The sequence below is a fragment of the Collinsella aerofaciens genome (assembly GCF_005844325.1).
In the GTDB taxonomy this organism is placed as follows: domain Bacteria; phylum Actinomycetota; class Coriobacteriia; order Coriobacteriales; family Coriobacteriaceae; genus Collinsella; species Collinsella aerofaciens_G.
This window is the reverse complement of the sequence record NZ_SPFY01000008.1, coordinates 1-57277: the sequence shown is the minus strand read 5'-3', so window position 1 is coordinate 57277 and position 57277 is coordinate 1. Positions and strand designations below refer to the sequence as shown.

The following is a 57277-nucleotide window of genomic DNA, read 5'->3' as shown; positions in this document are numbered from 1 at the left end:
CCAACCCCTCCTACCACGGTGTTTCGTTTGCCGAGGCTGCCGGTCCCGCTGCCTTCGCAACCTATGTCCGCGCTATCCTGCTGCGTGACGAGGGCGCCTGCATCAGCCCGTTCAACGCCTGGGTCCTGCTCCAGGGCACCGAGACTCTGTCGCTGCGCGTTGACCGTCATGTCGAGAACACCAAGAAGGTCGTTGAGTTCCTGACCGGTGACAGCCACGTCGCCAAGGTGAACCACCCGAGCCTGCCTGAGCACCCCGATCACGAGCTCTATCAGAAGTACTTCCCCCGTGGCGGTGCCTCGATCTTTACCTTTGAGATTAAGGGTGGCCAGGAGGCAGCTTGGAAGTTCATCGATCATCTGCAGGTGTTCTCGCTGCTCGCCAACGTGGCCGACGTCAAGTCGCTCGTCGTGCACCCGGCTACCACCACGCACTCCCAGCTCTCTGCCGAGGAGCTCGCCGAGCAGAACATCACGCCCTCCACGATCCGTCTTTCCATCGGTACCGAGAACGCCGAGGATATCATTTGGGATCTGAAGCAGGCCTTCGTCGCGCTGGACGAGTAAGGCGACTTGTGCAAGGACCCCTTGCGACTCGATAGGTATAACTGCATAAAATGCCTGCTCAAGGCGCCTGTGCGAACAATGGTTGCACAGGCGCCTTTTTTGCATAGAGAGGGTGCAAAAACAGGGTTTTTGATACGATTTATGCATTTGAGTTGTGGAAAACTCCTGTTGAGAGGATGTGAGTTTTACGCAATTGACGTGCGCCTTTTGAGTAAAACCGCAGGTCGCGATTTGCTCGGGGTACTATGCAGCGCGATCGAATCACACGCAGCCTAAACGCAGCAAAAACACACTACGGAGGTTTCCAGCTACATGAGGATCGATTCACGAAAACCGAAAGCCGCCGCCCTTTCCGCCGCTCTGACCGTGGCACTTTTGGCGGGCGTCGGCGCAACTGATGCCCACGCGGCAACACTATCCGATACGGTCGGATCTACGCCGTCCGAGGCGACGCTGGTGCAGCCCGTCGACTACCGCGGTGACGGTTACGGCTCTATGCAGGAGTGGAACGCCTCGATGGGGGCGAAGCGCGATTCCCTGGAGATGCGCGCTCAGATCATTATGAATATGTATGGCGACTATGCTACCGATGACGAGCGCGCTGTGTTGCAGGGCTGCATCGACGGCGCGAGTAGCCTGTTGACGATGGGGGAGGTCGACGCCAAGTCGACCGAGCTCGACGAGCTTCGCTCCGCGCTCGAGGATGCCAAGCGCGAGGCGCTCGAGGCTGCCGCAGCCGAAGCCGAGGCCGCTGAGGCCGTTCAGGCTTCGTATTACAACGCCGGCTCCGGCTCGTCTTACGCGTCTGCTGCGTATTACGCGAACGGCTCGGGCCTGACGCGCTCGAGCGGCGTCAATAACTATAACGGCCGCCGCGAGACTTATTACAGCAGCAACGTGTTGTATCACCACCGCACGGGCGAATGGACGCAGGACGCCGAGGGCTTTTGGCGCGATTCCGATGGCTACTACGTCGTTGCCGCGGGCGATAAGGCCCAGGGCTCCACGTTTACCGGGTCCAAGGGCGAGTGCAAGGTCTATGACTCCGGCTGCGCTGCCGGAACAACCGATTACTACACTGGCTGGTAATTTTTCTGCATCACGGATATTTGACGGACGGGCGTCTTTACCGAGCTTTAGGGCAACGTAAGGACGCCCGTTCTATGTATGCGTTTGAGTTAACAGAGCGCTTACCGTGGCAGTACGCCGCGCATATGGGCGCGGGGCACACTAGTTCATGAGAAATAAGGTCTTTCTCGTGGAGGAAGTGGTCTTGTGAACGCTCGAGATATTGCTATTGCCGCCGTCGCATTGGTGCTTGGCTGCCTTGGTCCTACGGCCGCGCTCGTTGTGGGCATGCAGGGGTCTTGTGGGGCTGCCTCTATCGTGGTCAGTGCGTTGATCGCGGCCGCACTGCTGGGAAGTGCGGGTGTAGCCCTTTGTCGCGACGATGAGGACCAGGCGTCGGAGTCGCAGCTCTAACCGTCGGGACATCGACTACTGGTTATAGATGAAGATGAAAGCCGCCGTAAGGGGAGTGCTCCTTGTGGCGGCTTTGCTGTTGAGCCTGTTGACGTGGTGAGCCGGGCGCTACCAGCTTTTCTCGATATCGCGGATGCGCTGATAGAGCCAATCGTTTTGCGGCGCTTGGATATCGTGTTTGACGGCCAGGCGGCAAATGGTGCCCGCGAACTCCTCGACTTCGGTTTTTCGTTGTGCGATGCGGTCCTGCGCCATTGAGGGCATACCGGCGGGGTCGATTCCCTCGATGAGGTGCACCATCTGCGTCAGGTCTGCCTCGGTCAGCTCAATGCCCTCGGCGTTGGCGACCGCAAGCGTTTCGCGCATGGCAGAAACAAAGCAGCGACGCTGCTCGGAGCCCGGCTCCGTGGCGCTTCCGTAGGTCCCGCCGTAGGCCATGCACGTCTGGTTGATGCCGTCGTTGAGCATGAGTTTGGCCCACATGCGGTGCGTAACGTCGCTCTCGACGGTATGGGCGATGCCGCAGCGCGTGTAGAGCTCGTCGATGGCGGTGACGGTTGCGAGCTCAGTGCCGGCCGCCGCGCCAAAGCGGATTTCGCCCGCATTGGTAAAGGTGAGCTCTCCGTTGAGGAACACGGCGTCCATGCCCTGGCAAATACCAAGAACGGTATGCTCCCAGCCAAAGCGCTCGGCAATCTTCTGCTCGCTCGTAATGCCGTTACACAGCGAGGCGATGAGCGTATTGGGTCCCACGACGCGCTCCATAGTCTTGAGTGCTTGGTTGAGTCCAGTCGTCTTGACCGTGAGAATGACCAGATCGGCGGGCGTTGCCTCGCTGGCGCGGACGGACTTGAGCGCACAGGGCTTGCCATTGACGGTGAGCGCATCGCCCGCGTGACGCTCAAAACGGGCGTCATCCATAACGTATTCGACGGCGTCGTTACCGAGTGCCTGGGCGATCATACTGCCGTAGAGTAGCCCGACGCCGCCCTTGCCGATAAAGGTGACCTTGTTGATCTGCATGTGAATTATCTCCCCATATAAAAGGTGCCCGCGTAAGGGGCGCCTGATGGATTGTATGCCGCCAGCGCACCTTGTGCATGCAGGGTGGCGATTTTTAAATGAATGGACGCGTGGAGCTTACGCTGCGGGGCAGACCGCGAAAACGCGTGCGGGATATCCAACGCCATCGCGCACCTTGGGGAAGGTGCAGAAGATGACGGCGCCTGTGGCGGGAAGCTCGTCCAGATGGTCCATGACCTCGATCTGATAGCGGTCGACCGAGAGGATGTACTGCTCGCCGGGGTAGGGGTAGGCGTCCTCACGTGTGGTCACGGTCGCTTCCTTTCATCGGGCTTTTTGCTGATGTTAAAGCGGTGTCGTGACGGCTCGATTTCTGCTACGTTACGATACATTCTCGATTGCGATTCCACGATGTTTCGGCTGCGTGACCATTGTGTTTCGCCTTGCCGGGGCGCTGATGGCGAAGGGAGGGGCCGTGCAATACCGTGTTGACCCCAAAAGTGGTAACCGAATATCCGCTCTGGGTCTGGGCTGCATGAGGTTTCCCGGTGCGCCGGGACATCCCGATGCGAAGACGGCCGATGCCATCATCTCCCGTGCGGTGGAGCAAGGGATAACCTATCTGGACACGGCCTATCTCTACCCCGGTAACGAAGCTTGTGTGGGAGCTTCGCTTGAGCGCCTGGGTCTGCGTGACCAGATTTTGCTCGCGACCAAGTTGCCGCACGCTTCGTGCAAATGTGCGGAGGATTTCGACCGCTTTTTTGACGAGCAGCTGCGCCGTTTGCGGACTGACCATATCGACTACTACCTCATGCACAACATCACCTCGCCTGCGCAGTGGGAGCGCGTGGCAGCTTTGGGTATCGAGGACTGGATTGCGCACCAAAAGGCTGCGGGGCGTATTCGCCAGATAGGTTTTTCGTACCACGGCGGTGCGGCGGATTTCCTCATGATGCTTGACGCGTATGACTGGGATTTTTGCCAGATCCAGTACAACTATGCCGGAGAGCGCTACCAAGCGGGAACGGCGGGACTCATGGCAGCCGCCGAGCGCGGGCTCGCGGTGTTTGTGATGGAACCGCTTTTGGGTGGACGCCTGGCGGGCAAGCTGCCTCCGCGGGCCCGCGCCGTGCTCGATGACGTACGCGATCCGTACCTGAAGACGCCGGCTGCTTGGGGCCTTTCGTGGGTGTGGAACCATCCTCAAGTCACGATGCTGCTTTCGGGCATGACCGATACCGCGCAGGTGGACGAGAACGCGGCATTGGCGGATCGCGCACTGCCGGATTCGATGACGACAGAGCAGCTCGATACCATCGCACGTGTGCTGGGAGAGTTTGAGAAATCGAATCGCGTGCCCTGTACGGGGTGCGGCTACTGCATGCCGTGCCCCAAGGGCATCAATATTCCCGGTTGCTTTGGCGCCTACAACGCGAGCTACGCGCATAGTTGGTTTACGGGGCTGTCTCAATACTTTACGGCGAGCGCGGTGCGCACAAGCGAGCCCAAGCTGGTGAGCAATTGCGTCAAGTGCGGTAAATGCGCACGACACTGCCCGCAGCACATTGATATTCCCGAGCGTCTCGACGGTGTGCGCCGACGTTTCCAACCTGGTCCCGTAACGGCCGCGCTTAAAGCCTTTTGCAAAACGCGCTCCTGATGCCCCTTTTATAACTTGCGGTGGAATAGTTCCTGTTTGCGGCAGAATAGGGGCCAAGCAGGAACTATTCCACCGCAACTGAAGGGGGCTGTCGTGGGCTATCGGGATTCATGTGATGGTTTGCGTGATGTTCGCTGGGGCGTTTTGGGCGCTGGACACATTTCGCATCGATTCGCATCGTCGCTCAAGGAGGTGGACGGGGCACGGCTTGTGGCTGCCGCCGGTCGCACTCCTTCGCATGTTGAGGAGTTTTGCAGGGCGTTTTCGATTGACGCCGCGCGCAGTTATGCCACGGCTGACGATAGCGGCGATGCGGCTTATGATGCGCTGATTGCCGATCCCGATGTCGACGCAATCTACTTGGCTCTTCCGCATGGCATGCATACGCGTTGGGCCTGTCGCGCGCTGCGCGCTGGAAAGGCCGTGCTGTGCGAAAAGCCGGCCGTTTTGAGCGAGGAAGAGGCTTTCTCGATTGCCTCCACCTCTCGCGAGCGCGGCGTGCTGTTTATGGAGGCGATGAAGAATCGGTTTTGCCCGATGCGCACTCGCGTGAAGGACTTGCTTGCGTCGGGTGAGCTTGGCCGTATTGTCTCGATTGAAAGCGTGCAAAAGCTCGATTACGGCGAGTCTCCTTCGGGCTATCTGCTTGATCCGTTGCAGGGCGGCTGTCTATATGACATGGGCTGCTATGCAGTCGGGTGGTTTGAGGATCTGCTTACGGGCGCGTGCGATGTTTCGTCTCGTGAAGTTCGCTGGCGTGACGTATCGGGCGGCCGCGTGGATTGGGCCGATGAGATCCATATGAGTGTCGGCGGCATACCCATTCATATGGTGTGCGACGGCAAAGCAGCATATGAAAGCCGCTTAACGATTGCCTGCGAGCGGGGTTCGTTGGAAATCGAGCGCCTCCATCGCCCCGAGCTCGCCCATGTGAAGTACTCCGACGGACGAATGTTCGAAATAAATGCCCCGTTTGAGGTCGATGATTTCTACGGCGAAATCCGGCATGCGACCCAGCTCATCCGGGCGGGGAAACTCAAGAGTCCCGTCATGCCCCTAGCCGCCACACAGCGCTGTGCGCGCATCATCGATGCAATCCGTCTAGCCCTCTAGGACCTGGCGCTGACGCGTGAGGGATCATGACGCCCGCGCCCGTAGCTGTAGTGCTTGGTGGCCCGCATCTCTGATGCCCCTTTTATAACTTGTGGTGGAATAGTTCCTGTTTGCGGCAGAATAGGGCATCGACAGGAACTATTTCACCGCAACTGATGAGGGGGAGCTGGAGATGCTGACGATCGGGTGTCATCTTTCGACGACGAAGGGCTATCGGGCAATGGGGGAGACGGCGCTGTCCATTGGCGCCAATACCTTTGCATTCTTTACGCGCAACCCGCGCGGCGGCAAGGCGAAAGACCTTGGCATGGATGACGTGGCGGCCCTGCGCGAGCTTATGGAGCAAAACGACTTTGGCCCGCTCGTGGCTCATGCCCCGTATACCTATAACCCCTGCTCGGCCAAAGAGCGGGCGCGCGAGTTTGCCCTGGAGGCCATGGCAGAGGACCTGCGTCGCATGGAAGCGCTGCCCGGCAACTACTACAACTTCCATCCCGGTGCGCATGTGGGGCAGGGCTCCGACGCCGGCATTCAGATGATCGTCGACACCCTGTGTCAGGTGATGTTTGAGGGTCAGCAGACGACGGTGCTGCTCGAGACTATGGCCGGCAAGGGCACCGAGGTGGGCCGCAGCTTCGAGGAGCTGGCGCTCATCATCGAGGGCGTTGCCGACAAACGCCCCGAGCTGTCGGCCAAGTTGGGCGTTTGCCTGGACACCTGCCATGTGAATGATGCCGGCTATGACATCGTCCACGATCTTGACGGTGTGCTCGACGAGTTCGATCGTGTGGTGGGTATCGAGCGCCTGCGCGCCGTGCATATCAATGACTCCAAGAACCCCTGCGGCGCCCATAAGGATCGCCACGAGTGTATCGGCAAGGGCTACCTGGGTAGTGAAGAGTTTGGCGGCGGTATGCAGGTTATGCAGAATATTGTATCGAATGGCCGCTTGCGCGCCTTGCCATTCATTTTGGAGACACCGAACGAACTTGCAGGTTATGCGGCTGAAATCAAACTGTTAAGGTCCTTGCAGCAGTAATGGCTGCCATAAAGTGGAGTGCTCCATTCACGTTATGGGTTTTGTTTCAATCAGTTTTCTAATCGCAGATTCTTCCAAGCGGGTGCATAATAACCCTCAGTTTTTGCAGACCTCTGAATCACATGGGGTCATTGGAAGGAGACTGATTATGAAGCTGAAGAAGCTTGGCGCATTTGCCGCCACGGGTGCTATGGCGCTCGCCCTCGCTCTGACGGGCTGCGGCTCGTCCAACGCCACCTCTGGCTCTGATGCCGGTTCTAGCAGCTCTGACGACGCTAAGGTCGAGAAGGTCGACGGCTCCAAGGAGTACGCGCTCGTCAAGGACGGTACGCTGACCGTCGGCACCTCTGCCGAGTACGCTCCGTTTGAGTACAAGGATGACAACGGCGATTATCAGGGCTTTGACCTTGAGCTCATCAAGGCCATCGGCGACAAGCTGGGCCTGGATGTCGAGTACGTCAATAACGACTTTGACACGCTGGTTCCGGGCGTCGCTTCGGGCGCCAAGTATGACGTCTCCATCGCGGCTATCACCGACACGCCCGAGCGTGAGAAGGAAGTCACTTTCTCCGATTCCTACTACATGGACGATCAGGCTATCGTGACCAAGGTCGATAACACCGACATCACGGCCGATAACTACAGCGAGAAGCTCAATAACGCTGACGCTACCATCATCGTCCAGTCTGGCTCGACCGCCGAGTCCTTTGCCCAGGAGAACTTCCCCAAGGCCAAGATTGTCCCCTACAAGGACGCCACCGAGTGCTTCAGCGCCCTGCAGTCCGATAAGGGCGACGCCGTAGTCACCAACCGCTCCGTTGCTAGCCAGCTGACCGCCGAGCAGTTCAACACCTGTCAGACCATTAAGCAGATCAGCACCGGCGAGGAGTACGCCATCGCCATCAACCAGGGCAACACCAAGCTCAAGGACGACATCAACCAGGCCATCAAGGACCTGACCGACGACGGTACCGTTGACGCCCTCATGGCTAAGTACAACATCAAGTAAAATAACTACTTGATTGCGCGCGGGCCCTTTCCGTTTTGGCGGAGAGGGCCTTTGCGCTTCTCTTGACGGAGAGCATTCCCGTCTCGTTTTGCCGGCAACTTCTACGATAGGAGCCACCTTGTCTCGACTGAACAAAGGGGCCGCGGAGCAGCATTTTCCACTGCCCGCCTTGCTCCAAAAGCTAGTCTGCGTCATGGCCGTGGCGCTCGCGCTGGTTTGCGCGGGGGCATATGCGCCCACGACCGCCCAGGCGCTTGAGACCGCAAAGATTACCGCCCGACCCAACACCGGTTCGGGCAGCGCTGTGGTCGGCGGTACCGAGACGCGCATTACCTGGGAGGTCCAAGCCGATGCCGATGAGGAGCTGAGCGGTCTTTCGCTGACGTTTGTCGACGGCACGACGTTTGGTACCGATGACACGCGATTGACGATGCTCTCGGGCGAGGACCTCATGGATCGTACGCCCATGAAGCCCACGTGCAAGGCTGACGGCCAGACGCTCAAGATCGACTTTGGCGAGACGGCGCCTGCCGGCGGCTTTTTCCGTGTCGAGGTCTACGGCGTGACGTTTCCCGTCGAGGGCGGCGATGAAGCCTTCAGCGGCACCTATACGCTCGCCGACGGTTCGACCAAGAAGATTTCCAAGATTCCTTCCGTCGAGATCAAGGGCGTGACGGCATTCGATAACTTCCTGGCCGATCTTAAGGAGCAGCCGTGGGTCGAGGCGTGGAACTCCAATATGTTCCTGCGCCTGTTCTTGAACCCGGTCATTTTGGTTCAGAGCCTGCCGATCGTTTTCAAGGGCTTCCTTATGTCGCTCTCGATCGTGCTCGTGGCATTTCCGTTGGCCATTCCCTTTGGCTTTGCGCTGTCGCTCATGCGCATTTCCAAGTCGCGCATCCTTCGTTGTCTTGCCGGCATCTATGTGAATATCATCCGCGGTACGCCGGCGTTCCTGCAGATCTATATTGCATTTTTTGGCCTGCCGCTTGCCGGCGTCAAGGTGGACGACTACGTCTTGGGCGTTATCGTCATGGCCATGAACTCGTCCGCCTACCTGTGCGAGATTTTCCGTGCCGGTATTCAGTCGATCCCCAAGGGCCAGAATGAGGCTGCTCGCTCGCTGGGCATGAATGCCTTCCAGACACTGCTCTACGTCATGATTCCGCAGACGTTCCGCAATGTCCTGCCTACGTTGACCAGCGAGTTCATCCTGCTTTACAAGGATACGTCGCTGCTTGCCGCCGTGGGCGTGGTCGAGATCGTCATGAACGCCCGCACCATCGTGGCCACGACGGGGTCCATCACGCCGTATGTGGTTGCCGCCCTGTTCTATCTGGTCATTACCCTGCCGCTTGCGCGCTTGGTGAGCGGTCTTGAGGCGAGGCTGCTGGGTACGGCCGAAACCAAAAAGAAGCGTCCCACCAAGAGCGCCGGACAGGTTGTCGCGACGCCTGCCGATCACATCGCCGGTCTGTAAGGAGGTCCTATCATGAGCGAAACCAATAACTCGAACGAGGTCGTCGTCAGTATCAAGAACCTCCAGAAGGCCTTTGGCGATAACGTGGTCCTGCGCGATATCGATCTGGATGTGCACAAGGGCGAGGTCGTCGTAGTCCTGGGTCCTTCTGGCTCGGGCAAGTCGACGATGCTTCGTTGCATCAATCGTCTGGAGCATCCCACGAGCGGCTCGATTGTCGTTGAGGGCGTGGACGTGTGCGCCAAGGGCGTCGACCTCAACAAGGTACGTACGCATCTGGGCATGGTGTTCCAGCAGTTCAATTTGTTCCCGCACCTGTCAGTCAAAAAGAATGTCATGCTTGCGCAGCAAAAGGTACTCAAGCGCAGCAAAGAAGAGGCCGAGAAGATCGCCATCGAGGAGCTGACCAAGGTCGGCCTGGCCGAGCGCATCGACTTTATGCCGAGTCAGCTTTCGGGCGGCCAGCAGCAGCGCGTGGCCATCGCCCGCGCCCTGTCGATGAATCCGCACGTGATGCTCTTTGACGAGGCCACGTCAGCGCTTGACCCCGAGCTTGTCCGCGACGTTCTTGGCGTCATGCGCGACCTGGCACGTGACGGTATGACCATGATCGTGGTGACGCACGAGATGGGCTTTGCCCGCGATGTCGCCGACCGCGTGGTCTTTATGGACGGCGGCGTTATCGTGGAAGAGGGTACGCCGAGCGAGGTCTTCGACCACCCCAAGAGCGAGCGCACCAAGGCGTTCTTGGGCAATATCTCGTAGCCGCTTTATATGACTGACATAGCAGAAAACGGGAGCCGGATGTGATCCGGCTCCCGTTTTTGTTGGGACGCGAATGTGTTTTGTTGCAATGCGCGTTGCGGGCGGAGCTCATTGCCGCTAGGCGAGCTCGGCTCCAAGGGCGCGGCAGGCCGCTTCGCTCTCATCATCGGGGGCGTCGTAGCAGATGACGGAATCGACGACGTTGACGCCCTCCTCGTCGGCGTCCGCCTTCCAGTTGTCCATCCATTCGCCCTCGGCCCACGAATAAGAGCCAAAGAGGACGACCTTCTTGTCGCCGAGGGTCTCCTTGACCTCATCCCACATGGGCTGGAACTCATCATATTCAAGCTCCTCGGAACCCATGGCGGGGCAGCCGAAGGCGATAGCGTCATAGCCAGCGGCCTTGTCTGCGGAGAAGTCGGCGCAGGAGATGACCTCTGCCTCGGCGCCGGCATCGGTTGCACCTTCGGCAACGAGGTTTGCCATGGCCTCGGTGTTGCCCGTGCCGCTCCAGTAGACGACGGCGATCTTGCTCATGTTGAGTCCTTTCAGTTGTGCGGCAGGTTGCCACGGCTTCTATGTTCTATCGGGTTGCCTGGGCAAGTTGCGCCAAGCTGTAGCCCTGCTGATAGACAAAGGTGAAGTATTGGGTGCAGGCGCGGTAGGCATCAAACGTCGCAAGTGCCTGCTCGACATTTGCGTAGACCTTCCAGGCCCCAAAGACCTTATAGTTCTCGCCGCGCTGGACGATAAACTCGTGCACGTCGTCGTAGGGATATCCTAGGAAGTAGCCTATTTCGTGCGGAAACTCGCAGGTGCAGTCGTTGCTGCAGCTAGCTTGCTGGGGTAGTGCGCATCGAGTCTGGCTACAGGCGCATTCCGCGACGTTATTACTCGCGAGCGTGATGCGTGATGCCAAATGCACAAGGCATGTCGAAAGGTCTCTCGTGTCGTAGCCTTCCGAGGCGAGCGCCGTTTTGGCGCGAGGGTCCGCGAAATAGGTGGTGAGGCTTTTGGCTCGGTACACGTACACGAGCGCTCCGCAGGGCCGCCAGACCAAAACACTCAGGTGGATGCCAAGCGGGTCAAGCTCGCGGTTGCACTGGGCGATAACGTTGAGCAGGCGTGCTCGGCGTTCTGCGATGGTTTCTGTTGCGGTCGAGCCGTCCCCGTGGGCGTAGGTGCCTGGATAGGTAAAGAGCGATGCCGGCTTGATGCCCGCGAGCGTGGGGGAGCAGTTGCGCACGACTGCTGCCTGAAACGTTGGGATGTCTATGGTTCGAGTCACGTCGCTCCTTACGGATCTAAACTGTTAGCCTAGGAAAACTTATACACGAAAGTAAGCCATGGTCAACAAAAAAGTTTGAAGAGGAAAACTAATTGACCGAACGGACATAATTTTGGGTTAAGATGGGGACACCCCATGGGGGTATCTAGATAGTGCTACTGAAAGGGGAACGCATGAGTGACTTGCTCAACCCTGCGAATCTCATCGTGCTGACCGTCATTGCCGTCGGCATGTTTTTTGGACTGCGTCGCATTGCCGCTTCGACACACGGGAAGAGTTGCTGCAGCGATGGTGCGAGCGGCAAGAAGGCCAAAAAGGTTGTGGTGGCAGACACCGACGAGTCCCACTACCCCTATCGTGAGGAACTCCTTATCGGCGGCATGAGTTGCGACGGCTGCGCCCGGAATGTGACGAATGCCCTCAATGCGCTTGATGGCGTGTGGGCTACGGTAACGTACGCGGACCACACGGCACGCGTGCGCTCGAAGCGCCCGGTTGATCGCGACACACTCGAGACGGCAGTGAGGGGTGCGGGCTATTACGTTATGAAAATGTAGGCGTTGCCCTCTCCGGTGGGTACCAGCCTCCTGCCCATTGTGACTATCGGCATCCAAAAATTTGCGCAAAAATAACCTTTAGATGCGGCAAAAGTGGAGTTTGGTGACGGTTTGCGCGGAATTCGCTACCAATCGAGCATCTATGAACCCGTCCAAAAAATTACAGGTGTATATTTATACACTGATTATTGCTGTGCTCAGATTGCAATTAACCGTGGACAGAAATGAAGAATGCTAAAACTGGGCTTTAGGACAGGGGAGGCTATAACCTTATGAGACGAGTGGGAACACTTGGCTTGGTGGCAGCGCTTGCCGCTATCTTGGTATCGCCGCTGCCGGCGCACGCCGAAGACGCATCGGGTGCCGTTACCTACAATGCGGGAAATGGGTATTCCTTTGAGAAGCTCTCGCATCCTACGGTAGGAACGTCGCAGCCGGATGGCATCGTCGACTACCAGGGTAACGGTGCCGTTGCCGTTCCGGGCGCCGATGGTAATACGGCCAACAACGAAGGCGATCGCGGCCAGAGCTACACTTGGGCGGCTGCGAGCTATGGTGACTGGCTTTATGTGGGCACCTGCTATGCGGCGATGGGCAACACGCTGACGCTCATGAACAGCACGCTGGGCGATTCCTTTGATGTCGAAACCATGCGCCTGACGCTGGAGGCCATGTTTAACGGTACCTTCTTCTATGGACAGCAGAAGGAGGACGGCACGGCCGACAAGGACAGCGGCGGCATCTTGGTCAAGATCAATACCAAGACCGGTGAGACCAAGCTGCTACTCTCTGAATCGCTCAACGGCGTCGCTCCTTTGTTCCGCAATGCCGTGAGCTATAAGGGTAAGCTCTATTTCTGCGGCAGCGTCAGGACCAATGACGGCAAAGGCGGCCTGCCTGCTGTATACGAGATCGATCCTAAGACGGATGAGTACAAAGTTGTCTATCAGGGCCTTTCGAGCATGCAGGATTACGGTGCTGCCTACAAGCAGGGCATTTCTACCGGTATCCGCGGCATGTGCGTCCATGATGGCCAGCTCGTCATCAGTAATGTGGGTAAAGACGCGAACGGTAATTTTGTGTCGACAATCCTGACGTCGTCTGACCCCTCGAAGGCCCAGGACAGCTTCACCGAGATTGCCAACTCGGAGACGCTGTTTGGCTATCCGGCGATTCGCTATCAGGACAGCATCTACGGCGGCGCCATTTGGGATATGGTCTCGTACAATGGCCATCTCTATGCGACCATCTGCACCGGTACGCCCGAGAACGCTCCCGATGATAATTCCATGCAGTCGTTTGCCATGGTCCGTGGCGACAAGAATGCCGACGGCAGCTATTCGTGGACTCCCATTGTCGGCGATCAGAAGACGGACGGTGCAAAGTACTGCTTTGGCATCGATCCTGCCCGTACCCGTTCTGGCGCTGCCAACCTCATCGTCTACAACGACTACCTCTATATCGGTGAATACAACGACGAGGAGATTGCCCTCGAGCGCATCCTGTTCAACAAATCCAACACCGAAGAGGGCGGCAAGAGCAGCATGGGTGGCGTTGACTGCTCGTTTGTGAATGCCAATCTTGAGCAGTCGGTTAACATCTATCGCATGGACAAGGACGAGAACATGGAGCTCGTCGTTGGCGATCGCACCGACATGTTCCCCGAGGGCGGTATTTCCGGCCTGACTTCGGGCTTTGGCCGAAACGAGAACCAGTACATTTGGCGCATGCAGAAGTTCGACGGCAAGCTGTATATCGGTACCTTTGATACCGCGAGCCTGCTTGAGCCGATCGGCCAGTTCTCCAATGGCGACATTATCGATATGACGCCCGAGGAGTGGGACTCTCAGGTTCAGCGCCTTAGGGACCTGCTCGATCACCTGCTCGACAAGAAATCGCCTGACGACCCCATCGTTCCCGTGAACACGCTTGCGGACGATGATTCAAACGAGGCCGTCGAGGTCGATGATTCGAACGAAGCTGCTGAGGTTGATGATTCAAACAAGGCCGTCGATGTCGATGACGAGAAGACCGAGGTTGCTAAGGGCTTTGGCGATCTGAGCGATGCGCTGGAGGATGCCGCGGGCGGTCTTTGCGATCAGGCCGCGACGATGTCCCAGGACTTTGAGGACGACGCCGCTTATGTCCAGAAGATCGATGGCGAGATCGCGTACTTCAAGTCCTTTGCCGACCAGTATCAGGACATGCTCGATAGCTATGAGAGCCTTAAGCAGCAGTACGAGGATGCCTATGGCACCGAGCTGCCGAGCGATATTCAGGATGCGCTCGATAAGCTGCTGAGCGAGGAGAACCTCAAGAAGTTGCAGAGTGTCCTTACGTGCATGTGTTACCTGCGCGATGCCGAGCGCGGCTTTGATATGTATGTGACCGAGGACGGCGTGAACTTTACGACGCTGACGACCAATGGCTTTAACGATCCGTATAACCATGGTCTGCGCACCTTTGCGGTGACCAACCAGGGTCTGTGCCTTGGTACCGCCAACCCGTTCTATGGTTGCCAGGTCTGGATCCAGCGCAAGGAGAATTCGGAGAATCCGGTTGATCCCGGTACTCCGGATCCGACGGAACCCACCGATCCTTCGCAGCCGGGTGGCGGCGATCAGCCTGGCGGCAGCCAGACGGGTGGCAACGACCAGTCGAGCAGCACCACGACCACCGTCACGACGACCGCTAAGAAGACTCCGAAGGACGGCTCGCTGCCTCGCGCTGGCGACTCGACCCTCACGCTGGTCTTGGGATTGCTGGTTGCAGCTGCCGCAGTGCTTGGCATTGCTCTCGTCTTGCGCAAGCGTTCTCGTCGCTAGGCTCGTCCGCGTAGCTCAATGTCCTGGATATCGTCGAAGTTGATGGCGATATCCCTGAGTTTGAGCAGCTTGAATGCGGGTAACGCTTCGTCGAGAATGCCCGTGCGGCTACGATAGCCGTACGTATCGTAATAGGTGACGCGCACCAAGTCGCCGCGTTTGAGGCCCTCGAGCTTTTGCGAAAGCTCGAGGGCTTTTTCTTCCGTGAGCTCACGTTTTTGCTCGACGGTGATTTCCTGCTTGCGCACGAGTTCGTAGTATCCCGTGAGGGCGGCAAAGGGCATAAACTGTGCGGCGCGGTTGGCGCGCACGGCACCGTTGGCGGTGAGCTTGGGGTCGGCGGATCGACGTCTTCCCTCGGGGTCCGCTAGACGTTCAAAAGGCGTCGGTGGCCGCATCGGCTGTTGTTGGGACTTAGGCACGATGTCCTCCTACCTGATCGTTGCGTTCGCGTGCGGTGGCGCCGGCGGTGAAGCTTAATCCCTTGACGAGCGCGTTCTTGCCGTACTTGCCCTTCACGGCCAGGACGGCGCGCGCCAGGTCGCGCTCGCGCTCATCGGCCTTAACATCGCTGAACAGGTCGATAGTGGCAAATTCCTCGGGCATGAGGTTGCCAAATCCCAGGTTGATGCGCTTGATCGGTCGTTTGGGATCGACAGTCTGCGCCCAGAGCTCATCGAAATAGCCCATGATCTTCTTAAACGAATTGGTGCGCTCGGGCAGCTTGCGCGAGGCGTTGGAATGCGCAAAGAGCGCGGCATAGCCACCACGCGGCTTGCCGCCGTGTTCGCCCACAAAGATGCCGTCAATCGCCTGTGCCTCTCGCACCAAACGTCGGCGTTCGTCGTCGCGTTGGATGGGCTTGGGCGCGCGGGGCGCGAGCTCGGGGCCGTCGGTTGCGGCGGGTTCGATGCTCGACGTGCTCGAACGCAAATGCCCGCATCCGTCTACATATTGCGCTGTGCCGCTGGCGTCGAGGCGGCGTATGTCGGCGCGCTCGCTCGCGTAGCCTACAAAGAGCGAGATGCTGTTGCAGACCACGTGCTTATCGACCAAGTCCAGCACAGCGTTGTCGACCATCTCGCGCAAGACGGTGTAGGCCTGCTCGTAGGCATAACCCTTCGAGAGCACCTGTCCTGTGGTGGTCGAAGTTGCTTGCGGGCGATAGGCTTGGATATCGGCGATGGTTGTCGGCTCGCGTCCGAAGGCGTGGTCGATGAGATATTCGGCATTGACGCCGAGTTCGTCGTAGAGCAGGTTCTCGTCGAGTGCGGCGACGCCCATCAGGTCGTATACCCCGTACTTTTCGAGTCGTGCTGCCACGCCGGGCCCGATGCCCCAGATGTCGGTGATGGGGCGATGGGGCCAGATCTCCTTGCGAAAGGTCTCGTCGTCGAGTTTGCCGATGCGGCTGGGTACGTGCTTGGCGGTAATGTCGAGTGCCACCTTGGCCTGGAATAGGTTGGGGCCGATGCCAACCGTTGCCGTGATGCCGGTGCGCGCCAGGACCTCGTCGCGCAACATGCAGGCGAAGCCTTCAGCGTCGGTGTGATAGAGGTCCAGATAGGGTGTCACGTCGATAAAGCATTCGTCGATGGAGTAGACGTGCACGTCTTGCGGACTCACGTATTCCAGATAGATACCGTAAATTTGCGCCGACACCTCCATGTAGTGCTGCATGCGCGGTATGGCCTTGATGTAGTCGATGCCGTCGGGAATTTCGAACAGACGGCAGCGATTGTGTATCCCCAGGTCCTTCATGGCCTGTGTGATGGCGAGACAGATGGTCGTGCGCCCGCGCGATTCGTCGGCAACGACCAGGCACGTAGTGAGTGGGTCGAGTCCGCGGTCGACGCACTCGACGCTGGCGTAAAACGTCTTAAGGTCGATGCAGACATAGGTGTGACGCTCGTGTCCCACGCGTCCTCCCATCAAACACATGTTCTTATCGAATACATGTTCGATAATACCCGCTTGCGCGGACATCGTCAAAACCTGTCCCTTTTTGGTCGGTCGCCGTTTGAGGGCGGATTGGCAACGCTCGCTGATTGTAGTCTTGACCTGCGCTAGAATAGTGGCATCTGAATGTCCGGGCGCATGGAGACGTGCGCCCGTATGCTGAGGAGGACTTTATGGCAACTGTTGCCGCACCTATCGATGCTACGTCGACTGCCGCTTGGAAGGCGCTCGAGGCTCATCAGGAGAAGCTCGAGGCCGAAGGTATCGACCTCAAGGCCTGGTTCGCCGCCGATGCCGAGCGCGTGAACAAGCTGAGCTTTGACGCTGGTGACCTGCACTTCGATCTGTCCAAGAACCTTGTGACCGATGAGACCGTCAAGCTGCTGTGCGATCTTGCCCGCGAGGTGAAGCTCGAGGAGCGCCGCGACGCCATGTTCTCCGGCGAGCACATCAACACCACCGAGGACCGCGCCGTCCTGCACACCGCGCTGCGCCGCCCGGCAAGCGAGAAGGGCCAGCTCATCGTTGACGGCCAGGATGTCGTCGCCGACGTGCACGAGGTCCTCGACCGCATGTATGCCTTCGCCGAGCGCGTGCGCTCCGGTGAGTGGAAGGGTGTTACCGGCAAAAAGATCGAGCACCTGGTGTCCATCGGCATCGGCGGCTCCGACCTGGGCCCGGTCATGGCTTACGAGGCCCTGCGTCCCTATGCCGACGCCGGTATTGATTGCCGCTATATCTCCAACATCGATCCCAACGACCAGGCCGAGAAGCTCAAGGGTTTGGATCCCGAGACCACGCTCGTGATTATCGTCTCCAAGACCTTCACCACGCTCGAGACCCTCACCAACGCCCGCGAGGTCAAGACCTGGATGCTCGAGCAGCTCAAGGCTCAGGGCGCCATCGATGGCTCCGATGAGCAGAACGCCGAGGCCGTGGCAAAGCACTTCGTCGCCGTTTCCACCGCACTCGAGAAGGTCGAGGCCTTCGGCATCGACCCCGCCAACGCCTTTGGTTTCTGGAATTGGGTCGGCGGCCGCTACTCCGTCGACTCCGCCGTGGGCCTGTCGCTGATCGTCGTGCTCGGCCCCGAGCGTTTCCAGCAGTTCCTTGAGGGCTTCCACGCCATCGACGAGTACTTCTGCAACACGCCGCTCGAGAACAATGCCGTCGCGCTGATGGGTCTGCTCAACGTCTGGTACGTCAACTTCTTCGGTTCCAAGAGCCATGCCGTGCTGCCGTACTGCCAGTACCTGCACCGCTTCCCGGCCTACCTGCAGCAGCTCACCATGGAGTCCAACGGCAAGCATGTCCGCTGGGACGGCAGCGCCGTGACCTCCGACACCGGTGAGATCTTCTGGGGCGAGCCCGGTACCAACGGCCAGCATGCCTTCTACCAGCTGCTGCACCAGGGCACCGTGGTGGTTCCGGCCGATTTCATCGCCTTCGCCAATACCGCCAACCCTGCGACCGATAGCGGTCAGGACGTGCACGAGCTGTTCCTGGGCAACTTCCTGGCCCAGACCAAGGCACTCGCCTTTGGCAAGACAGCCGACGAGGTTCGTGCCGAGGGCACGCCCGAGCAGATCGTCCCGGCCCGCTGCTTTGAGGGCAACCGTCCGACGACCTCGATCTTCGGCGACACGCTGACCCCGTTCGCACTCGGCGAGCTCATCGCCCTGTACGAGCACATCACGTTTGTCGAGGGCACGGTCTGGGGCATCGACTCCTACGACCAGTGGGGCGTCGAGCTTGGCAAGCAGCTTGCCAAGCAGATCACCCCGGCCTTCCACGACGACGCCGCCAAGGCCGAGCAGGACGCTTCGACCCAGGCGCTCATCGAGTTCTACCGCGCTCACCGCAAGTAGTCTTTGTTGCTGAGATAGGTCATTGCCGAAAGGGGCCCGTATCCGTTGGGATACGGGCCCTTGCTGTTTGCGGTCGAATGTGGCGGACTGCGCGGCGTTGTTAGCGGGTTAATTCGACCTGCGTGGTGTCTCGCTGCGCCTCGGGCAGCTCCCCGTAGAGCGGGTGGTCTTCGAGCCTAAAGCGCTCGACCTGTTCGGGAGTGCGACCGCGTACAAAGAGCCACGAGCGATCGATCGGTGTCGCCATGAGCGTGCTGGGCAGCGCGTCGGCGCGGTCGGAAAACACCCGGGCACTCTCGGGATCCTGGAACGCCAGCACCAGATGCGTGTCGCAGTTGCCCATGATGGAGCGTGCGCGTGCCTCGCCATAGAGCGCATCGAGCTGGTTGGTCGACTGCAGCAGCAGCGTTGCCCAGATGTTGCGGCTTCGGATAATCGAGAGCACGTTGTCGATCTGGGGGATCTGCAGATTTGCGAAGTCATCGAGCATAAAGCGCACGGGCACGGGCAGGCTGCCGTCGGGCTGCCTATCGGCCTCGCGAATGAGGCCCATAAACGCCTGCGTAATAAAGAGGCCGGTCAGCGGATCGAGATTGCGGTCGATATCGCTCACGGTTACAAACAGGGCGCAGGGGGTGTGTCCCATGGAAGCGAAGTCCACCTGATGGCACTCACGATAGAGCTGTGCCGCACCGTCGAATCCCAGACACATGACCTTTTCGGCAAGGATGCCGACGATGCTCGCGTGCATGCGCTCGGCATTTTGCGTAATGGCGTAGCGCCGCCATAGCGAGAGGGCATAGCTTTGGGGGTCGGTCGTGATCAGGTCGTCAAACAATCGACCCGTGGCACCGTCCTGCAGGTGCTCGATCAGCTTGATGACCGAGCTGATCGTCTGCTCGTCGGCGGGCAGCTGTTCGGTGACGTAGGCGATAAGACACGACAGCAGGTTTGCCGCCGCATGATCCCAAAAAGGCTGGTTGTTGTCCTCGATGGGGCAGATGGCCTTTGCCACCGAGAGGATGTCCTGCTGGTTGGGCCTGCCGTCCGCCTTGCGGCGAATGTGCTTCAGGGGGTTGTAGCCGCAGCGCTCGATGCCGGGCGCAAGGGCCGGGACGGTGTTGAGGTCGGCGAAGTTGAGACATTGCACGCGGTAACCGTGGGCTGCCAGCACGGGTCCCACTTCGCGACAGAGCGTGCCTTTGGTGTCGAGCACGATGTAGCTTGCGTTCATTTGCAGCAGGTTGGGCTTGAGGACGTTTCGGGTCTTGCCGGCTCCCGAGGGGCCGATCACAAGTGCATTGTTGTTGAGTCCCGTTTGGCGGGTGTCGCAGGAAAGCGTTCGATCCTTGGCGAGGATGGTGGACGATGCGGACTCAGATGCGGCGAGGCGGCTGGCGAGGTTAGACATGGGCGACCTCCTTGGTGGTCGAGAGGATTTCGTGGGCAAAGCCGAGCTCGACGGCGCGCTCGGCCGAAAGGTAGGTGTCTTTTGCAGTGAGGGACTGGATGCGCTTGGGCGTGAGGCCGCTGCGGTCCGAGAGGATTTGCGTGAGGGTCTTGCGGGTCTGCATGAGACGCCGGCTGGTTTCCTGCAGCGCAAGTGCCGAGCCGCCTGCCCCCTGGGGGATCAGCGGGTCGTGAATCATGAGCTCTGCATGGGGCGCCATACGGCGATCGTCGCCGCCCATAAAGATCACGGCGCCCATGGACGCGGCGAATTCCAGGCAGACGGTGCGGATGGGACACGATGCGAGGCGCATGGCGTCATAGATCGCAAGACCCGATCGCACGCTTCCGCCGGCGCTGGCGACAAATATGGTGATGGGGCGGCTGGGGTCGGTGGCATCGAGCAGGCGAATCTGCTGACATAGGTCGTGGGCCATCGGGGTTTCGATGTTTCCCATGACGGAGAGCTCGCGACGGGCGAGCATCTCATCGTAAATGCTGGTGAGCGTGATACCTCGGGCGGATTCGCGCATGGTGAGGGGGCTGATGATGGGGGAATGATTGGTGTCCATGAGGACTCCTTTCTGTTGGTTGTGTTGTGGAATAGGATTGTTGCCCGCGGAGGGGCTGGCGGGCTACAGGGTTCGTCCGAGCCTGAGATCGAGCTCGGTTGTGGGGCAGGCTGCCTGTTCGTGCGGCTCGCAAGCGCCAAGGGCTCCAAAGCGATGGAGCGTTGCGACGGGCGTGGTGTAGGCGAGCCGCAGCTGATGCTCGACAGGGGCACATTCGTCATTTTTGTAATGAGCCGCGTAGTACTGCGCGATACTGGCGTTCATCTCGCTGCCATTGCGATGGCGCTCAAACTGGCGTCTGCAGGTCTCGATGATCTTTGCTACCGACTTGGGTGCCGTCGCGGGAACAAGGGCGAGATAGCCCTCAAATAGCTCGTTGATGCTCAGGAGGCACAGCAGGTCGATCAGCGTCCTTATGGCTGCTCCCCCGGCGGAAAAGTGCGCGGTCATGCGGTTATATCGGTCGCGGTCGACGATGGCCGCATGGGGTCTTGGAGTTTTCTGCCCCGTGGTCCCGGGCTTTTGCCGCGCCTGTGTATTGAGCTCGACGTTGCAGCGCTTGAGGCCGTCCAACGGAAGGAACAGTGCGGTGCGCAGGGTGTTCCGTTTGCTTTCGAGTTCATGACGCTCGTCGGGTTCCCATTCGAGCTTGAGTTTCGTGTCGAGCGCCGTAAGCATATGGGCTAGGCAGCCTACGGTAAGAACGTACGAATCGTTGTCGCGTTTTGGGGCATAGGGGTCTGTCAGCTTGCGAATGTCGGGGTCGCCCATGATCTTTGTGCAGCGCTTCAGCAGTTGAGGGTAGTCGGCCAAGATCGTCGCGAGCGGTAGCGACGCGTAGTTCTTGATGGTCGCGGCGGCAAAGGCGGCGTCATATTCGTTTGCATATGCTCGCTCAATGCGGGCATCTAGAATGCTTTTCTTATCGCCGTCTTCAGCGTGGTGGTTTGTCATAGCTTCTCCAATCGGTTGATGTTCGTGCTGTTTGTTGATGTGTTGGTTGTCGTGAGTGATGCGCTTGCCGTGGGTGATGTGCTGACGTTGGGGTGCTATGCGGTTTTCAATGAGCCCGTGAGGCAGTTGCTGCAGGGGCTGGATGGAACGGCCCATGCAAGGCGGAAGGCATCGTGCTCAAAATCGAGACAGCAATGCCCTGGGTGCCTCACATGTGGCAGTTACCTCATTAAGTTGTCATTGCGTTTGGGGTTGTACTTTGCCGATCTTCCTTCTCTTACACGCTAAAACTCAAACTTCATATGCTCGATCTACTTAAAACCGCAACGGCGGTCTTTTATCAACTTATATGTCGGAACGCGTCTTTGCAAGTACTTTTTTGCCTTTGTTTCAAATGGGGTGGTTTTGCAACCGTCATGCGCGCGCTGTGCGAACGTGCCCCGGCTCGGATAAGATAGTGCGCGATAAAAACGATGCAAGGAGGCATATATGGCAATCAAAGCCATCGCGATGGATATCGACGGTACGCTCACCAACGACCAGAAAGTGATTAGCCCGCGTACGCGCGAGAAGCTGCTCGCGGCGCAGGAGTTGGGCATTAAGCTCATCTTGGCTTCGGGCCGTCCCGCATGGGGGCTGCACGCCTTGGCGCAGGAGCTCGACCTTCAAAACCATGACGGTCTGCTAGTTGCCTTTAATGGTGCGCATGTGGTCGACGCTCAGACCGACGAGGTGCTGTTCGATCAGGCTATGCCTGCCGACGAATTGCATCGCCTGATTGATCACCTGCGTAATTTTGACGTGATTCCTATGATTTCGCTCGGTCGTGATCTGCATGTCGAGGACTCGTACCATTGCATGATCACGCTGTCTGACGGCTCGCAGAAGAATATCGTCAAGTATGAGCGCGATGCGTGCGATCTTAAGATCCGCGAGGTGGAGAGCCTGCATGAGGTTGCTGATGCTTATCCCGTGGACAAGCTGCTGACGGCGGGCGATCCGGCCTACCTGCAGGCGCATTACGAGGAGATGTATGCGCCCTTTACCCAGACGCTTTCGGGCATGTTTACGGCCGACTGGTACTTTGAGTACACGGCGCCCGGTATCGACAAGGCCCGCGCGCTCGAGGGTGCCCTGCCCAAGCTTGGCATCGATGCCAGCGAGGTCGTATCGTTTGGCGACGGCCAGAATGACAAGTCCATGATTGAGTGGGCCGGCACCGGTGTTGCCATGGGCAACGCCGTCGATGAGGTTAAGGCAGTGGCCCAGATGGTGACCGCCAATAACAACGAAGATGGTATTGCGGTGGCGCTGGATAAGCTACTGGGTTAGAATCGCCGATTAATGCATGGTTCGGGCGCCTGCTTGCGGGCGCCCTTTTGTTAGGGAGGGTGCCGTGTCCGCGTTTCCGTTCGACGCCGTTATCTTTGACATGGACGGCGTCATTGTCGATACCGAGTATTACTACCTGGGCGAGACTGCCGCGTTTGCCAAAGAGCTTGGGCTTAATCTGACTCAAGAGGAGTTGAATGGGCAGGTCGGTACCTCGCATCAGTTCTTCCTGCGTATGCTGGTCGATTGGTTTGAGCGCGCCGGTAAGGGGCATTTCACTGGCGAGGAAGCGTTGGCCCGTTGGGACGAGTGGGCGCATAAGCGTCCGCGCGACTATCAGGCTTTGATTAACCCAGGCGCCGTGGATACGATTCGAGAGCTGCCGCGCCGTGGCGTTCGCGTGGCGCTTGCCAGCTCGTCTCCCATGGTTAGCATCGAGGAAGTGCTCAACGCATGCGGGCTGTCGGATGCCTTTGAGTATGTGGTGAGCGGCGAGCAGTTTAAGGAGAGCAAGCCCGAGCCCGACATTTACCTGCATGCGCTGGATCTGCTGGGGCTGCCCGCGAATCGCTGCTGCTGCGTTGAGGACTCGGTGCCTGGCATCACTGCCGGCAAGCGAGCCGGTCTGACAGTCATTGCCAAGCGCGAGGAACGCTTTGGCTTTAGCCAGGATGCCGCGGACAAGATTATCGACCAGCTGCCGGAGCTGCTCACGCTTTCTTAGGAGCGCGGTAGTTGCGCGTTTTTCGGGTCTGATGAGTAAATACCCGACATTTTGGTGCGGCAGCAAGCATACTTAATGCTAATGCGGGCTTAAGGGCTTGTTGAATGCCCTTAAGCCCGTTTTAGACGTAATTGTGCTGGGAGAGGGTATATGCCACCGACTGAAGGGCTAACTGACGGTAAAGCAGCGATACCGCTGTACCAACAGGTTATCGATATCATTAAAAACGAAATCAGCTCCGGTGCCTACAAGGCGGGCGCGCGGATACCCAACGAATTCGAATTGGCTGAGAGCTATAAAGTTGGCCGCGTTACCGTGCGACGCGCTATTGAGGAGCTCGTCCAGCAGGGCTATCTAACGAAGCGGCAGGGGAAAGGCACGTTCGTCAATGCCCCTAAGCTTAAGCGCAAGATTCGCCAGAAGGATGACGTCCAGAGTTTTTCGGACGCATGCCGCGTTAACGGAATGGAGGCGGGGGCGCGCGTCATTTCGAGAAAGATACTGCCGGCGGATTCCACCGAAGCACAATTCTTTGGTGTTCCCGTTGGAACTGATTTGATTTGCGTTGAGCGTGTGCGTACTGCCGATGGGGTCCCCGTCATGCTCGAGAACAACATATACGTATACGAGGACAACGCCTATCTATCAACGGCACCTCTATCTAACCAATCCATTTTTGAGTTCGTGCGCAACCGGACGGGCCGTACGCCCGCGTTTACCGACCCGTGCACGCTCGAGATCGCGTGTGCGTCGCCCGAGGTCGCTCGGCTGTTGGCGGTTCCCGTTGGCGAACCCCTGTTTTACATGGATGCCTTCTTTTTCGATGAGCAGCGGCGGCCGTTTATCATCGGTCGTCAGCGGATCGTTGGATCTCGTTACATTTTTGACATCTAGGACATTGCGAATGGAAGCGCCCGGTGGATCATCTCACCGGGCGTTTCCATACCGTTCACGGCGCGAACGCAACCGTTCAGCCGCGTCGCGGCAATCAGTTTGAAATTATCTTGATGATGGGAAAAACTGCTGGTAATCTATGGAACGTCATAGAACGTTTGCCTTGCGCAGGCGTTGAAGCGAGATGCGATGCAGTCTCGAGTTCTTTGGAGGTATCTATGTCAGATACGAAGGCGAAGAAGACAAACAGACGTTTTAAGTTCAAATTACCGCATGTCTATACGATCATGTTCTTGCTGATCGTTGTCTTTGCGGTCCTGACTTGGATCGTTCCCTCTGGTCAGTATCAGCGCAAGACGATTTCGACAGCGGCGGGCGAGCGTGAAGTCGCCGTTGCTGGAACCTATGAACAGGTTGATAAGAACTACACCGATTCCGAGACCGGCGAGACCATCAATCTGGGCCAGGATATCTTTGCGGTCCTGCAAGCGCCTACTAAGGGCATCCAGGAGGCTGCCGACGTCGTTGCGTTCGTCTTATTGATTGGCGGATCGTTCGCAGTCATCACCAAGACCAACGCTTTGAATGCCGGCATGAGCCGTGTGATTAAAAAGCTCAAGAACAAGGACATCCTCATCATTCCCATCACGATGACGTTGCTGTCCATTTGCGGCACTACGTTTGGTATGTCTGAGGAAGCCCTGCCGTTCTATGCCATCTTCATTCCCATCATGATGGGTATCGGGTATGACTCGATGACGGCGTTTATCATCTGCTTCCTTGGTCCTAACCTGGGATATTGTGCTTCGACCATCGACCCGTTTAATGTTTTGATCGCCCAAGGCATCATTGGTATCGAGGGCAATCCTCAGCTGTGGCTGCGCGCCGTTTCTTGGGTCATCTTCACTGCCGTTGGTATCGCATGGGCCATGCGCTACGCCATGCGTGTCAAGAAAAATCCCGAGTCGTCCATTGTGTACGAGGACGATAAGCTCAAGCGTGTTGAGTTTTCCGTGACCGATGCCTCCATCGAGGAAGAGTTCACTACCCGTCAGAAGCTCGTGCTTATCGATTTTGCCTGCGGCATGGGCATTATCGTCTGGGGTCTTGTTACCCAGGGCTGGTACATGAATGAGATTTCCGCCGTGTTCCTTGGTATGGGCTTGCTTGCCGGTATCCTGGGCGGCCTTGACCAGCAGACGATCGCCGAGGAGTTCGTTAAAGGCATTGCCGACTTTGCGTATGCCGCTATCGTCATCGGCATCGCTCGCGGTATCTTGGTCATCGCAGAGGGTGGCATGATCATCGACACCATCCTCCAGGCGCTCGCTACTGCACTGGCCGGTGCACCTGCCGCCGTCTACACCACGTTTATGTATATCGTCCTTGGCCTGCTCTCTTTGCTGGTTCCCTCGAGCTCTGGACTTGCGGCGCTCACCATGCCCGTCATGGGTCCGCTGACCGAGCTTATGGGCCTCAATCCCGAAGCCGCCGTTACCGCGCTCCAGTTTGCTAATCAGACCATCAACACCATCAGTCCCGTGGCGGGCATGACGGTTGCCGGTCTTGCCGTGGCAAAGATCTCGTTTGGTCAATGGTGGAAGACCATTTGGAAGTTCTTCATTTTCATGGTCGTCTTTGGCCTGATCGTAACGGCAATCTCTGGCATGCTTCCGGCGTAGGTGGTTGTGATGTCTGATCGTTTGACGGTCCTGACGTCTAAGAGCGTCTTTACCGGTACGGGGGACCTGCCGTTTGAAGGTTTCGTAGCGGTCCGTGGCAATCGAATTGAGGCTGTTGGCACCAAGTGTGAGCTAGCTTCGTATTTGACCCAGGCGGACGAGGTAGTTGACCTGGGCGACCGCACCGTCATGCCTGGCCTGATCGATGTGCATACCTTCTATACAGGCTGGGCGCTGCGGACGTTGGGGCCTGATCTGTCCGGCATCGCTGATGCCAAAGGGGCCGTGTCGCTCTTGCGTGCATGGAAAGAAGATCGTCCGGATTGCGCGGCGGCTTTTGGCCACAACCTACCCGAAACGTTGGCATCGGATGCCGAGAGCGCAAATACAGCAGCTGTGTTTGACGAGTGTTTTGGCGATATCCCCGTCGTCTGCTTTACACCGGGCGCGGATACCTGTGTTCTCAATGCTGCCGCCAGTGCGCGATACGGCTTCACACCCCAGGCGTGCTATGCCGAGAAGATCTGGCGCATGATGAGCGATTTCCTCGCGCTGCCCGAGGTGCGTGCAGGGTATTCGGACTACATGAGCATGCTTAACGAACGCGGCGTTACCGCCATCAAGGAGATGGCGTTTGATGACTACTACGGCTTTGCCGACGAAATGGCTCGCCGTGAGGAATCTGGTGAGCTGACGGTTCGCGTCTCTATGATGTCGCAGCCGGTGGGTGCCGGTGCAAATCTTGCATATGCCCGCGAGGCACGAGAGCGCTTCCGGGGACCGTTCGTTCGTTTTTCTGGCTTCAACCGTATGACCGATCGCGGCGTATGGGCGGGGCTTGCCGAGATGATAGAACCCTATGAGGACTCGGCCGATGCGGGCGCTGCCGGCAAGACGGTCGTCGAGGAGCCAGAGTGGGATCTGATTGAGAACGAGCTGCGTGCAATTGATGCTGACGGATTCCGATATTCCTTGCATTGCCAGGGCGATGGCGCCGTTCGTCGCACCGTGGCGCTCTATGCCTCGCTGCCTCGAGACGAGCATGGACGGATGCTTCGCCGCCATGCGATTACCGATCTCGAGAACTCTGACCCGACCGATCTTGTCGAGTTTGGCAAGTTAGGTGGAATTTGCGAGGTCTATCCGCAGGTTCTGACGCTGGACCGACGCGAGGATTGCCTGTCGATGATGCGTCGACAAATTGGCGAGACGCGACTTTTGCACAGCTGGAATCGCCGCGGCATGGAAGATTCCGGATGCACAGTGTGCTGTGGAACGGATTTGCCGCTGCTGATTCCGAGCCTGGGCGAGTCAATCTACAGCGCGTGCGGCGGATTCTTCGCCGACGGACTGCCTGTGAATGAGGTCAACACGCTGACGCTTGTCGAGCTCTTGCGCGCTTGGACTGCCGGGGGCGCGTACGATCTGATGCGCGAAGACGAGCTGGGTACGCTCGAGGTCGGCAAGCTTGCCGATATCTGCGTGCTCGATCGGGATGTGTTTGACCTCGATTATCGCGACGCACGCGATCTTGCGGTTGATATGACGATGTCGGACGGACAAATCGTGTTCGATCGAAATAAGGAGGCATAAGATGTCTGAATCCAAACCGACGCTGCGCCGCGAGCAGATTGCGGGCATGAATATCCACTACATCATGTGGTCGCTCGATTACTTCCTTGATGTGCAGCAGCGTTTGGGCTTTGAGTCCATTGAGCTGTGGTGCGCAGAGCCGCATGTGACGCTCGACCATACGGGCTACTTTGAGGCTGAGGTCCTGGCGAAAAAGGCTGCAGACCGTGGGCTTAGGTATCGTACTCTGTGCCCCGAGAACGTTGTCTATCCTTGGCAGTACTGCGCACGCAAGCCGCTGCATGAACAGCGCAGTCTGGCGTACTTTAAACACGGCATTGAGCTTGCCGAGGTACTTGGGTGCGACCGTATGTCCATCAACTCGGGCTGGGGCGACTGGGACGAGGACCGCGAGGAAGCCTGGAAGCGCAGCCGCGAGCACTTGTCCATTCTGGCGGAGTATGCCGGCGAGCACGGTCTGGTGCTCACGATGGAAAGCCTGCGTCCCGAGGAGAGCAACCTTGTGACGACGGTTTCCGATGCGAAGCGCATGATTGACGAGGTCGCGAGCCCGTACTTACAGCCCATGGTTGATACAACCGCGATGGGCGTTGCAGGCGAGACGCTCGAGGACTGGTTTGCCGCCTTTGGTGATGGGGCAATTCACGAGATGCACTTTATCGACGGTGACCCGTATGGCCATCTGGTGTGGGGCGATGGCAAGCACGATATGGACGCCTTCGTTGCCACACTCAACGCCCATGGTTTCGACGGCATGCTGGGCCAGGAAATCACGGACGGTCGTTACTACGATGACCCGGCGGCGGCTGATGCCAAGAACATGGCCGCATTCGAGAAATATCTGATTGACTAAAACAACTATCGGCCACGCAACCAACGTCATTGATTGCGGCCCAAACAAGAAAGGAACTGGATATGAACGCACACGATCTGATCAAAGAGGCAATTGCCGAGAAGGGCAAGTTCGACAGCGTCTACTGGATTGCTTGTGGTGGCTCCATGATCGATTTGATCCCGGCTCACGAGCTTCTGCAGCGCGAGGCAACCACCTTCACTTCGTATATCTATACGGCTCGCGAGTTCGATATCATGCGTCCGCGTCGTCTGGGCGAGAAGTCCCTGGTCATTGCTTGCAGCCACAGTGGCAACACCCCCGAGGTCGTTGAGGGCTGCGAGATTGCCCTTGCCGCCGGCGCTACGGTGATCGCCCAGACCGACAACGCTGGATCTAAGATCGACTCCGGCAAGTGGACCACGTGGGTCTACCCATGGGGCGAGGGCGTGCCGCAGGCTGAGGTCCCCGCTGGCATTTCGCTGTCGCTTGCGGCCGAGCTGCTCGATCAGCAGGAGGGCTACGCCGATCTTGCCGATATGTATGCCGGTATCGCCGAGATGGATAAGATTCTTCCCCCGGCACGTGAGAAGGTAAATGCCGAGCTGGGCGATCGTTTTGCCAAGCTTTGCCAGGAGCACGAGTTCTTCTATATTCTGGGCAGCGGTCCCAACTTTAGCCAGACCTACGGTTTCGCTATCTGCTCTCTTATGGAGATGCAGTGGCAGCACTGCAGCTACATCCACTCTGCCGAGTACTTCCATGGCCCCTTCGAGGCTACTCAGGATGGCGTTTTTTACTTCCTGCAGATGGGCTCCAGCGAGTGCCGTGCTATGGACGAGCGCGCCCTGGCGTTCCTTAAGACGCATACCGATACGCTGATGGTGCTCGATGCCAAGGAGTACGGTATGGAAGCCGTGCCGGCGAGCGTCCGTGCCTATCTGGACCCGGTGCTGTTCTACGCCATGAACTGCGAGCTGCGTGCTGCACGCGGCAAGGTGTTTGATCACGATCCCGATTTCCGTCGCTATATGGGTGTTGTCGAGTACTAGAAGGGACAAAGGCCATGGCATTTAACGTTAACGCGCTCGGATTTGGCGACAACGTCGTCGATCGCTACGAGCATATCCACACCATGTATCCTGGCGGCAACGCGGTGAACTTCGCCGTTTATGCCAAGAAATGCGGTGCCGCACGTTCCGCATACATGGGCATTTTTGGCAATGACGCCGCTGCCGAGCATGTCATTGCAAGCCTCGAGGATGAGGGTGTCGAGCTTGACAAGTGCGAGCAGATGATTGGCGAGAACGGAGCGGCTCGCGTGACCGTCGTTGACGGTGACCGTGTCTTCCTCGGCTCCAACGAGGGCGGTATCCGTGGCGATGCGCGCTATGTCCTCGATCGCTTTGACCTTGCGTACATGAAGCAGTTCGATGTGGTTCATTCGGGCAACTATTGCTTTACCGAGCGCGAGCTGCCCAAGCTGAAGGCTGCGGGCGTCACGGTCTCTTTTGACTTTTCGGACGACTCCACCGACGAGTACTACGAGCAGATTGCACCCTACGTCGATTTTGCCTTCTTTAGTGCGGCGGATGCCGCGAGTGAGGACGAGATTCGCGAGCGTCTGGCATGGGTGAAGGGCCTGGGTCCGCGTTTTGTGTCGGCTACGGCGGGCGCCGAGGGCTGCATTGCTTACGACGGCGAGCGTTATTACCGCCAGCTGGCTAAACCGGTAACGGACATGAAGGACACCATGGGAGCGGGCGACTCGTTCCTCACTTCGTTTTTGATGTGCTATCTCGATTCCGCCAAGCGTGGAGAGGATGGCGCCGAGGCTATCGAGCGCGCGCTCGACTTTGCTGCCGGGTTTGCCTCGACCGTGTGCGGCATGGAAGGTTCTTGGGGCCACGGAGCACCAATCGTCGAATAGCCGAGCGGTCCCGGGGAGGTGCAGGATCCTCCCCGGGACCTCGTGTGCAAAAAATGCCAAATATGAGTACTGTGACTAATTTAGTCGCAGCAAAATCAACCCCTTCAGACGTGATTTGAGCGTCTGGAGGGGTTTAAGATTTGCGAAAACGCAGGATGAATGACTGTAAAAGCTTTAATTAGCGGACAATCGAGGATTATTCTGGCGGTTGGAAAGTTAAAAGAAATGTATCCATTCCGGTAGCAGTACTCATATTTGGCATTTTTTGCACACCAGGGGTTAGCGAAGGTCAAAAAAAGAGCGCGCATTTGTTAAAACTATCGACTCGATGCGCTTTGCGTCGCAGTTTTTGAGCGAGGTGATGCGTTCTGAGGTCCTTGTGAGCGACCTGATGAGCGACTGCGCGCTTGTTTCTGTGTTTGGCTCGGCCGGCGCATCGGTCTCGAGCAGTAGGCGGTCGAGTGGAATCTGTCGTGCGTATTCGCGACCGCGCTTGGTCGCGAGCATGCGTTCGTTGACGGAAAAATAGCAGCCCGCATTACGCGCGCGGGTGAGTTCGTCCGAAGTGCCGCTAAACCAGTGGAAGATGATAGCGGGGGAGTCGGGGTTTGGGATGAGTAGTCCATGCGATTCGAGGACGTCCAGTACGGCTCCTGCCGAACGAACGGCGTGAATTGATATCACGCGCCCGGTAAGAGGATGCTGCACGAGCGCATCGCAGAGCCGGTTAAGTGCCTGTATTTGTAGCGGCTCACTTCCAGCAAAGCGCGCGGAAAAGTCGAGTCCGACTTCGCCGATGTAGCGTTCTTGGGCAGCAACTTCGCAAAGCAGATTGACTTCGGCAAAACCGCAGTGGCCATCGGCGAGCCACCAGGGGTGAAGCCCAACGCCGGCGATGATGCCCGGGTGGCGACGAGCGCGCTCGTTTGCGGCCGAAAAGTCGCGTGGATCGACGCCGCAATCAAATAGACCCAAGCCCAGCGCCGTTGCCTCATCGGCAACGGCGTCCGGGTGAGCCATTAAATCAAGATGGCAGTGTGCATCAAATAACCGGGGCTCCATCTCGGCGCGCTCCGCTAGTCCAAGCGCTGGCCATCGGCGCGCACGCGCTCGGTGCCGCGGCCACTGATCTGGCGGATAACCTCGCCGGCAATCATCTGGCCCATGATGGGCGGCATAAAGCTGGCGGTTCCGAGCTCGGTGCGCTCGTGGATATTGGAAGGGTCGCGGGGCTGTGTCTTAACCGATTCCTCGCAGCTAAACAGTACATGCAGACTCTTGATTCCGCGCTTCTTGCATTCTTTGCGCATGATGCGGCTCATGGGGTCACGTACCGTATCGAAAATGTCGGCAAAGCGGAGGCACTCGGGATGGAGCTTGTTGGCCCCGCCCATGGAGCTAACCAAACGAATGTCGTGGTCCTGAGCATATTTGGCAATGGTGAGCTTGGCCGAGATGGTGTCGATGGCGTCGACGACGTAGTCGAGCTTGCCGTCCGTCTGCTCCAAAACGCTCGCGAAGAACTCGTCGATATTGTCGCTCAACAGGTATTCGGTGCGCTTGATGACGGTAGCGGCTGGATTGATGTCGTGGATCATGGCTTCCATAACATCGACCTTGCGCTTGCCGATGGTGCTTTGAAAGGCGATGGCCTGGCGATTGATATTGCTGGGCGCGATGATGTCCTTATCCAGAATGACGAAATGACCAATGCCGCCGCGGGCAAGTGCCTCGCAGCAATTGGAGCCCACACCTCCGCAGCCGAGCACCAGCACCGTGGCGGCGGCGAGTTTGTCGAGTGCCTCGCGGCCCATGATGATCTCGAGCTTGGTGTCGCGTGTCTCGTTGGGGGTTGCGGCTGTGGTTTCGGTCATAGACATCCTCCGATGGGGAAGCGAATCGTGTTTTAGCTATCGTCATTATAGGTATTATCGCGATTCCATTTGAGCCCTAGGGGCTTGTTGAAATGAGGCAGTGATTCGCATAAGATGAAGCAGATGGCACCCGTTGCCGCGGGTTGGCCAACTCCCAAACACGTTTGTAGCGTGAGAAGTGGCCGTCTTCGCATTACGCGAGGGCGGCTATTTCATTCGACCTCCAATGTGGATGCCGAGCTCCACAGCCGCGATTACAAGCAATAACAACGTCAGGACATCGTCAATACTCATAGTCCATCTCCTTCTCGGGTAGAGGGAGCTGGCCCATCTGCTTCAACTTCCATTGTAGCTAAATACGAACGAATGTTCTATAGATGTTCCTGTATTAGATAGTTAGACAAACATCTAAATATTGAGTATAGTGTGCACGTCATGAGAGATGATGAGAGGAGGTCTTATGCCGGGAGAGGGTTTTAAGGCGCTTGCCGATCCAACGCGACGGCGCATTTTGGAGTTGCTGCGCGAGGGCAATTGCACGGCGGGGGAGCTTGCCGAGCATTTCGATATCAGTAAGCCGTCGCTGAGCCATCACTTGGCGACGCTCAAAAACGCCGGGTTGGTGACCGACGAGCGCCATGGCCAAAACATCGTATACAGCTTAAACACCACCGTCATGCAGGATTTAATTGGCTGGTTTATGGGCTTTACAAACACGGAAGGTGATAAGGATGAATAACGAAAACAAGGGCATTCACCCCACGGGGGTATCGTCGCGCGTGTGGGCCATGCTTGTTGTGGTCTGCGCTATTAATGTTGTAGCGCACCTCATGGTGATGCCGAGCTTGCCTACGCAGATTCCCACGCACTGGGGCGCGAACGGCGCCGTCGACGGTTGGGGTCCTAGCTGGATGGCCTCCGCGCTCGGCGTGCTGCCTCTGGCGCTTCTCGCAATGTTCTGCGTGGTGCCGCGCATCGACCCCAAAGGTGAGGCATATCGAACCTCGGGCAAGTTCTACCAGGGCTTCGTAATCGCCTTCACCTTGTTCATGTGCGCCATAAGCTGGCTGGGAGAGCTTACGGTCTGGGGCGTGGTGCCGGCGGTCGGTTCGGTTAACGTGCTGATTTCCGGTGCTGTCGGTCTGCTGTTCATCGGCGTAGGCAACTACTTGCCGCGTGTGAAGCGGAACTATACACTCGGTATCAAGACGCCCTGGGCGCTTGCCGATCCCGAGAACTGGCGCCGTACGAAGCGCTTTGGCGGTGCCTGCTTTATGGTGCTGGGTGTTGGCCTGATTGCGATGGGCGTGGCGGGCAGCGTGCTTTCGAGTGAAGTCGTCGCCGCGGTGATTGCGGTTCTGGCGTTTGGTTCGGTCGGAGCCGTCTACGTCTACTCGTATCTGCTGTGGCGCAAATCGCAGCGAGCCGCTCGTTAAGGTTGCGGAAAACTAGCGTACGCAGTTCATAGTATGTTCCGGGGGACTTTTCCCAGGTAGTATTAGGGGGTATGGGCAACCATGCCCCTTTTTTCGTTAAGTTTCAGAGCTGGTTTCCTCATTTCGTTTCCACTAAAGCGAATCAAGAATAGGGAAACAGCAGGTAGAAAGGATAAAACAGGCAAATGGCAGAGTTCATCTACCAGATGTATCAGGCTCGCAAGGCCCATGGCGACAAGGTAATCCTTGACGACGTGACCCTGAGCTTCTACCCCGGTGCCAAGATCGGCGTCGTGGGCCCCAACGGTATGGGCAAGTCGACCCTGCTCAAGATCATGGCCGGCATCGAGGAGGTCTCCAACGGCGATGCCAGGCTTACCCCCGGCTACACCGTGGGCATCCTGCAGCAGGAGCCGCCGCTCGACGACGACAAGACCGTCATCGAGAACGTGCGCATGGCGTTTGGCGACATGATCGCCAAGGTCGATCGCTTCAACAAGATCGGCGAGGAGATGTGCGACCCGGACTGCGACATGGATGCCCTCATGGCCGAGATGGGCAAGCTCCAGGACGAGATCGACGCCGCCGACGGCTGGGATATCGATTCCAAGCTCGGCCAGGCCATGGACGCCCTGCAGCTGCCCGATTCCGACATGCCGGTCAACGTACTTTCCGGCGGCGAGCGCCGTCGCGTGGCCCTGTGCAAGCTGCTGCTCGAGGCTCCCGACCTGCTGTTGCTCGACGAGCCCACGAACCACCTGGACGCCGAGTCGATCCTGTGGCTCGAGCATTTCCTGCACAACTACCAGGGTGCAGTGCTGGCCGTCACGCACGACCGCTACTTCTTGGATAACGTTGCCGAGTGGATCTGCGAGGTCGACCGCGGCCACCTCTATCCCTACAAGGGCAACTACTCCACGTATCTGGAGACCAAGGCCGCCCGTATTGAGGCTCAGGGTAACCGCGACGCCAAGCTCGCCAAGCGCATGGAGGCCGAGCTCGAGTGGGTGCGCAGCTCGCCCAAGGCCCGTCAGGCCAAGAACAAGGCCCGTCTGGCTCGCTACGAGGAGATGGAGGCCGAGGCCCGCGCAAGCCAGAAGCTCGACTGGACCGACATCCGCATCCCCGTTGGACCGCGTCTGGGCAACAAGGTGCTTGAGGCCCATCACCTGCACAAGGAGTTCGACGGTCGCGTGCTCATCGACGACCTTTCGTTCACCCTGCCGCGCAACGGCATCGTGGGCGTCATCGGCCCCAACGGTGTCGGTAAGACCACGCTGTTCAAGACCATCGTGGGTCTGGAGCCGCTGACTTCGGGCGAGCTCGAGGTGGGCGAGACCGTCAAGATCTCCTACGTCGACCAGAACCGTTCCGGCATCGACCCCGATAAGAACCTATGGGAGGTCGTCTCGGACGGCCTGGACCACATGATGGTCGGCGAGACCGAGGTTCCGAGCCGCGCTTATGTGGCGAGCTTTGGCTTTAAGGGCCAGGACCAGCAGAAGCGCGCTGGCGTACTCTCCGGTGGCGAGCGCAACCGTCTGAACCTGGCGCTCACGCTCAAGCAGGGCGGCAACCTGCTGCTCCTCGACGAGCCCACGAACGATCTCGACGTCGAGACGCTGTCCTCGCTCGAAGCGGCGCTGCTCGAGTTCCCGGGCTGCTCGGTGGTCATTAGCCACGACCGCATGTTCCTGGACCGCGTCGCCACGCACATTCTGGCGTGGGAGGGCACCGACGAGAATCCGGGCAACTGGTATTGGTTCGAGGGCAACTTCGAGGCCTATCAGGCCAACCGCATCGAGCGCCTGGGCGAGGACGCAGCCCAGCCGCATCGTATCCACCGCAAGCTCACGCGTGACTAGGTTTATTGCTGGTTTGGTTACGTAACATCAACAAATAAAAACGGCTCAAATCCTGATTTGGATTTGAGCCGTTTGTCGTTACTGCTCGGGTTCTTCGACCTTGTCGATGGCCCAGGTGGCTCCGAGACCGCCGGCGGTGTTGCGGCGGATGCGCACGGTAACCTCGCGGCGATCGCCGGCCTGCGTGTAGCGCAGGGGGAAGCTTGCGCGGTTTCTCGCGGCCTCGATGGTACCGCGCTCGCGGGCGATCCAGTAGTACTCGCCGACGATGCCGAGCGTGTCGGCGCCGTAGGGGAGATAGGTCGACAGCTGGTGCAGAAGCGGGCCGGGGCAGAAGACCTCGGTTGCGAAATCGACGGGGAAGTCCTCGGGGATGGTCGGTGCTGCGGGTGCGGGGGCTGGGGCCGCTGCGGGTGCCGAAGCCGGTGCCGGTGCGGGAATTTGGCCGCAAGCAGAGGCGGGCACGGATTCGATGAAGGGTGCGGGCTCCGGCGTCGCTTCCGGCTTGATCGTGGAATCTGCGGGCTCCTCGGTGACGGGCGCGTCTACAGCTGCGGTTTCAACCTTAACCTGCGTTGCGTTCTCGTTCTCGACGCTCGACTTTGCCTCGATGGGCGTGGATGCCATGGTGGTGATGCCGGCTTTGGCGTTCTCGGGGTCATAGACGACCGTGAGCGAGATGGCGGGCTGCGGCGTCTCGGGCTCCGGCGTCGACTCAGTAGCGCCTTGATCGGCGGGCTCGTCGGGCTGATCGTCCTCGGCCTCGTCGCCAAAGACATCGCTGTTTTGGAACGCAGACGTCTCGGGTTGGTTGGCGGCTTCTTCGGCTGTCGACTTGGGAGCCTCGTTGAGCTCGGCAGTGGCTTCCTGCTCTGACATGACTTCGGGATCGGTCGTGGCGGCGATTTCGGTTTCGGCTTCTGCCGTTACCTCAATAGCGGCTTCGATCCATGTCTCGGGCTCGGGCTCCGGAGCGACTTCGGCCACGGACTCGGGCTCGGCGCGCTTAACGTGCTTGGGGCGCACGGCCTTGAGGTCCTTCTCACCGCGCTTTTTCTTTTTGTAGGACTGTTTAGCGCCCTTGGCTGCCTTGGGCTTGTCCTCGCCCTTGGCAAGGGCGGCATCCCAGGCATCGTTGGCGATGACGGTGGCATACAGGCGACCGCCCTTAAAGACGGTCAGCTTAATGCAGTCGTCGAGCTCCTCGAGCAGCTCGCGCGTGGACTCGAAGCCCAGGTCATAAGCGGCCATGTCACCAGCGGCGAGTGCCTCCTCGACCTGCGTCATAAACGTTTGCTTGCCGCACCCAATCGCGTCGCGCAGCAGGCGATACAGATAGATGTGGTTGCCCAGCGAAAGCGTGGGCCTAACTATTGTCTTGCTCATGGCAAATCTCCTCTTTACACACCAAAGCATCTTACCATCGCGCGGGGCTTGCTACCTCGGCGCCCAAGGCAAACGGGCGCGACCGTTGCCGGTTCGCGCCCGTTGTACAGGTTGCCTATCTGGGGATGCAGCGCCTAGTTGCCCGATGTCGTGCCTTGGCTTGAACTGTCAGATGTCGTGCCCGATGTGGTGCCACTCGAATTGCTGTTGTTGCTGTCTGCTGTGCCCGTTCCCGACGTGGTGTCGCTCGTCTGGCTGCCCGTGTTCGGCTGCGAACCGTCAGCCGTTTGGCTTGAGTCGGTCGTGCCGGACGGCGTGCCACTGTTGGCCGTAGAGGAATCGGTGCCCTGCGATTGGTTTTGGGTGTTCGAGGACGAATCGGTAGAGGTAGAACTGTCTTGCGTGCCGTCCGCTTGTGCCTGCTGATCTTGCGACTGGGTGTTGTCATTTGCATCGCTCTCGGTCGTGCGCGACGAAAGGATTGGCTCGGGGCGCTCGCCCAGACCCTCGCCGGCGGTGGTGATAAGGATGGCGCCGGCGCAGGCGATGACCGCGACGATGGCGATGGCGATCGAGAAGACGATGACCTTCTTTTGCGTCTGGCTGCGCTCTGCCGCCGCCTTGGCGCGCAGGCTGTCGGGAGCGACGCGCGCCGTGGTCGCGCGCCCCGCAATCTGGCGCATCTCCTGCGTAGTCGCGGCGCCGCCTAGGTGCTCCTCGGCATTAAACTCAGCGGGCTCGTAGGCGCCGGCAGGGTAGTCGACGGCGGCGTGCGTACCTTTGATGGCTTCGGCGCTGGCAGAGATAAAGTGGCGGTAGACCTGCGATGACACAACGGTGATGACCGAGCTCACGGCGGCACCAATTACTGAACCAGCGATACCGATCTTGGAGGCAAGCGCGACGCTTGTGGCGGCAGCCGCGGCGCCGGCGATGATCTGGGGAATGGAAATGTCGTCGAACAGGCCCTTTTTGGGCGCGATGGCCATGGTCTGTCCGATGGAATGGTTCTCGTGCACGCCGTTGTTGAGCGATGCCGGCGTCATGACGCGCGTGCGCGGCGCGTCGGTGTACTTGGTTGTCATACGGGGTCCTCCCGGTGTAAATCTGCTTCGTTTCATGTAGCCATCAGGGTACCCACCAGATGTGAATCGTACGTGACATTTAACAGATACCATCAACTCATCAAGGGGGGCTTGCTGTCTTTGGTGCAATAGCTTGATGCTAAACTGGATTTACGATTGTGAGGTGGTTTACGTGATGTACCCGTATATGACATTCGAAGACGGTACCGAGGTCGTTCATTCTGACCTGATAACAGATGGGGATATCGAAAAGGTTATCGCGCATTTTGAACGACCGACGGCAGAGGGCTTCGACTCCGCTCGTTGTGAGTTGCCTTCCTGTTCGTGGACTGACTGGGAAGGGCATTTTACTCAGAGTGAAAAACGAGCTTTCGAAGAGTGTTTGAGCAAATCATTTAGATTAGTTCGAGTTTAGTTCGAATATAGAAGTCGAATGCGATGACCTAAAGCGTATGCATTTTTAGTATTAGATGCGTATGAAATGGAGGATGTGAATGGATGAGCTAATAGACTTTAAAAAACGATTTCTCAAGAATGGCGAGCTGGTTTCAATTCCAAAAAAGGAAAGCTATAAAAGAATCATGCTGCTATGGACCGTCTCTTTCTTTGAATTAAATACAAGTTATACGGAGCTTCAGGTTAATCGTGTGCTGTCACAGCTCTATCCTGATTATGCCGTGTTGAGGCGGTACTTGGTTGATTATGGATTCCTATTAAGGGATGAGCGAGGCCTGAAATACGAGGTTAATCGTGATGTTCACGGTATTGAGAGCTAGCCGTCCGGTTCGGGTCCTATATATTGCTAGAGGGATAAGCGAAATAGGCAATTGGTGTGCGAATATTGCTTTGCCAATGCTGATTTACGAGGTAACTCACGATGTTTCTGCAACTGCTTTGATGGTCTGCTGTAGATTTGCCCCCTCTCTGTTTTCAGTTGCGCTCGCGCAGCTGCCTCAGAAGATGGGTATCGGGACACTGCAGGCCATGAGATTGGCAGACTTAATTCGCGCGGGATTATTCGTTTGCTATATTTTTGTTGATAGTAAATGGAGTATGTTTGCTATTACGTGCGCGGTATCGCTTTGCCGAACGGTTGAAATGCCCTGCTTTTACTCGTTGTTAAGAGCCAATACGAATAGTATCAATCGCGACGTAATTAATAATTCGTTTGGGTTTCTGCAGAATTTGATGATGGTTCTGGGGCCAGTTGCCGGCGGTTTTGTTGTCGCTCAATTTGGGGCGGAGGCTGTTCTTGCATTAGACGCGCTTTCTTTTGCCGCGTCGTTCTGGTTGCTGCGAGATGTTCCGTCGGTTATCGAGGTTAATGATAAAGAGGGGATAAGCAAAAATGAAAAAAACAGGACTGCATTTAGTGATCTTAGCGCGAAGCACTTGGCAATTGGTTTCCTATTAATCGATATTTCTAGTGGCGTGGCATTCGGCTCTCTGAATTCTCTTTTGCCAGCTATTGCGCAATTGCAATTTGACTCGTCATCGATACAATACGGATTCCTTCAGAGTAGTCTTACAATCGGACTGTTGTTCGGAAATACAATATATGGTCGTTTAATTAGTGGTTCCGATTGCGTTAAATCATATTGTTTTGTGACGTATCTTGCGCTCGGTGCGTATCTGGCGTTTGGCTATCGCTATGCGTCTGGGATATCGTTTATTTTCCTTTTTATCGTCGGTGCCGGAAACGCCATTCAAGATGTGCTTCTCATAACATCGCTGCAGGATTTGGCGAGAGACGAATCTGAATCGATAAGCCTGTTTTCAATTAGGGAGTCTTTGCAATCGGTTGCTGTTGTTATTTCAACACTCCTTGTTTCGCTGTTCACGAGCATCGCGATGTTCTCAATTCTCGTTACAGGACTTGGTGTATTTTCAATTATGATGGTAGTTGTGTCTCAATTGAATTATTTGCGAAAGATGTGACGTTGATATGCCTAAAACGCTTTTAGTATTTCCCCCATGATGGAGTCCAGTGGGGCCGTATCTTGCCTTGCCTGTTTTGAAGTCATATCTTCAAGAGGTTGAACAATATAAAGTTGACATCGTTGACTTAAACGTGGAATTTTACGATGACCTCCTATCTTTTAGACATGTCGAAGAGTGCTGTAAAAGGTATCGGGAATCAAAGGATTCGTTTAGTTCGAATGTTCAATTAACAATCGAGTTGATACAAAAGTCAGCACTTAATGTTGACGAGGCAAAAGATATTTTCAGATCGAAGAGATACTTTAATCTAAAAGAAAGACAATATGCTGAAAACATTTTTAGAAATGCACTCTATATCATAAATCACGTCTCATATGGAGTTAAATACACGTTCAACTCCATAGATCTGCCCTATGATTATTATTCGACACCAGAAATAATGAAATCGCTTGCGGATACCTTGCATAATCCGTTTATTTCCTTCTATGAAACTGCCTTTCTTAAGCGTATTCAGAGGGAAAAAATCGAGTTTATTGGGATTTCGGTGAGCGGCTGTTTCCAATTGATTTCTGCAGTTACGTTAGCGAAACTGATTAAAGAAGAATGTCCATCTGTTAAACACGTCTCATTGGGCGGCAATTACATTACTCGTTTAGCAGATGACTGCATGAAAGAATGGCATCCCTTTTTTGAATACATTGATTCGATAATGATGTATGACGGCGAAGAGCCGCTTGCACGTCTTCTTGAGGCTCTTGACTCTGGTGATGACAATCTCGACTGTGTTCCAAACCTTTGCCATGCTAAAGGTGGAAAGATATATAAAAACCATCGGATTGAGCAAACATTTATCAACGATACAGTTCCCGATTTCGATGGCTTCGCCCTTTCTAAATACTTCATGCCTGAGTTAATATTGCCGGTTTATTCTTCTAGGCAGTGTTTTAATCATTGCGCCTTCTGCACCATTCCCGGTGCTACCGGTGGTTGTTACCGAAAGATGCCTATATCGAGAGTATTTGAAATAATGTGTCGGTTAAATGAAAAATACGGCACGAGAGTTTTCTCTTTTGTGGATGAAACATTCGAAGGCAAAAGAATGGAGCAACTCGCGGATGAAATAAACGCATCGGGAAAAACGTTTTTCTGGCATGGAGAAACGAGGTTCTCTCCAACCCTAAGTACAGACGTTTTCAACAAGATATACCAAAGTGGATGTAGGCAGATTCAGTTTGGCCTCGAGTCATACAACCAAAGAGTTCTTGATCTAATGAAGAAGAACACGAGAGTTGATTGGATTGATCGCAATATCCATGATTGTCTCAATGCGGGTATTCCTGTTCATCTATTCTTTATGATTGGCTTTCCGACCGAAACTAAAGAAGAGGCTCTGAACACCTTAGCTTATACAGAGAATGTTTTGAATTATTCAAAACAGGTATGTGGTGTTCCATATTCCACGAGAGGATTTACGAATTTTGGTCTCGTTATGGGGTCGGATGTTTGGAATCATCCCGATAAGTATGGTGTCTCTGTAATGCCGAAGTCCCAATATGAGGATTTGCGCCTCGAAGTGGATTATGTTTCAGGCACTGGTTTAACTTTAAATGAAGCAAAATCCTTATCTGATGAGCATCATATTGATTTTTATATGCAAGAAGTCATAAACGGTAGCGACACAATTGACTTGCCCCAGCGGCTTCATATTTCAGAGGTGACCTGGATCCTAGATTCTATTCACGCTGTCAGGTATAAGGGACATTTGACCAAAGTAAAGCGACGGCTGACTAGTCTAAATCCAGCTGATCGAATCTGGCTGGATTCCAAGACCTCTGTCGTGCTCGTTGAGCCATTTGCCTACTTCTATAATTCTGAATACCATCATGTCTATGCTGTTTCCCAGTTGGTATACCTTAAGTTGGCCCGTTTATTGGAGGCCGATTGTAGCATTTCTCTTATCCTTGATCAGGGCGATCTCGAGCTGACAAGGGCGATAGAAGAACTGTTGCATTATGGATTGCTGAATACAAATATCGATGCCGATTATGTAATGCACGATAATGGTTTTCAATTGGTTAAAAGTTCGTTTGTGAAAGAAGTCGGACGCTCAAAAGAGGGGTTAAGAGTACTGCTGAGTTGTGCCACCCATAGAATGTGTGCGGTTAATGATTTTTCGTTCGCTTTGCTTTCGTTGTTTGAAAAGCCGATTACTAAGAACGAGGTGCGCGACATTTTGAAAAAAGAGGGACTATCGGCAAGCGAGGAGCAATTAAACAAGTTGGTTGATAATTGCATGAAAGCAGATATACTACAATTGATTAGATAGAGGAGGTTTCTGCATGGACGTTATTAACAAAGATCTCTTGGAGCAACTGAAAGAGTTTCAGGAAGAGGGCGTCGTGGTAGAAGTGTTCGACTTTGAGGACTACATGGATAAATTCTGCCATTAGTTTCGGAATTTACTCGCCTCACTTAAAGGAGAAGTCGATTATCGATTTCTCCTTTTTTAATTAAAGATATTTTTGAAATACATGCTCTTAGCACAGGTTGGCCTCTCAGTAAACTGGGAGGTTGCTTTGGCTAGTTAGAGATATGTGAACGTCCGTTAGACTGAATCTCAGGGTAGAAGGGGCCTCCAGTGTCCAGATCAACAAGGCAATGCTGCGTTTCGGCTAATAAGAACGATGGCTTTTTGCGTGTGGCGGCGGCGTCGCCGCAGATTCGCGTGGCCGATGTCGAGGGCAATGCCGAGGTTGCGTTGGCGGCTGTTCGCGCGGCTGTCGAGCGCGGCGTTCGTGCTCTGGTGCTGCCCGAGCTTAACCTGACCGGTTATACCGCGGCCGATCTGTTCCATAACCGCACATTACTGCATGCCTGCGAGACCGCACTGGCACATATTCTCGATGAAACCCGCGAGCTGCCGATTGTCTTCACCGTCGGTCTTCCCGTTGCGGTTGCCGAGAATATCTACAACTGCGCCGCCGTGTGCTGCGCGGGCGAGCTTTTGGGTCTTACGGCCAAGAAGTATCTGCCCAACTATGGCGAGTTCTACGAGCGCCGCTGGTTTGCTCCGGCGCCCGCAGATCCCGTATGGGTCGAGTTTGCCGGTCAGGGTCCGGTTCCGCTGGGTTCGGGGCTTGTCTACCGTTGCTGTGATGAGGGTGCTGAAGACCTGGTGCTGGGCGTTGAGGTCTGCGAGGACCTGTGGGTGCCGGCGCCCCCTTCGACCGAGATGGCGCTTGCCGGTGCAACGGTGATCCTCAACCCGTCGGCCTCGGACGAGATTATCGGCAAGGCAGATTACCGACGCAGCCTCATATCCAACCAGAGCGCGCGCCTGTACTGTGCCTATGCCTATGCAGATGCGAGCGAGGGCGAGTCCACGACCGACATGGTCTTTGCGGGGGAGAACCTCGTCTACGAAAACGGCTCCAAGCTCGCCGCGACCAAACTGCTTACCTGCGATATGGCCATCGCCGATGTTGACCTCGACCGTCTGGTTGCCGAGCGCCGTCGCTCGACGACGTGGACGCGTACCGACGATGCGCCGGAGGCCACGACCGTTGAATTTTCGTTTGAGGGCGTGCTGGCCGAAGAGCCTGTCCTGCGCGATGCGTTCGACATCGACCGCGTCTTCCCCCGCGCGCCCTTTGTGCCGGCCGACCATGGCGATCTGGCCGAGCGCTGCGAGACTATTCTCAATCTGCAGACTGCTGGCCTCAAGACCCGCCTTGCCCACACAGGTACCAAGGCTGCGGTTATCGGCCTTTCGGGTGGCTTGGACTCCACGCTGGCACTGCTTGTGACCGTGCGTGCCTTCGATGCGCTGGGGCTGCCGCGCACGGGTATCACGGCCGTGTCCATGCCTGGCTTTGGCACGACGCATCGCACCAAGTCCAATGCCGAGTCGCTTGCCCGCGACCTGGGCGTGAGCTTCCGCGAGGTTTCGATCCACGCGGCCGTGGAGCAGCACTTTAAGGACATTGAGCACGATCAGACCGTGCAGGACGTGACCTACGAGAACAGCCAGGCCCGCGAGCGCACGCAGATTTTGATGGACTTGGCCAACCAGGCTGGCGGTTTTGTCATCGGCACGGGCGACCTGTCGGAGCTGGCGCTCGGCTGGGCTACCTATAACGGCGACCACATGAGCATGTACGCCGTCAACGCGAGCGTGCCCAAGACGCTCGTGCGTCATCTGGTGCGCTATGCGGCTGATGTCTTTGGCGGGAGTATTGCCGAGGTCTTGCTCGACATCCTCGATACGCCGGTATCTCCCGAGCTTCTGCCGCCCACGGGCGACGGCGAGATTGCGCAGAAGACCGAGGATTTGGTGGGCCCGTACGAGCTGCACGACTACTTCCTCTACTACCTGCTGCGTTTTGGCTTTGAGCCGGGCAAGATCTACCGCATGGCGCTCAAGAGCTTCGAGGGCGTCTACGACGCCAAGACCGTCCACACGTGGCTACGTACGTTCTATCGTCGCTTCTTTGCCCAGCAGTTTAAGCGCAGCTGCCTGCCCGATGGTCCCAAGGTGGGCTCGGTGACGCTCAGCCCGCGCGGCGATTGGCGTATGCCGAGTGACGCCAGCTCACGTTTGTGGCTTGCGCAGATCGACGCGCTCAATCCAATTGACTAAGGTTGGCTAAATTGAACCAATACGGGGGTTGCAAGCGTTACACTTTTGCAATCTGATGGCCCGTATCGCGCGGCGCTCTTGTCGGAGCGCCGCGTTTTTTATATCGAAAGGTGGCACCATGCAGGCATCGCAGCGTCTCGACCGCTTTGGCGCGGAGGTCTTCGCCTCGCTCAACAACAAGCTTCTCGCGCTGAAGGCTCAGGGCAAGACCATTTACAACATGAGCGTGGGCACGCCCGACTTTAAGCCGTACGACCATGTGGTCGAGGCGCTCACGCAAGCAGCCCAAGATCCCGAGATGTGGAAGTATGCCCTGCGCGACCTGCCCGAACTCAAGCAAGCCGTGTGCGATTACTATGAGCGTCGCTTTGGCGTTTCGGGCATTACGCCGTCCATGGTGCAGTCGTGCAACGGCACGCAGGAGGGCGTGGGCCATTTGGGCCTGGCCCTGCTCGATCCGGGTGACACCATTTTGGTTCCCGATCCGTGCTACCCGGTCTTTGAGGCGGGTGCCAAGATCGCCGATGCCAAGCTCGAGTACTATCCGCTGGTTGCCGAGCACAATTACCTGCCCTATGTGGCGGGCATCGATCCCGAGGTGGCCGACCGTGCCAAGTACATGATCGTGTCGCTGCCCGCCAACCCGGTGGGCTCGGTGGGCACGCCCGAGGTCTACGAGGAGATCATCGCTTTTGCCCGCGAGCACGACCTGCTGATCGTTCACGACAACGCATACTCGGACATCGTGTTCGACGGCGAGCCGGGCGGCAGCTTCTTGCAGTATCCCGGCGCGCTCGAGGTAGGCGTTGAGTTCTTCTCGCTCTCCAAGTCGTTTAACGTCACCGGTGCGCGTATCGGCTTTTTGGTCGGCCGAGAGGATGTGGTCTCTGCCTTTGCCAAGCTGCGCAGCCAGATCGACTTTGGCATGTTCTTCCCGATCCAGAAGGCCGCCATCGCGTGCCTTAATGGACCTCGCGATGAGGTCGAGGCGCAGCGTCTGAAGTACCAGGAGCGTCGCGATGCCCTGTGCGACGGTCTTGAGGGCCTGGGCTGGGAGCGTCCCAACGCGCATGGCTCCATGTTTGTGTGGGCCAAGCTTCCCGGTGGTCGCACCGATTCCATGGCGTTTTGCGAGGAGCTTATGGAGAAGGCCGGCGTTGTGGTGACGCCGGGTGCGAGTTTTGGTCCCTCGGGCGAGGGACACGTGCGCATGGCGTTGGTCCTGCCGCCCGACCAGATCGCTTTGGCTGTCGAGGCCATTCGCGAGGCGGGCCTGTATTAGAAAGCTATTTTGGCTCGTCAATATATCGAAACCGATTTCGTGCAGTTATTTTACGAATCCTGCAAACAATTTCGGCAAACGGTCGATTTTTGGCTGCGAATAGGAGCATAATCAAAGTCCCGATTGGATGTATTGGGATTACGACAAGCCGCTCGGGTCGTTCCCGGGCGGCTTGTTTGTGGAGAGAGATGGGAGTTTCTAATGGTTAACGAGAAGAAGGTCGCTATTGTCGGCTGCGGTTTCGTCGGTTCGTCTTCGGCGTTCGCGCTGATGCAGAGCGGTCTGTTCTCCGAGATGGTCCTCATCGACGTGGACAAGAACCGCGCCGAGGGTGAGGCCCTGGATATCGCGCACGGCATGACGTTTGCCGAGCCGATGAAGATCTACGCCGGCGATTATTCCGATGTCGCCGACGCCGCCATGATCGTCGTCACCGCTGGCGCTGCCCAGAAGCCCGGTGAGACCCGCCTGGACCTGGTCAACAAGAACGTCAGCATCTTTAAGTCCATTATTCCCGAGATTAAGAAGTCCGGCTTTGACGGCATCCTGCTGATCGTCTCTAACCCGGTTGACGTTCTGACCTATGCCGCCATCAAGATGTCCGGCCTGCCCGAGGGCCATGTCATCGGCTCCGGCACCGTGCTCGACACCGGTCGTCTGCAGCAGATGCTCGGCGCCCACGTCGAGGTCGATCCGCGCGATGTCCAGGCCTACGTCATGGGCGAGCACGGCGACTCCGAGTTCGTCGCCTGGTCCAGCGCTCAGGTTGCCGGCGTGCCGCTGAGCACCTTCTGCGAGCTTCACGGCCATCTGGAGCATGAGGCTGCCGAGAAGCGTATCGCCGAGGACGTCAAGAACTCCGCTTACACCATCATCGAGAAGAAGCACGCAACCTACTATGGCGTTGCCATGGCCGTTAAGCGTATCTGCACCGCTGTTATGCGTGACGAGCAGACCGTTCTGCCCGTTTCCTCGCTCATGGTGGGCGAGTATGGCCTGTCCGATCTGGCCATCTCCATGCCGACCGTCGTCGGTCGCGACGGCGTCGTCTGCCGCGTCCCTGTGCCGCTGAACGAGTCCGAGCAGAGCGAGCTCACCGCTTCTGCCAAGGCCCTCAAGGACATCATCGACAGCGTCGATTTCTCCTGCTAAATCCGGCTCGTTTGCCAGCAAGCTACAATGAAGGCGTCCGGGCCCCACGGCCCGGGCGCCTTTTTGGTGCAAGGGGGTCAGGTTTGTTTGCACCAAATGGGGCACGATTGGTGCAAACAAACCTGACCCCAATGCACCATTGTTGATGGGAGAGGCATGTCGGATTCGCCTAACTTTTTGAGTTATGCCCAGACGGCGTTCGATTCGTTTGAGGAGCGGCCGTTTTGCGCGGTGGACAGCCTGGTGTTTGCATGGCTGTCGTATTTGCGCTTGCCGGGGGATATGCCGGAGCTTGCCGGCTGGCAGGGACTGGACGTGCGTGAGCTACTGCGCGCCGAGTGCTACCGGGACATGATTGGCGACCTGTGGGATCCGGAGGAGAGCCGCGCCTTGTTGGAGGCTGTTGCGGCAAGTCCGCGCTACCGCGGCGTGCGCGTGTGCGGATACCGTGCCGTGAGCGACGTGGCAACGACGGAGCAGTTTGCGGCCATGACGTTCCGATTCCCGGCAGGATTTTCCTATCTTGCCTTCCGGGGGACCGACAGCACGATCGTGGGCTGGAAAGAGGACTTTAACATGGCTTTCCGGTGTCCTGTGCCGGCCCAGGAATCTGCGGCGCGCTATGTGGACGAGGCGGTGGCCGCGATTGATGGTCCGCTCTTGTGTGGAGGCCATTCCAAGGGCGGAAACTTGGCGGTGTATGGCGCGGCGATGTGCTCTGACGCTGCTGGCGACCGGATCGAACGGGCCTTCTCCCACGATGGCCCCGGCTTTGTCGAGGAGTTCCTGAGCGGTGACGCCTTCGCAGGTCTTTCCGGCCGCATCGACAAGACCCTGCCCCAGTCTTCGATTTTCGGCATGATGTTCGAGACGCAGGAAGATTACGCCATTGTCGAGAGCACCGAATTCAGTCTGCTGCAGCACAATCCCTTTAGCTGGGTCGTTGACGACTACGACTTTGTGTATTGCGAGCGTCTGTCTGCCGGCGCTCGATACGTCGATAGCTCTATTCGCGAGATGCTGCTTGCAGTGGGGCCTGCCGAGCGCGAGCGCTTTGTAGATGCGTTGTTCTCCGTGTTTGAAGCCACAGGGGCCGAACGGTTCGCAGATATCGCAGGGAATTTGCGCGAGAGCCTGCCGGTGATGCTCCAGGCTGCTCAGAGCTTCGACAAAGATACGCGCCGTTTCATCTCGCAGACCGTCGTCGCAATTCTTAAATGCGCCCTGCTGCCCAAGCGTTCCGAGCTCAACGTTCCTGCTGCCGGCAAGAGCCTGGCAGAGCAGCTCGAGGCGTGGCAGTCCGAGCTCCTGCGCTAACGCTGGTGCAAAGGGGCATGTTGGTGCATTGGGGCGGGCACGCCCGCTATACTGATTCGTGCTGAAATCGATCTAGAACGGAATGCCGTATATGAAAATCAATCACGCAATCCTGCATATCCTGGACTTTGACTCGGCCGTCAGCGTCATGAGCCAGCGCGAGCTCGATATCGAGAGTCGCACCGTGCGCAACTTCGTGACCACGCATCTGCGTCGCGCCCGCACGTCTGCCGATAACAAGCGCGCCACGTTTGCCGAGAACTCCGCATTCGGCGGTGAACTCAAGGGCTATTTCTTTGGCGAGCGCGAATTCGTGGACCTGTCGCAGCAGATTGCGGAGTTCATCTCCTCGGAGCTTGCCAAGGCCGAAAAGGCCGAGTCTACCGACGTGCTTGTGGCGGACTTTGACGACGATGAGGACGCCCGCTGGTTTGCTGTCATGTTACTTGGGTCCAAGCAGGCCTTTATGCACGAGGTGGGCCGCGAGGAGGGCGAGGTGCGCAACGACATCGCGCGCCACTATGCTATTCTGCCGAATCCTTCCCAAAAGGTGCCGAGCTACGCCATCGTGCGCGCGAGCACTATGGAGATCGGCTATGTGGATAAGAAGCGCAAGATTGCCGGCGAGGATCGTATGCTCATTCCCGACGGCCTGCTCCAGTGCGACACGGGCGTATCGGGCAAGGAGGTCATCGACACCGTGACACGCGTGGTCGAGGAGGTTGCCGAGGAACACGGCGCCAACGCGGCTGTGGCGCTCGCCAAGGTCAAAGCCGCTGTAGCCGAGAAGGTCGAAGACGACGAGGAACTGCCGCCCTGGGATATCGTCGACGAGGTCTTTGAGGACGAGCCGGTCATCAAAGAGAGCGTTCGTGCGGCATTGACCGAGGAAAAGGTGCCCGAGCGCGTGCCCGTGGAGCGTAAACAGGTCGAGCGTGCGGCCGTGCGCAATCATAAGATTCGAACCGATACGGGTATCGAGATCAGCTTCCCGGCCGAGATGGGCTCGAACTCCGAGTATATCGAGTTCGTCAACGAGCCCAACGGCCTCATCTCCATCGAGCTCAAGAACATCGGAAGCATCGAGAACCGATAGCGCAATAGTTTCTTCCAAAGAGAAATCTGGATTATATTTTGAAGTATACTTTGAAATATAATCCAGATTATTTTTTTGGAGGTACAAATGTCCCCACTTGTTCTGGAAAAGCCGGTGTTTACAAAAGATCAGGTAGTTTCTGCCACCGAAGCGAGCAAGTCCTTATCTGTCGTTCGCAAGCGCGCTAAGCGCGCGCCGCAGTTTATCGCCGATCATAACGATATCGATACCGTGATTATCGACTACGCCGCCTATGAGGAAATGTACGGCGCCCTACAGTACCTTCGCGAACTTGAGCTTGATCGTATTGCGGCAGATCGAATCAAAAACGGACCGCATGAGTTTATTCCGTTTGAAGATACCCTGACTCCTGAGGAGCTCGCGGAGTTCGAATCGATGGACTCCGACGCGATTTCGGATGAGGGTCTTTTCGAATGAGCGGGCACTTTGTCGTCGGCTTTTTGAATCGAGACGTCGAGAAGGAATATCAAAAACTAGATGGTTCTCAGCGAAGGCTCGTCCGCATTGCAGTGGCGAAATTAAAGACGCGCGCCGATGAAATCGGAACGCCGCTTCACGGTGAGCTTGCCGGCTGCAAAAAGATTAAATGGAGAAAGGCGGGACTCCGAATGGTATTTCGAATTCGAGAGGACGGAACGGTTGAGATTGCCGAGATCGTTGCAATAGGTCGACGCGACCGTTCAGAGGTCTATAAGACGGCTGCCGATCGTTTGTCGAAGCATCCAGCCATGGTCGAATACGACGGAACCTTGAGATAAAGAAGGCCGAAGCCCTGGTTGGGGCTTCGGCCTTTGTTGTTTTTAGCTTGGTTGCTGACATTGCGCCGCAGGTTGAGCATGCGTCAGCGAAAACGCCCCAGAGCGAGCAAGGTGACGTGAAAGAGGAGGGAAGCGTACTTTGGTACGCGACCGACGATTGAACGTCAGATTGCCGCCTAGGGGCGTTTGCAGCGTCGAGTCGTTACGGCGTTTGGTAAAACGCCGTAACTGTTAAAGCTGGCGCAGACCTTCCTCGAGACCGGTCTTGCTGTCGGTCTTCTCGTCGCGCATCTTGATGACGCGGGCGGGAACGCCGGCCACGACGGCGCCGGCAGGGACATCCTCGACGCATACGGCGCCTGCAGCCACGACGGCGCCCTTGCCCACGCGCACGCCTTCCAGGACCACGGCGTTGGCGCCAATCATGACATCGTCCTCGATGATGACGGGCGTGGCGCTCGCGGGCTCAACGACGCCTGCAAGCACGGTGCCGGCGCCGATGTGGCAGTTCTTGCCCACGGTGGCACGGCCGCCCAGCACGGCGCCCATATCGATCATGGAACCCTCGCCGATAACGGAGCCGATGTTGATGATGGCGCCCATCATGATGACGGCGCGGTCGCCGATCTCGACGCGGTCGCGGATGATCGCGCCCGGCTCGATGCGGGCGTTGATACCCTTAAGGTCGAGCATGGGGACGGCGGAGTTGCGGCAGTCATTCTCCACGTCGTAGTAGTCGATGGAATCGGCGTTGGCGTCGAGGATGGCCTTGAGCTCATCCCAGTCGCCAAAGACGGTCTTGCCGCGACGGCCGCCGTAGACGTGCGCATCGCCCCACTGGACTTTCATGCCGGGCTTCTCGCGCACATACAGCTTGACGGGCGTCTTCTTGGGCGCGGTGGCGATGTAGTTGATAATCTCCTGTGCATCCATCTCGGCTGCGTTGCTCATATCTTGTTTCTCCTTTACGCGGGCTTGGTTAATGATTGGCTAGGCGAACATGACCTGGTCGAAGGTGTAGAAGCCGGGATCACGGACGACGAGCTTCTGAGCGGCGGCCAGAGCGCCGTTGACAAAAATCTGACGGCTTGTGGCGCGGTGGGTGAGCGTGACCTCCTCGTCCTGCCCAAAGAAACTCACCTCGTGCACGCCGGCGACGGTGCCGCCGCGCAGCGAGTGCATGCCGATCTCCTTGGGGTCGCGCGCGCCGCACATGCCCTCGCGGCCGTGGACGGGGTGATAGCCGGCCTCGGGCTCGGCCTCGACCACGGCGTCGAGCAGTAGCTTGGCGGTGCCGCTGGGGGCATCGACCTTTTGGTTGTGGTGCGTCTCGACGATCTCGCAGTCAAAGCCGGGCAGCTCGCGCGTGGCCTGGGCCACCAGATGGCGCAGAGCGGCGATGCCGATTGAGTAGTTGCCCGAGTGCATGACGCGGGCGTTCTGGCCCAGCTCGCGCAGGCGGTCCATCTGCTCAGGCGTGTAGCCCGTGGTGCCGGAAACGAGTGCGGCGCCCGTACGCTCGACATAGGCAACGACGGCATCAAAGGTCGCGACGTTCGAGAAGTCGATGATCACATCGGCAGCCGGAGCGCTCTCGAGCTCGGCCAGGTCAAAGCCGATCTGGGCGACGATGTCGAAAACGGGTTGACCGGCGGCACCAACGATGCTTTCGGCGGTGGTGCGGATGAGCGAGCCCATGCGGCCCGTTCCCATAATGACGGTCTTAATCAAGCAGACCAGCTCCCTTCAGAGCATCGGTAAGTGCGGCGCGCGTGTCGTCTGCCATGGGGCACAGCGGCATGCGATAGTTGGCCTCGATCATACCCATCTGGGCGAGCGCTTCCTTAACGGGGATGGGGTTGACTTCGCTAAAGAGGGCGTTGATGAGCGGCTGGCCGGCAATCTGGATCTCGCGGGCGCGCTCCACGTCACCGTCCAGGTAGGCACGGCACATGTCGTGCACGAGTTGCGGCTGCACGTCGGCCCAAACGCTGATGGTGCCCGAGGCACCCAGGCTCATGAGCGGCACGGTGAGCGCGTCCTCGCCCGAATACATGCGGAAGTCGTTGGACAGCAGGTGCGCGATCTTGGCGGCATAGGCGACGTTGCCCGAGGCCTCCTTGATGCCCATGATGTTGGGGTGTGCGGCCAGGCGCTCGACATTGCGCTCGCTGATACCGCAGCCGCAACGACCGGGGATGTTGTACAAGATGCAGGGGATGTCCACCGCATCGGCCACGGTCTTAAAGTGCTGGTAGATGCCCTCTTCGTTGGACTTGTTGTAGTAGGGGGTGATGAGCAGCAGGCCGTCGGCGCCCAGGCCCTGGTAGGTGAGCGACTTGGTGAGCATGGTCTGCGTGGAGTTGGAGCCCGACCCGGCGATGACGGGGATGCGGCCTGCGACCTGCTTGACCACGGCGGCAACGACGGAGTTGTCCTCGTCATCGGTCATCGTGGCGCTCTCGCCGGTGGTGCCCAGGGTGAGGATGGCGTCGGTGCCATTCTGCAGGTGGAAATCGACCAGGCGCTCAAGCGCATCAAAGTCGACGCTGCCGTCCTTCTTAAACGGGGTGACGAGGGCGACGATCGAGCCCTCGAGGTTGCGGACGTCCATATTCTTCTCCTTCGCTTCTGCGATCTGGATGCGTTTGTTCCATTGGGTGGCGACGGCTAGGCGCTCGTCCTGAGCGCGACGGCGGGCGCTTTCGGCGCGCGACTAGGCCAGCAACTTGCGGCCGCACGGCAGCACGTCGAGCGTGGCAAAGTAGTCGCCCGGGCGCTCGGCACGACGGATAAGATCCGCCGAGCCATCGGGGCGAAGCAATACCTCTGCGGAGCGCAGGCGTCCGTTGTAGTTGTAGCCCATGGAGTAGCCGTGCGCGCCGGTATCGTGGATCACGAGCAGGTTGCCCATATCGATCTGCGGCAGCTCGCGGTCGATGGCGAACTTGTCGTTGTTCTCGCACAAGTTGCCCGTGATGTCGTACTTGTTCGTGACAGGGGCTGTGGATTTGTCGGGGCCACCCGGCTGGCCCATCACCGTAACGTGATGGTAGGCGCCATACATGGCAGGGCGAATCAGGTCGACGGCGCTTGCGTCCACGCCGATATAGTCCTTGTAAATCTGCTTTTCGTGGATGGCCTTGGTGACCAGGCATCCGTAGGGGCCCATCATAAAGCGGCCCATCTCGGTGCAGATCGCCACATCGCCCATGCCGGCGGGAACCAGGATCTCGTCGTAGGCCGCGTGTACGCCCTCGCCGATGGCGTGGATGTCGTTAGCCTGCTGCCCGGGCAGGTAGGGGATACCCACACCGCCGGACAGGTTGATAAAGGCGACATGCGCGCCCGTCTCGCGCTCCAGACGCACGGCAAGTTCAAAGAGGATGCGCGCGAGCTTGGGGTAGTAGTCGTTGGTGACGGTGTTGCTGGCAAGGAAGGCATGGATGCCAAAATTCTCGGCGCCCTTGGCCTTGAGCATACGGAAGGCCTCAAAGAGCTGTTCAGTGGTCATGCCGTACTTTGAATCGCCCGGGTTGTCCATAATGCCGTTGGAAAGCTGGAACAGACCGCCCGGATTAAAGCGGCAGCTGACTGTCTTGGGGATGGGGCCCGCGACGCGCTCGTAGAACTCGATGTGGCTGATGTCGTCAAAGTTGACGATGGCGCCCAGCTTATCGGCGAGCTCAAAGTCCGCTGCCGGCGTGTCGTTGGACGAGAACATGATGTCATGGCCGGTGATGCCCAGCGAGCGGGCGATCATGAGCTCGGTATAGCTCGAGCAGTCGCAACCGCAGCCGTATTCGTTGAGAATGGAGATAAGCGCCGGGTTGGGATTGGCCTTGACGGCAAAGTACTCCTTAAATCCCGGATTCCACGCAAAGGCGTCACGTACTTCTTGCATGTTGCGACGGATGCCCGCCTCGTCGTATAGATGAAACGGCGTGGGGAACTGCTCGACGATGTGTTCGAGCGTCTCCTTGTCCACAAACGGCCGCTTTGCCGCATATGCCTCGTTGGGGGTCAGTGCCATGTCCCGTAAACCTCGCTATCCAGACGGCGCCATCGGCGCATCGAATCCGCATAGCGTGGACCCAATGTCCGGATAGCGCTCCCGCATTGCTGCAGACAGTCCTGCGGGTGTTTCCCGCAGGCCCACCAGGCTGTTCGTGCCCGAAAAACCCAGTTCGGCGGGTTTCGCCTCCCCGCGGGGTCAAAGTCTGCCGACTCGCCCGCGGATCTTCGTGCCCGCGCCTCTATCAAGTGGTAAAGACCCTACCACGTTGCACTTTACCAAACAAGAGTATTCGTATATAACGTTTAAAAAATGCAGGGATATGCTAGAAACAAGGGCGTCACAATTCTGCATCACAATATTGTGTGAATGGAAATGCCCCATGAAAGGATCCTTTATGACCGAGCTCCAAGAACTTCGTCGCTATCGTCGCGACCTGCATCGCATTCCGGAGCTCGATTTCGATCTTCCTCAAACCATAGCCTATATCGAGGGCGTGCTCGCCTCGCTTGCCTGTGAAGTGACCCATCCCTGCCCCAGCTGTGTTTGCGCTTTCTTCGACACTGGCACGGGCGCCGCGCATGCCACGGCGATTCGCGCCGATATGGACGCGCTGCCCATCGCAGAGGCGACGGGCGCGGCCTTTGCCTCGACGCATCCCGGAAAGATGCACGCTTGCGGACACGATGGACACATGGCCATGGCGCTTGCGGCGGCAACCTTTGTCGATCGCACGATTCGTGAGCAGCCGGGTGCCATCAAACGCAACGTGCTCTTTGTGTTCCAGCCTGCCGAGGAGACGACCGGTGGTGCCAAGACGGTATGCGAGAGCGGGGTGTTTGAGCGCTACGGGGCGGACCGTATCTTCGGGTTCCACGTATGGCCCGACCTGCCTGCGAACGCGTTGGCGAGTTGTTCCGGCCCGCTGCTGGCGCGTTCGAGCGAGACGCACGTGCACATTCACGGGACAAGCATCCATATCGCCAAGACCTACGGCGTTCCCGTACACGAATCGCACGATGCGGCGCTGGCGGCTGCCAAGTTCTTGGTTGCCGAGCGTGAATTGATGGACGAGTTGGGTGCCGACGAGCCCTGCATTGGTAAGTTCGGCCTGCTGCAGGCCGGTACCGTTTGCAACGCGGTGGCGGGGGAGGCCCATGTTGCCGGCAGTCTGCGTGTGTTTACGGACGACATGTTCGACCGTGCGCGTGAGGGCGTGCGCCGTGTGCTCGACGAGGCGTGCGCTGCAACGGGCTGCACGTACGATCTCGACTTTGCCGAGGGCTATCCGCCGGTCGACAACGCCCCCGAGTTGTTTGCCCGAATCGCGCCCGCTCTGCCCGAGTTACAGCTCGTGGACGAGCCGCTGCTGATTGCCGAGGACTTCGCCTTCTATCAGCGTCATCTGCCGGGTGTGTTCTTCCTGCTGGGCACGGGCGTGCCGGAGGGTCAAGAAAACCCGAGCGATTCGGACGGCTGTTCCGCCTATGCCACAAGCGCCCTGCATACTGATACCATGCTCTTTGACGAGGAAATCCTGCTCAAAGGCCTCGATGTTTACAAACGACTGCTTTTGCTTGCTTAAGTGTCGAAGGATACCTGTTCTAGAAAACACGAACAGATGTACGCTATAATAGAGATGTAAGTCTATAGAAACGTTTGACGTTATTAACGTAAGGCGATACTATGATTGCATCTTATCGGGTCTGCTTTGAGTGGAGACAGGGGATGGCTTGGAATGTCGAAATCGTCGATTACCACAAATGAAGAGGCTGCGACTGATTTGCTGTCGCCGGTGACTCCTGGTGAGCTTCTCAAAGAGGAGTTTCTTGTTCCCATGGGCATTTCTCAATATCGCCTTGCGAAGGAGACCGGGATTCCGGCTCAGCGTATCGGGCAGATTGTCTTGGGAAGACGCCGTGTGACGGCTGACACGGACCTTCGTCTTTGCCGTTACTTTGGTCTGACGGATGGTTATTGGCTTCGCGCGCAGATGGCGTTTGATCTCGAGGCCGAGAAAAGGCGGATTAAACCTGAGCTCGACAAGATTGTTCCTGTCCAGCAGGCCATCGCATTGTAGGGCCCAAAGACGCTGAGAATGGAGTGACGATGAAGCGACGTCGGCAATCTGTTGTATATAGTCCGGGTGGTTGCGGGTGCGGTTTGTTACTGCTCCCGGTTGTTGTGCTGAGCATTGGCATGATGTTTGCACTTGCCGGATTGGCTGCGGCGGCGCTCGTGTTGCTGATTGTCGCCATTGGCGCGACGATCTGGCTCTATCGTTGTCGCGAACAACGCCGCGCCGACGGCAAAACCAATGTGGGATGGATTGTCTTTTTGGCTATCGCATACCCGCTGAGCGTTAGCTACCTTATGTTCTTTGTCCTGTTGACGATCAGCGCCTTTACCGGGGAATCCGTCACAGTGGGTTGATCCTGCCTGCTGACGGTCGCGTAAAGAGCGTTTGCTCGGCGCTTGGACAACTGCATTGACCGTTTACCGTAGCCTTAGCTCTGAGCTAATGAATTCAAGTTCAATCCTTTCTACGATGTGCTGTGTGCCGGCACGGTAGCCGGATCGTAGGAAGGATGAATAATGAAAAAGCTCGAAAATGAAGTGCTGCTGAGCCGTCGCGCCGCGCTTGGCGCATTCGCGACCGTTGTCCTGGGTGTTTCCGGTCTCCTGACTGGCTGTGGCAATGACAAGGCGACGGTCACCGAGGATGCTGGCGATAGCGATAAGAAGGAAGAGCCGAAAGACGATATGAGAAAGCCATTGGGGTCGCCTCCCCCGCGTTGCAGTTTCTTTCCG

General features: G+C 57.6%; 54 protein-coding genes and 1 riboswitch (1 of these 55 cut by a window edge). Of the genes, 37 read left to right on the top strand and 17 right to left on the bottom strand.

Annotated elements, in window-relative coordinates:
- From FGQ61_RS04190 to FGQ61_RS04180, 3 genes are all read left to right on the top strand, one after another.
- A protein-coding gene (locus tag FGQ61_RS04190) for an O-acetylhomoserine aminocarboxypropyltransferase/cysteine synthase family protein (protein ID WP_138374661.1) crosses the window boundary here: on the top strand, positions 1-566 show its final stretch. The gene continues 745 nt to the left of window position 1, outside the view; the window shows 566 of its 1311 coding nt (coding positions 746-1311); the start codon falls outside the window, past its left edge; it ends in the stop codon at positions 564-566.
- Between the two features lie 312 nt (positions 567-878).
- Positions 879-1655 carry a hypothetical protein gene (locus FGQ61_RS04185; protein WP_138374660.1) on the top strand — a complete coding sequence of 259 codons (777 nt, stop codon included), beginning with the start codon at positions 879-881 and terminating at the stop codon, positions 1653-1655.
- 186 nt (positions 1656-1841) lie between these two features.
- On the top strand, positions 1842-2048 hold the full coding sequence (locus FGQ61_RS04180; RefSeq protein ID WP_138374659.1) for a hypothetical protein: 207 nt from the start codon (positions 1842-1844) through the stop codon (positions 2046-2048).
- Between the two features lie 108 nt (positions 2049-2156).
- Here the strand turns inward: FGQ61_RS04180 and FGQ61_RS04175 are convergent, their stop codons facing one another.
- Entirely contained in the window at positions 2157-3071 is a 915-nt protein-coding gene (locus tag FGQ61_RS04175) for a ketopantoate reductase family protein (RefSeq protein ID WP_229025899.1), read from the bottom strand.
- Positions 3072-3188: 117 nt separating this feature from the next.
- Positions 3189-3383 (bottom strand): cyclase family protein, encoded by a 195-nt coding sequence (locus FGQ61_RS04170; protein ID WP_138374657.1) that lies wholly within the window; start codon positions 3381-3383, stop codon positions 3189-3191.
- Between the two features lie 163 nt (positions 3384-3546).
- On the opposite strand from FGQ61_RS04170, the gene FGQ61_RS04165 reads away from it, so the two are divergent.
- The 6 genes from FGQ61_RS04165 (at position 3547) to FGQ61_RS04140 (ending at position 10140) form a co-directional block, all read left to right on the top strand.
- Complete coding sequence (locus FGQ61_RS04165; RefSeq protein WP_138374656.1) at positions 3547-4734, top strand: aldo/keto reductase; 1188 nt, start codon at positions 3547-3549, stop codon at positions 4732-4734.
- 93 nt (positions 4735-4827) lie between these two features.
- Positions 4828-5847 carry a Gfo/Idh/MocA family protein gene (locus FGQ61_RS04160; RefSeq protein WP_249360931.1) on the top strand — a complete coding sequence of 340 codons (1020 nt, stop codon included), beginning with the start codon at positions 4828-4830 and terminating at the stop codon, positions 5845-5847.
- Positions 5848-6019: 172 nt separating this feature from the next.
- A complete protein-coding gene (locus FGQ61_RS04155; protein WP_138374655.1) occupies positions 6020-6886 on the top strand; it encodes a deoxyribonuclease IV in 867 nt (288 codons plus the stop codon).
- 148 nt (positions 6887-7034) lie between these two features.
- Positions 7035-7895 carry an ABC transporter substrate-binding protein gene (locus FGQ61_RS04150; RefSeq protein ID WP_035138867.1) on the top strand — a complete coding sequence of 287 codons (861 nt, stop codon included), beginning with the start codon at positions 7035-7037 and terminating at the stop codon, positions 7893-7895.
- Positions 7896-8013: 118 nt separating this feature from the next.
- Positions 8014-9375: an ABC transporter permease subunit gene (locus tag FGQ61_RS04145; protein ID WP_229025898.1), complete on the top strand. Its 1362-nt coding sequence runs from the start codon at positions 8014-8016 to the stop codon at positions 9373-9375.
- Positions 9376-9387: 12 nt separating this feature from the next.
- Complete coding sequence (locus tag FGQ61_RS04140) at positions 9388-10140, top strand: amino acid ABC transporter ATP-binding protein (protein WP_117629740.1); 753 nt, start codon at positions 9388-9390, stop codon at positions 10138-10140.
- Between the two features lie 117 nt (positions 10141-10257).
- On the opposite strand, the gene FGQ61_RS04135 is transcribed toward FGQ61_RS04140, so the two are convergent.
- Both FGQ61_RS04135 and FGQ61_RS04130 read right to left on the bottom strand, forming a co-directional pair.
- A complete protein-coding gene (locus FGQ61_RS04135) occupies positions 10258-10677 on the bottom strand; it encodes a flavodoxin (RefSeq protein WP_006234379.1) in 420 nt (139 codons plus the stop codon).
- A 46-nt stretch (positions 10678-10723) separates the two neighbouring features.
- The gene (locus tag FGQ61_RS04130) at positions 10724-11428 is read right to left on the bottom strand and encodes a DUF3793 family protein (protein WP_055309754.1); all 705 of its coding nucleotides are present in this window, start codon (positions 11426-11428) and stop codon (positions 10724-10726) included.
- Positions 11429-11601: 173 nt separating this feature from the next.
- Between FGQ61_RS04130 and FGQ61_RS04125 the strand changes: the two genes are divergently transcribed.
- Positions 11602-11985, top strand: a complete 384-nt coding sequence (locus tag FGQ61_RS04125; RefSeq protein WP_006234377.1) for a heavy-metal-associated domain-containing protein — start codon at positions 11602-11604, stop codon at positions 11983-11985.
- Between the two features lie 272 nt (positions 11986-12257).
- A complete protein-coding gene (locus FGQ61_RS09630; protein WP_195211974.1) occupies positions 12258-14810 on the top strand; it encodes a hypothetical protein in 2553 nt (850 codons plus the stop codon).
- Here the strand turns inward: FGQ61_RS09630 and FGQ61_RS04115 are convergent.
- Positions 14807-15232 (bottom strand): hypothetical protein, encoded by a 426-nt coding sequence (locus tag FGQ61_RS04115; RefSeq protein WP_249360929.1) that lies wholly within the window; start codon positions 15230-15232, stop codon positions 14807-14809. The two genes, FGQ61_RS09630 and FGQ61_RS04115, sit on opposite strands and share 4 nt — an antisense overlap.
- Entirely contained in the window at positions 15225-16751 is a 1527-nt protein-coding gene (locus FGQ61_RS04110) for a Y-family DNA polymerase (protein ID WP_411160857.1), read from the bottom strand. The genes FGQ61_RS04115 and FGQ61_RS04110 overlap by 8 nt, the downstream gene beginning before the upstream one ends.
- Before the next feature lie 191 nt (positions 16752-16942).
- Here FGQ61_RS04110 and pgi point away from each other — a divergent pair, with 191 nt between their 5' ends.
- Positions 16943-18637 (top strand): glucose-6-phosphate isomerase, encoded by a 1695-nt coding sequence (pgi, locus tag FGQ61_RS04105; protein ID WP_117564424.1) that lies wholly within the window; start codon positions 16943-16945, stop codon positions 18635-18637.
- A gap of 100 nt (positions 18638-18737) precedes the next feature.
- Here the strand turns inward: pgi and FGQ61_RS04100 are convergent, their stop codons facing one another.
- The 3 genes from FGQ61_RS04100 to FGQ61_RS04090 all read right to left on the bottom strand — a co-directional run bounded on the left by FGQ61_RS04100 (position 18738) and on the right by FGQ61_RS04090 (position 21768).
- A complete protein-coding gene (locus FGQ61_RS04100) occupies positions 18738-20048 on the bottom strand; it encodes a VirD4-like conjugal transfer protein, CD1115 family (RefSeq protein WP_138374653.1) in 1311 nt (436 codons plus the stop codon).
- Positions 20041-20658 carry an ATP-dependent Clp protease proteolytic subunit gene (locus tag FGQ61_RS04095; RefSeq protein WP_022094432.1) on the bottom strand — a complete coding sequence of 206 codons (618 nt, stop codon included), beginning with the start codon at positions 20656-20658 and terminating at the stop codon, positions 20041-20043. Before FGQ61_RS04095 ends, FGQ61_RS04100 begins: the two co-directional genes overlap by 8 nt.
- A 63-nt stretch (positions 20659-20721) precedes the next feature.
- Positions 20722-21768, bottom strand: a complete 1047-nt coding sequence (locus FGQ61_RS04090) for a hypothetical protein (RefSeq protein ID WP_138374652.1) — start codon at positions 21766-21768, stop codon at positions 20722-20724.
- Positions 21769-22101: 333 nt separating this feature from the next.
- Between FGQ61_RS04090 and FGQ61_RS04085 the strand changes: the two genes are divergently transcribed.
- From FGQ61_RS04085 to FGQ61_RS04050, 8 genes are all read left to right on the top strand, one after another.
- Positions 22102-22944, top strand: coding sequence for a Cof-type HAD-IIB family hydrolase (locus FGQ61_RS04085; RefSeq protein WP_138374651.1), 843 nt, complete (start codon positions 22102-22104; stop codon positions 22942-22944).
- A gap of 64 nt (positions 22945-23008) precedes the next feature.
- Entirely contained in the window at positions 23009-23668 is a 660-nt protein-coding gene (locus tag FGQ61_RS04080; RefSeq protein WP_324248782.1) for an HAD family hydrolase, read from the top strand.
- 150 nt (positions 23669-23818) lie between these two features.
- Positions 23819-24562, top strand: coding sequence for a GntR family transcriptional regulator (locus FGQ61_RS04075; protein WP_138374649.1), 744 nt, complete (start codon positions 23819-23821; stop codon positions 24560-24562).
- A 218-nt stretch (positions 24563-24780) separates the two neighbouring features.
- A complete protein-coding gene (locus FGQ61_RS04070) occupies positions 24781-26244 on the top strand; it encodes a YfcC family protein (protein WP_118081841.1) in 1464 nt (487 codons plus the stop codon).
- A 9-nt stretch (positions 26245-26253) separates the two neighbouring features.
- Complete coding sequence (locus tag FGQ61_RS04065) at positions 26254-27837, top strand: amidohydrolase (RefSeq protein WP_138374648.1); 1584 nt, start codon at positions 26254-26256, stop codon at positions 27835-27837.
- A gap of 1 nt (position 27838) precedes the next feature.
- On the top strand, positions 27839-28690 hold the full coding sequence (locus FGQ61_RS04060) for a sugar phosphate isomerase/epimerase family protein (RefSeq protein WP_117745875.1): 852 nt from the start codon (positions 27839-27841) through the stop codon (positions 28688-28690).
- Positions 28691-28752: 62 nt separating this feature from the next.
- Complete coding sequence (locus tag FGQ61_RS04055) at positions 28753-29721, top strand: SIS domain-containing protein (protein ID WP_022094440.1); 969 nt, start codon at positions 28753-28755, stop codon at positions 29719-29721.
- 14 nt (positions 29722-29735) lie between these two features.
- On the top strand, positions 29736-30599 hold the full coding sequence (locus FGQ61_RS04050) for a PfkB family carbohydrate kinase (protein ID WP_138374647.1): 864 nt from the start codon (positions 29736-29738) through the stop codon (positions 30597-30599).
- 279 nt (positions 30600-30878) lie between these two features.
- Here the strand turns inward: FGQ61_RS04050 and FGQ61_RS04045 are convergent, their stop codons facing one another.
- Together FGQ61_RS04045 and FGQ61_RS04040 are read right to left on the bottom strand one after the other, a co-directional pair.
- Complete coding sequence (locus FGQ61_RS04045) at positions 30879-31661, bottom strand: TatD family hydrolase (RefSeq protein ID WP_118081837.1); 783 nt, start codon at positions 31659-31661, stop codon at positions 30879-30881.
- A gap of 14 nt (positions 31662-31675) precedes the next feature.
- Positions 31676-32473, bottom strand: a complete 798-nt coding sequence (locus tag FGQ61_RS04040; protein WP_118081834.1) for a tRNA threonylcarbamoyladenosine dehydratase — start codon at positions 32471-32473, stop codon at positions 31676-31678.
- A gap of 460 nt (positions 32474-32933) precedes the next feature.
- On the opposite strand from FGQ61_RS04040, the gene FGQ61_RS04035 reads away from it, so the two are divergent.
- From FGQ61_RS04035 to ettA, 3 genes are all read left to right on the top strand, one after another.
- The gene (locus tag FGQ61_RS04035) at positions 32934-33212 is read left to right on the top strand and encodes an autorepressor SdpR family transcription factor (RefSeq protein WP_022094448.1); all 279 of its coding nucleotides are present in this window, start codon (positions 32934-32936) and stop codon (positions 33210-33212) included.
- Positions 33205-33909, top strand: coding sequence for an SdpI family protein (locus FGQ61_RS04030; RefSeq protein ID WP_138374646.1), 705 nt, complete (start codon positions 33205-33207; stop codon positions 33907-33909). The genes FGQ61_RS04035 and FGQ61_RS04030 overlap by 8 nt, the downstream gene beginning before the upstream one ends.
- Before the next feature lie 185 nt (positions 33910-34094).
- Positions 34095-35774: an energy-dependent translational throttle protein EttA gene (gene ettA / locus FGQ61_RS04025; RefSeq protein WP_055251458.1), complete on the top strand. Its 1680-nt coding sequence runs from the start codon at positions 34095-34097 to the stop codon at positions 35772-35774.
- 78 nt (positions 35775-35852) lie between these two features.
- On the opposite strand, the gene FGQ61_RS04020 is transcribed toward ettA, so the two are convergent.
- Both FGQ61_RS04020 and FGQ61_RS04015 read right to left on the bottom strand, forming a co-directional pair.
- Positions 35853-37160, bottom strand: a complete 1308-nt coding sequence (locus tag FGQ61_RS04020) for a hypothetical protein (RefSeq protein ID WP_138374645.1) — start codon at positions 37158-37160, stop codon at positions 35853-35855.
- A 134-nt stretch (positions 37161-37294) separates the two neighbouring features.
- Complete coding sequence (locus tag FGQ61_RS04015) at positions 37295-38245, bottom strand: hypothetical protein (RefSeq protein ID WP_138374644.1); 951 nt, start codon at positions 38243-38245, stop codon at positions 37295-37297.
- Positions 38246-38739: 494 nt separating this feature from the next.
- Between FGQ61_RS04015 and FGQ61_RS04005 the strand changes: the two genes are divergently transcribed.
- The 10 genes from FGQ61_RS04005 (at position 38740) to FGQ61_RS03960 (ending at position 50451) form a co-directional block, all read left to right on the top strand.
- Positions 38740-39021 (top strand): DUF2087 domain-containing protein, encoded by a 282-nt coding sequence (locus tag FGQ61_RS04005; protein ID WP_138374643.1) that lies wholly within the window; start codon positions 38740-38742, stop codon positions 39019-39021.
- Positions 38999-40183 carry an MFS transporter gene (locus FGQ61_RS04000; RefSeq protein ID WP_229025902.1) on the top strand — a complete coding sequence of 395 codons (1185 nt, stop codon included), beginning with the start codon at positions 38999-39001 and terminating at the stop codon, positions 40181-40183. Before FGQ61_RS04005 ends, FGQ61_RS04000 begins: the two co-directional genes overlap by 23 nt.
- A 49-nt stretch (positions 40184-40232) precedes the next feature.
- A complete protein-coding gene (locus FGQ61_RS03995) occupies positions 40233-42512 on the top strand; it encodes a B12-binding domain-containing radical SAM protein (protein WP_138374641.1) in 2280 nt (759 codons plus the stop codon).
- Between the two features lie 312 nt (positions 42513-42824).
- Positions 42825-44825, top strand: a complete 2001-nt coding sequence (locus FGQ61_RS03990; RefSeq protein ID WP_138374640.1) for an NAD(+) synthase — start codon at positions 42825-42827, stop codon at positions 44823-44825.
- A gap of 118 nt (positions 44826-44943) precedes the next feature.
- Positions 44944-46107 (top strand): pyridoxal phosphate-dependent aminotransferase, encoded by a 1164-nt coding sequence (locus FGQ61_RS03985; protein ID WP_117745888.1) that lies wholly within the window; start codon positions 44944-44946, stop codon positions 46105-46107.
- A gap of 201 nt (positions 46108-46308) precedes the next feature.
- Positions 46309-47259 carry an L-lactate dehydrogenase gene (locus tag FGQ61_RS03980; RefSeq protein ID WP_138374639.1) on the top strand — a complete coding sequence of 317 codons (951 nt, stop codon included), beginning with the start codon at positions 46309-46311 and terminating at the stop codon, positions 47257-47259.
- Positions 47260-47415: 156 nt separating this feature from the next.
- Positions 47416-48576, top strand: coding sequence for a DUF2974 domain-containing protein (locus tag FGQ61_RS03975; protein WP_138374638.1), 1161 nt, complete (start codon positions 47416-47418; stop codon positions 48574-48576).
- A 91-nt stretch (positions 48577-48667) separates the two neighbouring features.
- On the top strand, positions 48668-49672 hold the full coding sequence (locus FGQ61_RS03970; protein WP_138374637.1) for a nucleoid-associated protein: 1005 nt from the start codon (positions 48668-48670) through the stop codon (positions 49670-49672).
- An 87-nt stretch (positions 49673-49759) separates the two neighbouring features.
- The gene (locus FGQ61_RS03965) at positions 49760-50110 is read left to right on the top strand and encodes a hypothetical protein (RefSeq protein ID WP_138374636.1); all 351 of its coding nucleotides are present in this window, start codon (positions 49760-49762) and stop codon (positions 50108-50110) included.
- Positions 50107-50451 carry a type II toxin-antitoxin system RelE family toxin gene (locus FGQ61_RS03960; RefSeq protein WP_138374635.1) on the top strand — a complete coding sequence of 115 codons (345 nt, stop codon included), beginning with the start codon at positions 50107-50109 and terminating at the stop codon, positions 50449-50451. The genes FGQ61_RS03965 and FGQ61_RS03960 overlap by 4 nt, the downstream gene beginning before the upstream one ends.
- A gap of 231 nt (positions 50452-50682) precedes the next feature.
- Here the strand turns inward: FGQ61_RS03960 and dapD are convergent, their stop codons facing one another.
- The 4 genes from dapD to FGQ61_RS03940 form a co-directional block, all read right to left on the bottom strand.
- Entirely contained in the window at positions 50683-51402 is a 720-nt protein-coding gene (gene dapD / locus FGQ61_RS03955) for a 2,3,4,5-tetrahydropyridine-2,6-dicarboxylate N-acetyltransferase (RefSeq protein ID WP_117797991.1), read from the bottom strand.
- 39 nt (positions 51403-51441) lie between these two features.
- Positions 51442-52182, bottom strand: a complete 741-nt coding sequence (dapB, locus tag FGQ61_RS03950) for a 4-hydroxy-tetrahydrodipicolinate reductase (protein ID WP_229025897.1) — start codon at positions 52180-52182, stop codon at positions 51442-51444.
- Positions 52175-53065 carry a 4-hydroxy-tetrahydrodipicolinate synthase gene (gene dapA / locus FGQ61_RS03945; RefSeq protein WP_138374634.1) on the bottom strand — a complete coding sequence of 297 codons (891 nt, stop codon included), beginning with the start codon at positions 53063-53065 and terminating at the stop codon, positions 52175-52177. The genes dapB and dapA overlap by 8 nt, the downstream gene beginning before the upstream one ends.
- A gap of 102 nt (positions 53066-53167) precedes the next feature.
- Positions 53168-54484, bottom strand: coding sequence for a diaminopimelate decarboxylase (locus FGQ61_RS03940; protein WP_138374633.1), 1317 nt, complete (start codon positions 54482-54484; stop codon positions 53168-53170).
- Between the two features lie 65 nt (positions 54485-54549).
- A riboswitch (Lysine riboswitch) is annotated at positions 54550-54718 on the bottom strand.
- A 145-nt stretch (positions 54719-54863) separates the two neighbouring features.
- Between FGQ61_RS03940 and FGQ61_RS03935 the strand changes: the two genes are divergently transcribed.
- The 4 genes from FGQ61_RS03935 to FGQ61_RS03915 form a co-directional block, all read left to right on the top strand.
- A complete protein-coding gene (locus tag FGQ61_RS03935) occupies positions 54864-56051 on the top strand; it encodes an N-acetyldiaminopimelate deacetylase (RefSeq protein WP_138374632.1) in 1188 nt (395 codons plus the stop codon).
- A gap of 153 nt (positions 56052-56204) precedes the next feature.
- Positions 56205-56546, top strand: a complete 342-nt coding sequence (locus FGQ61_RS03925) for a HigA family addiction module antitoxin (RefSeq protein WP_138374631.1) — start codon at positions 56205-56207, stop codon at positions 56544-56546.
- Between the two features lie 119 nt (positions 56547-56665).
- A complete protein-coding gene (locus tag FGQ61_RS03920) occupies positions 56666-56899 on the top strand; it encodes a hypothetical protein (protein ID WP_138374630.1) in 234 nt (77 codons plus the stop codon).
- 162 nt (positions 56900-57061) lie between these two features.
- Positions 57062-57277: hypothetical protein (locus FGQ61_RS03915; RefSeq protein WP_138374629.1), on the top strand; the 216-nt coding region annotated here is incomplete at its 3' end.

Excerpts from the sequence above, each read along its gene's own strand:
- FGQ61_RS04185 (WP_138374660.1), top strand. The coding sequence starts at position 879 with ATGAGGATCGATTCACGAAAACCGAAAGCCGCCGCCCTTTCCGCCGCT.
- FGQ61_RS04175 (WP_229025899.1), bottom strand. The coding sequence starts at position 3,071 with ATGCAGATCAACAAGGTCACCTTTATCGGCAAGGGCGGCGTCGGGCTA.
- FGQ61_RS04155 (WP_138374655.1), top strand. The coding sequence starts at position 6,020 with ATGCTGACGATCGGGTGTCATCTTTCGACGACGAAGGGCTATCGGGCA.
- FGQ61_RS04150 (WP_035138867.1), top strand. The coding sequence starts at position 7,035 with ATGAAGCTGAAGAAGCTTGGCGCATTTGCCGCCACGGGTGCTATGGCG.
- FGQ61_RS04140 (WP_117629740.1), top strand. The coding sequence starts at position 9,388 with ATGAGCGAAACCAATAACTCGAACGAGGTCGTCGTCAGTATCAAGAAC.
- FGQ61_RS04135 (WP_006234379.1), bottom strand. The coding sequence starts at position 10,677 with ATGAGCAAGATCGCCGTCGTCTACTGGAGCGGCACGGGCAACACCGAG.
- FGQ61_RS04125 (WP_006234377.1), top strand. The coding sequence starts at position 11,602 with ATGAGTGACTTGCTCAACCCTGCGAATCTCATCGTGCTGACCGTCATT.
- FGQ61_RS09630 (WP_195211974.1), top strand. The coding sequence starts at position 12,258 with ATGAGACGAGTGGGAACACTTGGCTTGGTGGCAGCGCTTGCCGCTATC.
- FGQ61_RS04110 (WP_411160857.1), bottom strand. The coding sequence starts at position 16,751 with ATGTGTTTGATGGGAGGACGCGTGGGACACGAGCGTCACACCTATGTC.
- pgi (WP_117564424.1), top strand. The coding sequence starts at position 16,943 with ATGGCAACTGTTGCCGCACCTATCGATGCTACGTCGACTGCCGCTTGG.
- FGQ61_RS04100 (WP_138374653.1), bottom strand. The coding sequence starts at position 20,048 with ATGTCTAACCTCGCCAGCCGCCTCGCCGCATCTGAGTCCGCATCGTCC.
- FGQ61_RS04095 (WP_022094432.1), bottom strand. The coding sequence starts at position 20,658 with ATGGACACCAATCATTCCCCCATCATCAGCCCCCTCACCATGCGCGAA.
- FGQ61_RS04090 (WP_138374652.1), bottom strand. The coding sequence starts at position 21,768 with ATGGGCCGTTCCATCCAGCCCCTGCAGCAACTGCCTCACGGGCTCATT.
- FGQ61_RS04085 (WP_138374651.1), top strand. The coding sequence starts at position 22,102 with ATGGCAATCAAAGCCATCGCGATGGATATCGACGGTACGCTCACCAAC.
- FGQ61_RS04075 (WP_138374649.1), top strand. The coding sequence starts at position 23,819 with ATGCCACCGACTGAAGGGCTAACTGACGGTAAAGCAGCGATACCGCTG.
- FGQ61_RS04070 (WP_118081841.1), top strand. The coding sequence starts at position 24,781 with ATGTCAGATACGAAGGCGAAGAAGACAAACAGACGTTTTAAGTTCAAA.
- FGQ61_RS04065 (WP_138374648.1), top strand. The coding sequence starts at position 26,254 with ATGTCTGATCGTTTGACGGTCCTGACGTCTAAGAGCGTCTTTACCGGT.
- FGQ61_RS04060 (WP_117745875.1), top strand. The coding sequence starts at position 27,839 with ATGTCTGAATCCAAACCGACGCTGCGCCGCGAGCAGATTGCGGGCATG.
- FGQ61_RS04055 (WP_022094440.1), top strand. The coding sequence starts at position 28,753 with ATGAACGCACACGATCTGATCAAAGAGGCAATTGCCGAGAAGGGCAAG.
- FGQ61_RS04050 (WP_138374647.1), top strand. The coding sequence starts at position 29,736 with ATGGCATTTAACGTTAACGCGCTCGGATTTGGCGACAACGTCGTCGAT.
- FGQ61_RS04045 (WP_118081837.1), bottom strand. The coding sequence starts at position 31,661 with ATGGAGCCCCGGTTATTTGATGCACACTGCCATCTTGATTTAATGGCT.
- FGQ61_RS04040 (WP_118081834.1), bottom strand. The coding sequence starts at position 32,473 with ATGACCGAAACCACAGCCGCAACCCCCAACGAGACACGCGACACCAAG.
- FGQ61_RS04035 (WP_022094448.1), top strand. The coding sequence starts at position 32,934 with ATGCCGGGAGAGGGTTTTAAGGCGCTTGCCGATCCAACGCGACGGCGC.
- FGQ61_RS04030 (WP_138374646.1), top strand. The coding sequence starts at position 33,205 with ATGAATAACGAAAACAAGGGCATTCACCCCACGGGGGTATCGTCGCGC.
- ettA (WP_055251458.1), top strand. The coding sequence starts at position 34,095 with ATGGCAGAGTTCATCTACCAGATGTATCAGGCTCGCAAGGCCCATGGC.
- FGQ61_RS04020 (WP_138374645.1), bottom strand. The coding sequence starts at position 37,160 with ATGAGCAAGACAATAGTTAGGCCCACGCTTTCGCTGGGCAACCACATC.
- FGQ61_RS04015 (WP_138374644.1), bottom strand. The coding sequence starts at position 38,245 with ATGACAACCAAGTACACCGACGCGCCGCGCACGCGCGTCATGACGCCG.
- FGQ61_RS04005 (WP_138374643.1), top strand. The coding sequence starts at position 38,740 with ATGGATGAGCTAATAGACTTTAAAAAACGATTTCTCAAGAATGGCGAG.
- FGQ61_RS04000 (WP_229025902.1), top strand. The coding sequence starts at position 38,999 with ATGTTCACGGTATTGAGAGCTAGCCGTCCGGTTCGGGTCCTATATATT.
- FGQ61_RS03985 (WP_117745888.1), top strand. The coding sequence starts at position 44,944 with ATGCAGGCATCGCAGCGTCTCGACCGCTTTGGCGCGGAGGTCTTCGCC.
- FGQ61_RS03980 (WP_138374639.1), top strand. The coding sequence starts at position 46,309 with ATGGTTAACGAGAAGAAGGTCGCTATTGTCGGCTGCGGTTTCGTCGGT.
- FGQ61_RS03975 (WP_138374638.1), top strand. The coding sequence starts at position 47,416 with ATGTCGGATTCGCCTAACTTTTTGAGTTATGCCCAGACGGCGTTCGAT.
- FGQ61_RS03970 (WP_138374637.1), top strand. The coding sequence starts at position 48,668 with ATGAAAATCAATCACGCAATCCTGCATATCCTGGACTTTGACTCGGCC.
- FGQ61_RS03965 (WP_138374636.1), top strand. The coding sequence starts at position 49,760 with ATGTCCCCACTTGTTCTGGAAAAGCCGGTGTTTACAAAAGATCAGGTA.
- FGQ61_RS03960 (WP_138374635.1), top strand. The coding sequence starts at position 50,107 with ATGAGCGGGCACTTTGTCGTCGGCTTTTTGAATCGAGACGTCGAGAAG.
- dapD (WP_117797991.1), bottom strand. The coding sequence starts at position 51,402 with ATGAGCAACGCAGCCGAGATGGATGCACAGGAGATTATCAACTACATC.
- dapA (WP_138374634.1), bottom strand. The coding sequence starts at position 53,065 with ATGGACGTCCGCAACCTCGAGGGCTCGATCGTCGCCCTCGTCACCCCG.
- FGQ61_RS03940 (WP_138374633.1), bottom strand. The coding sequence starts at position 54,484 with ATGGCACTGACCCCCAACGAGGCATATGCGGCAAAGCGGCCGTTTGTG.
- FGQ61_RS03935 (WP_138374632.1), top strand. The coding sequence starts at position 54,864 with ATGACCGAGCTCCAAGAACTTCGTCGCTATCGTCGCGACCTGCATCGC.
- FGQ61_RS03925 (WP_138374631.1), top strand. The coding sequence starts at position 56,205 with ATGTCGAAATCGTCGATTACCACAAATGAAGAGGCTGCGACTGATTTG.
- FGQ61_RS03920 (WP_138374630.1), top strand. The coding sequence starts at position 56,666 with ATGATGTTTGCACTTGCCGGATTGGCTGCGGCGGCGCTCGTGTTGCTG.